This window comes from Mycobacterium timonense (assembly GCF_025821985.1).
Taxonomy (GTDB): domain Bacteria; phylum Actinomycetota; class Actinomycetes; order Mycobacteriales; family Mycobacteriaceae; genus Mycobacterium; species Mycobacterium avium.
This window is the reverse complement of sequence record NZ_JACKSY010000013.1, coordinates 115,343-172,448: the sequence shown is the minus strand read 5'-3', so window position 1 is coordinate 172,448 and position 57,106 is coordinate 115,343. Positions and strand designations below refer to the sequence as shown.

General features: G+C 71.3%; 55 protein-coding genes (2 of these 55 cut by a window edge). 41 read left to right on the top strand and 14 right to left on the bottom strand.

Annotated elements, in window-relative coordinates:
• The 9 genes in view from H7I87_RS04125 to aroQ are tightly spaced (at most 56 nt apart) and all read left to right on the top strand, a layout consistent with a single transcriptional unit that may run on beyond the window.
• Positions 1-1,123, top strand: the 3' portion of a protein-coding gene (locus H7I87_RS04125) for an acyl-CoA dehydrogenase family protein (RefSeq protein WP_063967098.1). Its footprint begins 89 nt before the window's first position; the window shows 1,123 of its 1,212 coding nt (coding positions 90-1,212); its start codon lies beyond the left edge, outside the window; its stop codon occupies positions 1,121-1,123.
• A gap of 9 nt (positions 1,124-1,132) precedes the next feature.
• Entirely contained in the window at positions 1,133-2,725 is a 1,593-nt protein-coding gene (locus H7I87_RS04120) for an ABC transporter substrate-binding protein (RefSeq protein ID WP_023881881.1), read from the top strand.
• Between the two features lie 5 nt (positions 2,726-2,730).
• Positions 2,731-3,693 (top strand): ABC transporter permease, encoded by a 963-nt coding sequence (locus H7I87_RS04115; protein ID WP_023881880.1) that lies wholly within the window; start codon positions 2,731-2,733, stop codon positions 3,691-3,693.
• Positions 3,690-4,496, top strand: a complete 807-nt coding sequence (locus tag H7I87_RS04110) for an ABC transporter permease (protein ID WP_023873672.1) — start codon at positions 3,690-3,692, stop codon at positions 4,494-4,496. Before H7I87_RS04115 ends, H7I87_RS04110 begins: the two co-directional genes overlap by 4 nt.
• Positions 4,497-4,514: 18 nt before the next feature.
• The gene (locus tag H7I87_RS04105; protein ID WP_063967097.1) at positions 4,515-6,122 is read left to right on the top strand and encodes an ABC transporter ATP-binding protein; all 1,608 of its coding nucleotides are present in this window, start codon (positions 4,515-4,517) and stop codon (positions 6,120-6,122) included.
• A gap of 56 nt (positions 6,123-6,178) precedes the next feature.
• Entirely contained in the window at positions 6,179-7,384 is a 1,206-nt protein-coding gene (aroC, locus tag H7I87_RS04100) for a chorismate synthase (RefSeq protein WP_011725453.1), read from the top strand.
• Positions 7,384-7,914, top strand: a complete 531-nt coding sequence (locus tag H7I87_RS04095) for a shikimate kinase (RefSeq protein WP_003872632.1) — start codon at positions 7,384-7,386, stop codon at positions 7,912-7,914. The genes aroC and H7I87_RS04095 overlap by 1 nt, the downstream gene beginning before the upstream one ends.
• A complete protein-coding gene (gene aroB, locus H7I87_RS04090) occupies positions 7,911-9,008 on the top strand; it encodes a 3-dehydroquinate synthase (protein ID WP_003877609.1) in 1,098 nt (365 codons plus the stop codon). Before H7I87_RS04095 ends, aroB begins: the two co-directional genes overlap by 4 nt.
• Positions 9,005-9,436, top strand: a complete 432-nt coding sequence (gene aroQ, locus H7I87_RS04085) for a type II 3-dehydroquinate dehydratase (protein ID WP_003872630.1) — start codon at positions 9,005-9,007, stop codon at positions 9,434-9,436. Before aroB ends, aroQ begins: the two co-directional genes overlap by 4 nt.
• On the opposite strand, the gene H7I87_RS04080 is transcribed toward aroQ, so the two are convergent.
• The gene (locus H7I87_RS04080; protein WP_003877611.1) at positions 9,433-10,104 is read right to left on the bottom strand and encodes a B-4DMT family transporter; all 672 of its coding nucleotides are present in this window, start codon (positions 10,102-10,104) and stop codon (positions 9,433-9,435) included. The two genes, aroQ and H7I87_RS04080, sit on opposite strands and share 4 nt — an antisense overlap.
• A gap of 33 nt (positions 10,105-10,137) precedes the next feature.
• On the opposite strand from H7I87_RS04080, the gene H7I87_RS04075 reads away from it, so the two are divergent.
• The 5 genes from H7I87_RS04075 to H7I87_RS04055 all read left to right on the top strand — a co-directional run bounded on the left by H7I87_RS04075 (position 10,138) and on the right by H7I87_RS04055 (position 15,700).
• On the top strand, positions 10,138-11,247 hold the full coding sequence (locus H7I87_RS04075) for a M24 family metallopeptidase (protein ID WP_003872628.1): 1,110 nt from the start codon (positions 10,138-10,140) through the stop codon (positions 11,245-11,247).
• 87 nt (positions 11,248-11,334) lie between these two features.
• Positions 11,335-11,898: an elongation factor P gene (efp, locus tag H7I87_RS04070; RefSeq protein ID WP_003872627.1), complete on the top strand. Its 564-nt coding sequence runs from the start codon at positions 11,335-11,337 to the stop codon at positions 11,896-11,898.
• Positions 11,895-12,365, top strand: coding sequence for a transcription antitermination factor NusB (gene nusB, locus H7I87_RS04065; RefSeq protein WP_003872626.1), 471 nt, complete (start codon positions 11,895-11,897; stop codon positions 12,363-12,365). The genes efp and nusB overlap by 4 nt, the downstream gene beginning before the upstream one ends.
• The gene (locus H7I87_RS04060; protein WP_023881874.1) at positions 12,362-12,751 is read left to right on the top strand and encodes a hypothetical protein; all 390 of its coding nucleotides are present in this window, start codon (positions 12,362-12,364) and stop codon (positions 12,749-12,751) included. Before nusB ends, H7I87_RS04060 begins: the two co-directional genes overlap by 4 nt.
• A 96-nt stretch (positions 12,752-12,847) precedes the next feature.
• Entirely contained in the window at positions 12,848-15,700 is a 2,853-nt protein-coding gene (locus tag H7I87_RS04055; RefSeq protein WP_009977695.1) for an aminotransferase class I/II-fold pyridoxal phosphate-dependent enzyme, read from the top strand.
• Positions 15,701-15,704: 4 nt separating this feature from the next.
• Here H7I87_RS04055 and H7I87_RS04050 read toward each other — a convergent pair whose 3' ends face one another.
• The gene (locus H7I87_RS04050; protein ID WP_011725451.1) at positions 15,705-15,947 is read right to left on the bottom strand and encodes a hypothetical protein; all 243 of its coding nucleotides are present in this window, start codon (positions 15,945-15,947) and stop codon (positions 15,705-15,707) included.
• Positions 15,948-16,047: 100 nt separating this feature from the next.
• Here H7I87_RS04050 and H7I87_RS04045 point away from each other — a divergent pair, with 100 nt between their 5' ends.
• Positions 16,048-17,451 carry a HAMP domain-containing sensor histidine kinase gene (locus H7I87_RS04045; RefSeq protein ID WP_011725450.1) on the top strand — a complete coding sequence of 468 codons (1,404 nt, stop codon included), beginning with the start codon at positions 16,048-16,050 and terminating at the stop codon, positions 17,449-17,451.
• Here H7I87_RS04045 and H7I87_RS04040 read toward each other — a convergent pair.
• From H7I87_RS04040 to H7I87_RS04030, 3 genes are all read right to left on the bottom strand, one after another.
• Positions 17,433-18,101 (bottom strand): response regulator transcription factor, encoded by a 669-nt coding sequence (locus tag H7I87_RS04040; RefSeq protein WP_011725449.1) that lies wholly within the window; start codon positions 18,099-18,101, stop codon positions 17,433-17,435. The genes H7I87_RS04045 and H7I87_RS04040 overlap by 19 nt on opposite strands.
• 24 nt (positions 18,102-18,125) lie before the next feature.
• Entirely contained in the window at positions 18,126-18,443 is a 318-nt protein-coding gene (locus tag H7I87_RS04035) for a hypothetical protein (RefSeq protein WP_011725448.1), read from the bottom strand.
• 87 nt (positions 18,444-18,530) lie between these two features.
• Positions 18,531-19,337, bottom strand: coding sequence for a COG4705 family protein (locus H7I87_RS04030; RefSeq protein ID WP_011725447.1), 807 nt, complete (start codon positions 19,335-19,337; stop codon positions 18,531-18,533).
• A gap of 230 nt (positions 19,338-19,567) precedes the next feature.
• Between H7I87_RS04030 and H7I87_RS04025 the strand changes: the two genes are divergently transcribed.
• From H7I87_RS04025 to H7I87_RS04000, 6 genes are read left to right on the top strand one after another with little or no spacing between them, the layout of a single operon-like run.
• Positions 19,568-20,329, top strand: a complete 762-nt coding sequence (locus H7I87_RS04025) for a GntR family transcriptional regulator (RefSeq protein ID WP_024637332.1) — start codon at positions 19,568-19,570, stop codon at positions 20,327-20,329.
• Positions 20,326-20,556 (top strand): 4Fe-4S dicluster domain-containing protein, encoded by a 231-nt coding sequence (locus H7I87_RS04020; protein WP_011725445.1) that lies wholly within the window; start codon positions 20,326-20,328, stop codon positions 20,554-20,556. The genes H7I87_RS04025 and H7I87_RS04020 overlap by 4 nt, the downstream gene beginning before the upstream one ends.
• 25 nt (positions 20,557-20,581) lie before the next feature.
• The gene (locus H7I87_RS04015) at positions 20,582-21,970 is read left to right on the top strand and encodes an ABC transporter substrate-binding protein (protein WP_011725444.1); all 1,389 of its coding nucleotides are present in this window, start codon (positions 20,582-20,584) and stop codon (positions 21,968-21,970) included.
• The gene (locus tag H7I87_RS04010; RefSeq protein WP_003872615.1) at positions 21,967-22,827 is read left to right on the top strand and encodes an ABC transporter permease; all 861 of its coding nucleotides are present in this window, start codon (positions 21,967-21,969) and stop codon (positions 22,825-22,827) included. The genes H7I87_RS04015 and H7I87_RS04010 overlap by 4 nt, the downstream gene beginning before the upstream one ends.
• Positions 22,824-23,561, top strand: a complete 738-nt coding sequence (locus H7I87_RS04005) for an ABC transporter ATP-binding protein (protein WP_003877618.1) — start codon at positions 22,824-22,826, stop codon at positions 23,559-23,561. The genes H7I87_RS04010 and H7I87_RS04005 overlap by 4 nt, the downstream gene beginning before the upstream one ends.
• Positions 23,561-26,281, top strand: coding sequence for a fumarate reductase/succinate dehydrogenase flavoprotein subunit (locus H7I87_RS04000; protein WP_011725443.1), 2,721 nt, complete (start codon positions 23,561-23,563; stop codon positions 26,279-26,281). The genes H7I87_RS04005 and H7I87_RS04000 overlap by 1 nt, the downstream gene beginning before the upstream one ends.
• Here the strand turns inward: H7I87_RS04000 and H7I87_RS03995 are convergent, their stop codons facing one another.
• Both H7I87_RS03995 and H7I87_RS03990 read right to left on the bottom strand, forming a co-directional pair.
• Entirely contained in the window at positions 26,282-26,821 is a 540-nt protein-coding gene (locus H7I87_RS03995) for a GNAT family N-acetyltransferase (RefSeq protein ID WP_003872612.1), read from the bottom strand. It lies immediately after the preceding gene.
• 11 nt (positions 26,822-26,832) lie between these two features.
• Positions 26,833-28,038, bottom strand: a complete 1,206-nt coding sequence (locus H7I87_RS03990) for a serine hydrolase domain-containing protein (RefSeq protein ID WP_009977678.1) — start codon at positions 28,036-28,038, stop codon at positions 26,833-26,835.
• Positions 28,039-28,178: 140 nt separating this feature from the next.
• Here H7I87_RS03990 and pyrR point away from each other — a divergent pair, with 140 nt between their 5' ends.
• The 7 genes from pyrR (at position 28,179) to pyrF (ending at position 36,859) form a co-directional block, all read left to right on the top strand.
• A complete protein-coding gene (gene pyrR, locus H7I87_RS03985; RefSeq protein WP_009977677.1) occupies positions 28,179-28,751 on the top strand; it encodes a bifunctional pyr operon transcriptional regulator/uracil phosphoribosyltransferase PyrR in 573 nt (190 codons plus the stop codon).
• Positions 28,748-29,704, top strand: a complete 957-nt coding sequence (locus H7I87_RS03980) for an aspartate carbamoyltransferase catalytic subunit (protein WP_003872564.1) — start codon at positions 28,748-28,750, stop codon at positions 29,702-29,704. Before pyrR ends, H7I87_RS03980 begins: the two co-directional genes overlap by 4 nt.
• Positions 29,701-30,993 (top strand): dihydroorotase, encoded by a 1,293-nt coding sequence (locus H7I87_RS03975; RefSeq protein ID WP_009977676.1) that lies wholly within the window; start codon positions 29,701-29,703, stop codon positions 30,991-30,993. The genes H7I87_RS03980 and H7I87_RS03975 overlap by 4 nt, the downstream gene beginning before the upstream one ends.
• A 61-nt stretch (positions 30,994-31,054) precedes the next feature.
• A complete protein-coding gene (locus H7I87_RS03970) occupies positions 31,055-31,567 on the top strand; it encodes a PH-like domain-containing protein (protein WP_009977674.1) in 513 nt (170 codons plus the stop codon).
• Positions 31,564-32,685: a glutamine-hydrolyzing carbamoyl-phosphate synthase small subunit gene (gene carA, locus H7I87_RS03965; RefSeq protein ID WP_009977672.1), complete on the top strand. Its 1,122-nt coding sequence runs from the start codon at positions 31,564-31,566 to the stop codon at positions 32,683-32,685. The genes H7I87_RS03970 and carA overlap by 4 nt, the downstream gene beginning before the upstream one ends.
• Positions 32,685-36,038: a carbamoyl-phosphate synthase large subunit gene (carB, locus tag H7I87_RS03960; protein ID WP_011725441.1), complete on the top strand. Its 3,354-nt coding sequence runs from the start codon at positions 32,685-32,687 to the stop codon at positions 36,036-36,038. Before carA ends, carB begins: the two co-directional genes overlap by 1 nt.
• Positions 36,035-36,859, top strand: coding sequence for an orotidine-5'-phosphate decarboxylase (gene pyrF / locus H7I87_RS03955; RefSeq protein WP_011725440.1), 825 nt, complete (start codon positions 36,035-36,037; stop codon positions 36,857-36,859). Before carB ends, pyrF begins: the two co-directional genes overlap by 4 nt.
• 5 nt (positions 36,860-36,864) lie before the next feature.
• Here pyrF and H7I87_RS03950 read toward each other — a convergent pair whose 3' ends face one another.
• Positions 36,865-37,287, bottom strand: coding sequence for a TOBE domain-containing protein (locus tag H7I87_RS03950; RefSeq protein WP_003872558.1), 423 nt, complete (start codon positions 37,285-37,287; stop codon positions 36,865-36,867).
• Positions 37,288-37,765: 478 nt separating this feature from the next.
• Here H7I87_RS03950 and mihF point away from each other — a divergent pair, with 478 nt between their 5' ends.
• The 5 genes from mihF (at position 37,766) to metK (ending at position 41,842) form a co-directional block, all read left to right on the top strand.
• Complete coding sequence (gene mihF / locus H7I87_RS03945) at positions 37,766-38,080, top strand: integration host factor, actinobacterial type (protein WP_003872557.1); 315 nt, start codon at positions 37,766-37,768, stop codon at positions 38,078-38,080.
• Positions 38,081-38,165: 85 nt separating this feature from the next.
• Positions 38,166-38,837, top strand: a complete 672-nt coding sequence (gene gmk, locus H7I87_RS03940; protein ID WP_023861214.1) for a guanylate kinase — start codon at positions 38,166-38,168, stop codon at positions 38,835-38,837.
• Between the two features lie 76 nt (positions 38,838-38,913).
• Entirely contained in the window at positions 38,914-39,240 is a 327-nt protein-coding gene (rpoZ, locus tag H7I87_RS03935; protein WP_009977666.1) for a DNA-directed RNA polymerase subunit omega, read from the top strand.
• A gap of 21 nt (positions 39,241-39,261) precedes the next feature.
• Positions 39,262-40,536, top strand: a complete 1,275-nt coding sequence (coaBC, locus tag H7I87_RS03930; RefSeq protein ID WP_011725438.1) for a bifunctional phosphopantothenoylcysteine decarboxylase/phosphopantothenate--cysteine ligase CoaBC — start codon at positions 39,262-39,264, stop codon at positions 40,534-40,536.
• A 94-nt stretch (positions 40,537-40,630) separates the two neighbouring features.
• Positions 40,631-41,842, top strand: coding sequence for a methionine adenosyltransferase (metK, locus tag H7I87_RS03925; RefSeq protein ID WP_008258192.1), 1,212 nt, complete (start codon positions 40,631-40,633; stop codon positions 41,840-41,842).
• Between the two features lie 75 nt (positions 41,843-41,917).
• Here the strand turns inward: metK and H7I87_RS03920 are convergent, their stop codons facing one another.
• Positions 41,918-42,484 carry a pyridoxamine 5'-phosphate oxidase family protein gene (locus tag H7I87_RS03920; protein ID WP_011725437.1) on the bottom strand — a complete coding sequence of 189 codons (567 nt, stop codon included), beginning with the start codon at positions 42,482-42,484 and terminating at the stop codon, positions 41,918-41,920.
• A 9-nt stretch (positions 42,485-42,493) separates the two neighbouring features.
• Positions 42,494-43,477 carry an Lrp/AsnC family transcriptional regulator gene (locus H7I87_RS03915; RefSeq protein ID WP_011725436.1) on the bottom strand — a complete coding sequence of 328 codons (984 nt, stop codon included), beginning with the start codon at positions 43,475-43,477 and terminating at the stop codon, positions 42,494-42,496.
• Between the two features lie 170 nt (positions 43,478-43,647).
• Between H7I87_RS03915 and H7I87_RS03910 the strand changes: the two genes are divergently transcribed.
• Positions 43,648-44,514, top strand: coding sequence for an LLM class flavin-dependent oxidoreductase (locus tag H7I87_RS03910; protein WP_023861215.1), 867 nt, complete (start codon positions 43,648-43,650; stop codon positions 44,512-44,514).
• Between the two features lies 1 nt (position 44,515).
• Here the strand turns inward: H7I87_RS03910 and H7I87_RS03905 are convergent, their stop codons facing one another.
• A complete protein-coding gene (locus tag H7I87_RS03905) occupies positions 44,516-46,006 on the bottom strand; it encodes a flavin-containing monooxygenase (RefSeq protein ID WP_023861216.1) in 1,491 nt (496 codons plus the stop codon).
• Between the two features lie 45 nt (positions 46,007-46,051).
• Entirely contained in the window at positions 46,052-47,014 is a 963-nt protein-coding gene (gene lipI, locus H7I87_RS03900) for an esterase LipI (RefSeq protein WP_011725433.1), read from the bottom strand.
• On the opposite strand from lipI, the gene H7I87_RS03895 reads away from it, so the two are divergent.
• The 3 genes from H7I87_RS03895 to H7I87_RS03885 all read left to right on the top strand — a co-directional run bounded on the left by H7I87_RS03895 (position 47,013) and on the right by H7I87_RS03885 (position 50,469).
• Positions 47,013-47,804 (top strand): lysoplasmalogenase, encoded by a 792-nt coding sequence (locus H7I87_RS03895; RefSeq protein ID WP_011725432.1) that lies wholly within the window; start codon positions 47,013-47,015, stop codon positions 47,802-47,804. The genes lipI and H7I87_RS03895 overlap by 2 nt on opposite strands.
• Before the next feature lie 27 nt (positions 47,805-47,831).
• The gene (locus tag H7I87_RS03890; RefSeq protein ID WP_011725431.1) at positions 47,832-49,856 is read left to right on the top strand and encodes a primosomal protein N'; all 2,025 of its coding nucleotides are present in this window, start codon (positions 47,832-47,834) and stop codon (positions 49,854-49,856) included.
• A 127-nt stretch (positions 49,857-49,983) separates the two neighbouring features.
• The gene (locus H7I87_RS03885) at positions 49,984-50,469 is read left to right on the top strand and encodes a MarR family winged helix-turn-helix transcriptional regulator (RefSeq protein WP_003872548.1); all 486 of its coding nucleotides are present in this window, start codon (positions 49,984-49,986) and stop codon (positions 50,467-50,469) included.
• A 5-nt stretch (positions 50,470-50,474) separates the two neighbouring features.
• Here H7I87_RS03885 and H7I87_RS03880 read toward each other — a convergent pair whose 3' ends face one another.
• Positions 50,475-51,302 carry a class I SAM-dependent methyltransferase gene (locus H7I87_RS03880; RefSeq protein WP_011725430.1) on the bottom strand — a complete coding sequence of 276 codons (828 nt, stop codon included), beginning with the start codon at positions 51,300-51,302 and terminating at the stop codon, positions 50,475-50,477.
• 157 nt (positions 51,303-51,459) lie between these two features.
• Between H7I87_RS03880 and fmt the strand changes: the two genes are divergently transcribed.
• The 4 genes from fmt (at position 51,460) to ribD (ending at position 55,780) form a co-directional block, all read left to right on the top strand.
• Positions 51,460-52,407 (top strand): methionyl-tRNA formyltransferase, encoded by a 948-nt coding sequence (gene fmt, locus H7I87_RS03875; protein WP_031347726.1) that lies wholly within the window; start codon positions 51,460-51,462, stop codon positions 52,405-52,407.
• Complete coding sequence (locus H7I87_RS03870) at positions 52,404-53,798, top strand: RsmB/NOP family class I SAM-dependent RNA methyltransferase (protein ID WP_033727104.1); 1,395 nt, start codon at positions 52,404-52,406, stop codon at positions 53,796-53,798. Before fmt ends, H7I87_RS03870 begins: the two co-directional genes overlap by 4 nt.
• 261 nt (positions 53,799-54,059) lie before the next feature.
• A complete protein-coding gene (gene rpe, locus H7I87_RS03865) occupies positions 54,060-54,758 on the top strand; it encodes a ribulose-phosphate 3-epimerase (protein ID WP_003872544.1) in 699 nt (232 codons plus the stop codon).
• Positions 54,755-55,780: a bifunctional diaminohydroxyphosphoribosylaminopyrimidine deaminase/5-amino-6-(5-phosphoribosylamino)uracil reductase RibD gene (gene ribD, locus H7I87_RS03860; RefSeq protein ID WP_011725427.1), complete on the top strand. Its 1,026-nt coding sequence runs from the start codon at positions 54,755-54,757 to the stop codon at positions 55,778-55,780. The genes rpe and ribD overlap by 4 nt, the downstream gene beginning before the upstream one ends.
• Here ribD and H7I87_RS03855 read toward each other — a convergent pair.
• Positions 55,777-57,106, bottom strand: partial view of an MFS transporter gene (locus tag H7I87_RS03855; protein ID WP_003872542.1) — the 3' portion only. 227 nt of this gene lie beyond the right edge of the window; only the last 1,330 of its 1,557 coding nucleotides appear in the window; the start codon falls outside the window, past its right edge — the gene reads right to left on this strand; the stop codon is at positions 55,777-55,779. The two genes, ribD and H7I87_RS03855, sit on opposite strands and share 4 nt — an antisense overlap.

Here is a 57,106-nt window from a genome sequence, read left to right as displayed (position 1 = left end):
GCGGTTGGCCGACGGGGGCACCGAACCGCCGCTGCGTGGGCTCAAACTCGTTCGCGACCATCGGCTCGGCGCGCTGCGATTGGCCCGCGAGCTGGGCGGCGCCGGCTACACGACGCCGGAGTTCTTCGACTACCTCGTCGCGCTCGCCGCCGCCGACCCCGACCTGGCGCACATCCTGCGGATCCACTACGCACTGGTCGAGGAGCTGCAAGTCACGCCGCGGCGCCCGGGCAGCGACCGGTGGATCGCGGTGGTCGCCGAGGGCGGGCTGATCGGCGGCGCCAACGCCGAACAGAGCCAGAAGTCGGTGGGCGGCAACCACCGTGACACCCGGCTGGTGACCACTCCCGACGGGTTGCGGTTGCGCGGCAGGAAGTTCTACAGCACCGGCGCGCAGTTCTCCGACTACCTGCGGATCACCGCGCAGGACGACGACGGCGTGCCGACCGCCGTGGTGATTCCGGTCGACCGGGCCGGGGTCGAGCACCTCGACGACTGGGACGGCATCGGTCAGCGCCAGACAGGAAGCGGCACAACGGTATTCAACGACGTTGCGGTCGCCGACGACGAAGTTTTCCCGCTTGGTTCGACCATCGGCGTCAACCGGGCCCGCGGCGCGCTGGTCCAGCTGTACCTGCACGCGGTGGCCGCCGGAATCCTGCGCAGCCTGACCGAGGACGCGGCGGCGCTGGTGCGCGGGCGGCGCCGGACCTACACGTTCGCCAGCGCCGACACCCCGACCGCCGACCCGCAACTGCTGCAGATCGTCGGCGAGATCGACGCGGTGGCCTACACCGCGCACGCCCTGGTGCGCAACGCGGCGGCCGAGCTCGCCCCGGCGCTGCAGGCCGCCCGCGACACCGGGATCGATCCGGAACTGGAAGCCGCGGCATCGATCGCCGCCGCCCGCGTCAAGGTGGCGATCCAGGAGCCCGCGCTGCGGGCGGCGTCACGCGTGTTCGACGCCGGCGGCGCGTCCGCCGTCCAGGCGTCGGCGTTGCTGGACCGGCACTGGCGTAATCTGCGGACGCTGTTCTCGCACAACCCGACGGTCTACAAGGCGCGGGTGCTCGGCGATGTCGCCGTCAACGGCGCCGCCCTGCCCGACACCAGCTTCTTCTGACCCGCTCGCATGGCGAAGGTAGCGACGCGCACCGCGGCGCTGGGCGCGGTGCTGTGCGTCCTGGCGGCGGGATGTTCCGGCCATCGGCACACCGCGAGCACCGGACCCACGGGTCCGCCGGTGCGCGGCGGCACCCTGACCTACTCGGACGTGCAGTTCGTCACCGACACCATGGCCGCCAACTACAGCGCCAACAACCTGATGTTCCAGCTGCTCGACCGGGTGGTCTACGTCGACCCGAAAACCGACGCGGTGCGCGGATGGCTGGCAAAAACCTTCTCCCGCAACCAGAACGCCACCCGGTACACCTTCACCATCCGCGACGGGGTGAGCTTCAGCGACCACACACCGCTGACGGCCGAGGTGGTCAAGGCGAATTTCGACCAGCTCGGCAAGGGTGACCCGGCCAAGAAGATGCCGGCTTTCGCCGATTTCGTCGGCTACGACCACAGCGAGGTCAGCGGCAACGTCGTCACCGTGTTCCTCGACCGGCCCAACACCAACTTCTACAAGGTGCTGTCCTACAGCCGCGCGGGCATCCGCGCACCGGCCACCTTGGCGCTCGACTACCAGCGCCAGGCCAAGGTTGAAAACGTCATCGGCTCAGGCCCTTTCGTGTACCAGTCGCAGATCCCCGACCAGCAGGTGGTGCTCACCAGGCGCCCGGACTACGCGTGGCCGCCGTCGTCGTGGCCCAACCAGGGGCCGGCCTACGTCGACAAGGTCGTCTTCCGGGTGATCGGCGAGCCGGGCCTGCGCGCGGGCGCGGTCCAATCCCATCAGGTGGACGTGGCCCGCGGAATCCAGCCCACCGACGAACCCGCGCTCAAACAGGGTGGCCTGCAGGTGATCCCGGTGGCGGCTCCCGCCGAGACCGCGAACCTGGTCGGGTTCCGGATCAACAACCAGGTCGTCGACGACGTCCGGGTGCGCCGGGCCCTGCAACTGGGCATCGACCGTCGGGCGGTGGTGGACACGGTGCTGTCCGACAGCTATCGCGCGGCCGATTCCGTGCTGGGACACGACGATCCGTTGTTCGCCGATGTGAGCGCCGACATCGGGTATCAGCCGCAGCGGGCGGCCGGCCTGCTCGATGCGGCCGGGTGGAAGCCGGGCGGCGACGGGGTGCGCGAAAAAGACGGCAAGAAACTTGTTCTGACGCTGGCGGCGTCCAACCAGAGCGTGGTGTTCCGCCCGGCGTTCGAGTTCATCGAACAGCAGTGGCGGGAGCTGGGCGTGGTGCTGCAGAACCGGGCGGGGGACACGACGTTCTTCAATGCCTCCAGCAGTCAATCGTCAACCCCGTTGTTCGGCACCAGGATTCAGTACAACATCGGGCTGGGCCTGCTGTTCGGCCGCCCGAAAAGCAACCTGACGTTCGCGCAGAACGACGCGTTGCTCGGGCTGTCCGAGGAGGAACTGCGGCAGACCGACCCGACGCGGCTCAAAGACGTCGTCGCCCGCGAGCAGCGCAGGATCATCGACGACCAGCTGGCGTTGGTGCTGTGGGATGAGGTGCAGGTGCACGCCGCCGCACCCAACGTGCACGTGGAATTCACCCGCTACACCGAGCCGCTGCTGCAGAGCGCCTGGAAGGCGTGAGGGGGATGCTCGGCTACGTTCTCGCCCGGATCGGCCAGTCGGCCATCGTGCTGCTGGCGGTCTTCAGCCTGGTGTTCTGGGGCGTCAGCATCCTGCCGGCCGATCCGGCGGCGATCTTCGTGGCCAAGGGGGAGGGCTACTTCAACCCCGACATCGTCGCGCAGGTCAAGGCGTTCTACGGCTACGACCGGCCGCTGTGGGTGCAGTACTTCGCGCAGCTGAACCAGGTGCTGCACGGGCATTTCGGCTTCTCGCTGTCCAGCGGTCAGGCCGTCACCGACCGGATCGGCGGGGTGATCGGCGAGACCCTGAAACTGGCGGCCACCGCCACCGGGTTCGCGGTGCTGTTCGCGGTGTCGGTCACCGCGCTGGCGACCACGAGCGCGCCGGTGCGGTCGGTGCTGCGCGCGATCCCGCCGCTGTTCGGCGCGGTCCCCACGTTTTGGCTCGGATTGGTTGTGCTGCAAGTGTTTTCGGTGCAGCTGGGCCTGATCTCGTTGTTCCCGGACGGATCCGTGACGTCGCTGCTGGTCGCCGCGCTGGTGCTCGCGGTGCCCGTTTCGGCGCCGATCGCGCAGGTGCTGGGCAAGAACATCGACGCCACGCTGGCGCTGCCGCACGTCAACACCGCGCGGGCCAAGGGCGGCACCCCGGGCTGGGTGATCCGCAAGCACGTCGTGAAGAACGCCGCCGGGCCGGCGCTGACGGTGACCGCGACGACCGTCGGTGCACTGCTGGGCGGCTCGGTGGTCACCGAAACGGTGTTCTCCCGCTCCGGAGTGGGTGCGGTGCTGCTGCAGGCGGTGTCCAGCCAGGACATCTCGCTGATCCAGGGCCTGGTGCTGCTGACGGCGGTGGCGATCGTGGCGGCCAACCTGGCGGTGGACCTGATCTATCCGCTGCTCGACCCGCGGGTCACCCGGGTGCAGCGCCGCGGGTTCACCACCCGGCTGGGCAGGTTCGGATGAGCGCGCGCACGGCGTCCTGGCCGGTGCGGATCTCCGCGGCGGTGCTGATCCTGACCGCCGCCTGGGCGGCGGCTCCAGGGCTGTTCACCGATCGAAACCCGTTGAAGGGCAGGCCGATTGACAAGTTCCAGCCGCCGAGCGCGGCGCACTGGTTCGGCACCGACCACCTGGGCCGGGACGTGCTGACCCGGGTCATCTACGGGACCTCGCACACCGTCGCCACCGCGGGGCTGGCGGTGGCGGTGGGGCTGCTGCTCGGCAGTGCCGTCGGCATCGCCGCCGGCGTCAGCGGACCCGTGGTCGATGCCGTCGCCATGCGAGCGTCCGACGTGTTGCTGGCGCTTCCGGGGTTTCTGACGTCGGTGTGGATCGTCACCGCCTACGGCCCCGGACCGCTGTCGGTCGGCATCGGTGTGGGCATCGGATCGATCGCGGTCTTCGCGCGGGTGTTTCGCGCCGAAGTGCTGCGGGTGCGGGCGCTGGACTACGTCGAGGCCGCCTTCCTGTCCGGCGAGACCCGCTGGTCGGTCATCCGCCGCCACATCGTTCCCAACGCCGCCGGCGCCGTGATCGCGCTGGCGGTGATCGATCTCAGCGGTGCGATCCTGCTGATCTCGGCGTTGGGTTACCTCGGCTACAGCGCCCCGCCGCCGACACCGGAGTGGGGACTGCTGGTCGCCGAGGGCCGCCGCTATCTGGCCACCGCCTGGTGGCTGTCCACCCTGCCCGGCGCCGTCGTCCTGTCGGTGATCCTGGCGCTCGGCGTGCTCAGCCGCCGGGCGCTGACGTCGCACCGCATCTGAACGAGGAGAGAACGCGCAATGGGTCCACCGCTGCTCGACGTGTCCGGTCTGACCGTGACCTATCCCGGTGCGGTGCCCAGGGTGGCGCTGGACCGCGTCGACCTGGCGGTGTCGTCGGGCGAATTCGTCGCCGTGGTCGGTGAATCCGGTTCGGGCAAAACGACTTTGGCCAACGCGGTGGTCGGATTGCTGCCGGCGGCCGCGAGGATCACCGCGGGGTCGTTGACCATCGCCGGTCGCGACGTGCTGGGCCTGAGCGAACGGCAGTGGTGCCGGCTGCGCGGCAGCACCGTGGGATTGGTGCCGCAGGATCCCGCCACGTCGTTGAACCCGGTGCGCAGCATCGGATCCCAGATCGCCGAGATCTTCCCCCTGAAGGGCGAGCGGTTGTCCCGGCGCGAGGCGCGGCGGCGCTGCATCGAGCTGCTGGACCGGGTGGAGATCGACCGCCCCGCGCAGCGCCTGAAACAGTGTCCGGGCGAGCTCTCCGGCGGCATGCGCCAGCGCGTGCTCATCGCGATCGCGTTCGCCCTCAACCCCGGGCTGTTGATCGCCGACGAGCCGACGTCCGCCCTCGACGTGACCGTCCAGCGGCACGTGCTGGCCGTGTTCGATCGGCTGGTCGCCGAGCATCGCACCACCGTCGTCTTCATCACCCACGACATCGGGGTGGCCACCGATCACGCGTCGCGCATCGTGGTGATGCGCGGCGGCGTCGTCGTCGAGGACGCGCCGGCCGAGGCCATCGTCGCGGCCCCGCGCACCGAGTACGCCGCGCATCTCGTCCGCCGGCTCACGGCCTCGGCGCCGGCCGCCGCGCCCGCCGGCTCCGAGGACGTCATCGAGGTCGCCGGCGTCGCCAAGGAGTTCCGGCTCGGTGCCCGGGCCCGGCACACCGCCGTGGCGGAGGTGGCCTTCACCGTCCGGCGGGGCGAGACGCTGGCGCTGGTGGGGGAGTCCGGGTCGGGCAAGTCGACGACGGCGAAAATGGTCGTCGGCCTGCTCACCCCCACCCGGGGAACGGTGCGGGTGCTGGGCCGCGATGTCGCCGCCCTGCCGGCGCGGACCCGGCGCCGGCACTGGCAAGACATCCAGTTCGTCTACCAGAACCCGGGGTCGGCGCTGGACCCGCGCTGGACGGTGCGCCAGATCCTGGACGGCCCGCTGCGGTCCTACCGGGTGGACGACCGGGCCCGCCGCGCGCAGCGCATCGCCGAGGCCCTGGCCAGTGTCGGCTTGAGCGACGACAAGCTGGACCGGCGGCCGGGTGAGCTCTCCGGCGGTGAATGCCAGCGGGTCGCGATCGCCCGCGCCCTGGTGCTGCGCCCGCAGATCGTGGTGCTCGACGAACCGCTGTCCGCGCTCGACGTCGTCACCCAGGACCAGATCGTCGGCCTGCTGCTGCGGCTGCAGCGGCAGCTGGGGCTGACCTATCTGTTCGTCTCGCACGATCTGTCGGTGGTGCGGCGACTGGCGCACCGCGTCGTGGTGCTGCGCGCTGGGCGCGTCGTGGAAACCGGGGACACCGCGGCGGTGTTCGCCGCGCCGGCCGCGGACTACACCCGCGCGCTGCTCGACGCGGTCCCGGGCCGGCGGCTGGCGCATCCGGCGCTGTCCCCCTCCTGAACGTGGGGGCCTGCGCGAATCGGCCTTTCGGAACTCGACATGGGAAGATGGGACCCGTGTTGCGTTGGATCACCGCCGGGGAGTCGCATGGCCGCGCGCTGGTGGCCGTGCTGGAAGGCATGGTCGCCGGGGTGGAGATCACCTCCACCGACATCTCCGAACAGTTGGCCCGGCGCCGCCTCGGGTACGGCCGCGGCGCCCGGATGAGCTTCGAGCGGGACGCGGTGAGCGTGCTGTCCGGGGTGCGGCACGGCCTCACCCTGGGCGGACCGATCGCCGTCGAGATCGGCAACACCGAATGGCCCAAGTGGGAAACCGTGATGGCCACCGACCCGGTCGACCCGGCGCAGCTGGCCGACAGCGCCCGCAACGCCCCGCTCACCCGGCCGCGGCCCGGCCACGCCGACTACGCCGGCATGCTCAAATACGGGTTCGACGACGCCCGGCCGGTGCTGGAGCGGGCCAGCGCCCGCGAGACCGCGGCGCGGGTGGCCGCGGGCACCATCGCCCGGTCGTTCCTGCGCCAGGCGCTCGGCGTCGAGGTGCTCTCGCACGTGATCGCGATCGGCCCGTCGGCGCCGTACGAAGGGCCGCCCCCGGGCCCGGGCGACCTGCCCGCGATCGACGCCAGCCCGGTGCGCGCCTACGACGAGGCGGCGGAACAGGCGATGATCGCCGAGATCGAGGCCGCCAAGAAGGACGGCGACACCCTGGGCGGCGTGGTCGAGGTGGTGGCGCTGGGGCTGCCCGTCGGGCTGGGCTCGTTCACCAGCGGCGACAACCGGCTGGACGGTCAGCTGGCCGCCGCGGTGATGGGCATCCAGGCGATCAAGGGGGTGGAGATCGGCGACGGTTTCGCCACCGCCCGCCGCCGCGGCAGCCAGGCCCACGACGAGATGTACCCCGGCCCCGACGGCGTGGTCCGCTCGACCAACCGGGCCGGCGGGCTGGAGGGCGGCATGACCAACGGCCAGCCGCTGCGGGTGCGCGCCGCGATGAAGCCGATCTCCACCGTGCCGCGGGCGCTGGCCACCGTCGACATGGCCACCGGCGACGAGGCCGTCGCCATCCACCAGCGCTCGGACGTATGCGCGGTGCCGGCCGCCGGGGTGGTGGTCGAGGCCATGGTGGCGCTGGTGCTGGCCCGCGCGGCGCTGCAGAAGTTCGGCGGCGACTCGCTGGCCGAGACCCGCCGCAACATCGACGCCTACCGGCGGGCGGTCGCCGAGCGCGAGGCGCCGGCCGCCCGGGGAACCGCGTGATGGCGCCCAAAGCGGTGCTGATCGGGCTGCCGGGCTCCGGCAAGTCCACCATCGGGCGGCGGCTGGCCAAGGCGCTCGGGGTGGGTTTCCTGGACACCGATGCGGCCATCGAGCAGCGCACCGGCCGGCCCATCGCCGAGATCTTCGCCACCGACGGCGAGCGGGAGTTCCGCCGCATCGAGGAGGAGGTGGTGCGCGCGGCGCTGACCGAGCACGACGGCGTGCTGTCGCTGGGCGGCGGCGCGGTCACCAGCCCCGGGGTGCGCGAGGCGCTGGCCGGCCACACCGTCGTCTACCTGGAGATCAGCGCCACCGAGGGGGTGCGGCGCACCGGCGGCAACACGGTGCGCCCGCTGCTGGCCGGGCCGGATCGCGCCGAGAAGTACCGCGCGCTGCTGGCCGAGCGCAGCCCGCTGTACCGGCGGGCCGCCACCATCCGGGTCGACACCAACCGGCGCAACCCCGGCGCGGTGGTGCGCTACATCGTGTCGCGGCTGCCCGCCACCGATGCCTGCCGGGCCGCCACATGAGAACCACCCGCGAACCGGTGACCGTGCAGGTGGCCGTCGACCCGCCCTACCCGGTGATCATCGGCACCGGGCTGCTGGGCGAGCTGGACGAACTGCTCGGCGCCCGGCACAAGGTCGCCGTCGTGCACCAGCCCGTACTCGCCGAGACCGCCGAGGTGATCCGAAAGCGGTTGGCGGACAAGGGTGTTGACGCGCACCGCATCGAGATCCCGGACGCCGAGGACGGCAAGGACCTCCCGGTCGTCGGCTTTTTGTGGGAAGTGTTGGGCCGCATCGGAATCGGGCGCAAGGACGCGTTGGTCAGCCTGGGCGGTGGTGCGGCCACCGACGTCGCCGGTTTCGCGGCGGCCACCTGGCTGCGCGGCGTCGACATCGTGCACGTGCCCACCACCCTGCTCGGCATGGTCGACGCCGCCGTCGGCGGCAAGACCGGCATCAACACCGACGCCGGCAAGAACCTGGTCGGCGCCTTCCACCAGCCGCTCGCGGTGCTGGTCGACCTCGCGACGCTACACACGTTGCCGCCCAACGAGTTGGTGGCCGGCATGGCCGAAGTCGTCAAGGCCGGCTTCATCGCCGATCCGGCGATCCTCGACCTCATCGAGGCCGATCCGCGGGCCGCGGTGGACCCGTCCGGCGAGGTGCTGGCCGAGCTGGTCCAGCGCGCCATCGCGGTCAAGGCCGACGTCGTCGCCGCCGACGAGAAGGAGTCGGAGCTGCGCGAAATCCTCAACTACGGGCACACGTTGGGGCATGCGATCGAGCGCCGCGAGCGCTACCGGTGGCGGCACGGCGCGGCAGTGTCGGTGGGCCTGGTCTTCGCCGCCGAGCTGGCCCGGTTGGCCGGGCGGCTCGACGACGCCACCGCGCGGCGGCACCGCACCATCTTGTCCGCGCTCGGCCTGCCGGTCAGCTACGACGCCGACGCGCTGCCGCAGCTGCTGGAATACATGGCCGGGGACAAGAAGTCCCGCGCCGGGGTGCTGCGGTTCGTGGTGTTGGACGGATTGGCCAAGCCGGGCCGGCTGGCCGGCCCGGACCCGTCGCTGCTGGCGGCGGCGTATGCCGCCCTGGCCGACGAGGACGCCTCATGATCGTGCAGGTGATCAACGGCCCGAACCTGGGCCGGCTGGGCCGGCGCGAGCCCGACGTGTACGGCGACACCACGCACGACCAGCTGGCCGCGCTGATCGAGGCCGAGGCCGCCGCGCTGGGGCTGAAAGCCATTGTGCGGCAAAGCGACAGCGAAGCCGAACTGCTGGACTGGATCCACGGGGCGGCCGACGCGAACCAGCCGGTGATCCTCAACGCCGGCGGTCTGACCCACACCTCGGTGGCGTTGCGTGATGCGTGCGCGGAGCTGAGCGCCCCGCTGATCGAGGTGCACATCTCGAATGTGCATGCGCGCGAAGAGTTTCGGCGGCATTCCTACCTGAGCCCGGTGGCCACCGGGGTGATCGTCGGGCTGGGGGTGCAGGGCTATCTGCTCGCCCTGCGCTACCTGGCCGGCCGGCCCGCCTAGGCCTTGCCGGGTTCGCCGCCCGGTTCGGGCTCGGTGCGGATCACCTCGGTCTTCGGGTCGTCCCCGGCGCTGGGGATCGTCTCGGTGGGCGATTCGGCCTCCCGCTCGGCGGTGGCGACCGCCGCGGTGTGCGCCTCGGTCTGGGCGCCGGCCGCGGGAATCTCGCCGGTGGGCGCGTCGTCGCCGCGCACCGCGGAGAAAACGTCGGTGTCGGCGCGCTCGTCGTCGTGGCCGGGCCGGCGCGGCGGCGGGTTGCGGTCCACCCGCCAGCGGCCGATGGTCACGCCGATGATGCCGGGCAGAAAGACGCACAGCGCGGTGAACGCCGCGAACGTCGTCACCTCGTTGATCAGCCCGCCGGTGTAGAGGCCCTTGTACACCAGGGCGATCAGCCAGGAGACGGCGCCGCTGAGCACGCCCGCGACCAGGCCGGCCAGCAGCCAGGTCATCGCCAGGTCGCCGCGGCGGTCCGGGTCGGGGTTGGCGATTGCGTCGGCCCGGCCGTCGAACACGCCCCAGACCGCCACCGCGATGACGAACAACAGCAGCAGCACCACGCTGAACAGCCCGGCCTGCGTCTGCCACGCGTTGATCAGCGCACCCTGGAACAATCGGACGACGACCATCGCCGCGGCGTACACCAATCCGCGCAGCATCCAGTTACTCATGGCCCAAAAGCGTAGCGAGTACCGTCAAGACCCGTGACACATTCTCAACGCCGGGACCGGCTCAGGGCACGACTCGAGGCCGACGGACTGGATGCGCTGCTGGTCACGGACCTGATCAACGTCCGCTACCTGTCCGGATTCACCGGCTCCAACGGCGCGTTGCTGGTGTTCGCCGACGACCGGCCCCCGGTGCTGGCGACCGACGGCCGGTACCGGACCCAGGCCGCCGAGCAGGCCCCCGACCTCGACGTCGCCATCGAACGCGCGCTGGGCCGCTATCTGGCCGGCCGCGCCGCCGAGGCGGGCGCACGCACCCTGGGCTTCGAGAGCAACGTGGTCACCGTCGACGGATTCGACGCCCTGACGGGTGAGCTGGACGGCCGCAAGGCAGCCACCGAGCTGGTCAAGGCCGCCGGCACCGTCGAGGCGTTGCGCGAGGTCAAGGACGCCGGCGAGGTCGCGCTGCTGCGGCTGGCCTGCGAGGCGGCCGACGCCGCGCTCACCGCGCTGGTGGACGGCGGCGGGCTGCGGCCCGGCCGCACCGAACGCGAGGTCAGCCGGGAGCTGGAGGCGCTGATGCTCGACCACGGCGCCGACGGGATCTCCTTCGAGACCATCGTGGCGACCGGCGCCAACTCGGCGATCCCGCATCACCGCCCCACCGACGCGGTGCTGGCCGACGGCGACTTCGTCAAGATCGACTTCGGGGCGCTGGTCGGCGGCTACCACTCCGACATGACCCGCACCTTCGTGCTGACCAAGGCGGCCGACTGGCAGCTGGAGATCTACCGGCTGGTCGCCGACGCGCAGCGGGCCGGCCGGGAGGCGCTGCGGGCCGGCGCCGACCTGCGCGAGGTGGACGCCGCGGCCCGCCGGGTGATCGCTGACGCCGGCTACGGCGAGCAGTTCAGCCACAGCCTGGGCCACGGCGTCGGGTTGGAGATCCACGAGGCGCCGGGCATCGGCGCCACCTCCACCGGCACGCTGCGCGCCGAATCGGTGGTGACCGTGGAGCCCGGCGTCTATCTGCCCGGCCGCGGCGGCGTGCGCATCGAGGACACGTTGGTGGTGCCGCCGGAGACCGCCGGCAAGCCCCCCGAGCTGCTGACCAGGTTCCCCAAGGAGCTGGCCGTCCTGGCCTGACGCCCGCCGGCGCCCTCTAAACTGGCCGACAAGTCCCACGACGGCCGCACCGCCGGCCGTCCATCCCCGAGGAGATATAGGCGCACCGTGGCAAGCACTGCCGATTTCAAGAATGGACTGGTCCTGGTGATCGACGGCCAGCTGTGGCAGATCGTCGAGTTCCAACACGTCAAACCCGGCAAGGGCCCGGCGTTCGTGCGGACCAAGCTGAAGAACGTGCTGTCCGGCAAGGTCGTCGACAAGACCTACAACGCGGGGGTGAAGGTGGAGACCGCCACCGTCGACCGCCGCGACACCACCTACCTGTACCGCGACGGCAGCGACTTCGTCTTCATGGACAGCCAGGACTACGAGCAGCACCCGCTGCCCGAGTCGCTGGTGGGCGACGCGGCCCGGTTCCTGCTGGAGGGCATGCCGGTGCAGGTGGCGTTCCACAACGGGTCGCCGCTGTACATCGAGTTGCCGGTGTCGGTCGAGATGGAGGTCACCCACACCGAGCCCGGCCTGCAGGGCGACCGGTCCAGCGCGGGCACCAAACCCGCCACCGTGGAAACCGGCGCGGAGATCCAGGTGCCGCTGTTCATCAACACCGGCGACAAGCTCAAGGTGGACACCCGCGACGGCAGCTACCTGGGGCGCGTCAACGCGTGAGCAAACCCCTGAGGGGACGCCATCAGGCCCGCAAGCGCGCGGTCGACCTGCTGTTCGAGGCCGAGGCGCGGGGGTTGAGCCCGGCCGAGGTGGTCGACGTCCGGACCGGCCTGGCCGACACCAACCCCGAAGTGGCGCCCCTGCAGCCGTACACGGCCGCGGTGGCCCGCGGGGTGGGCGACCACGCCGCCCACATCGACGACCTGATCAGCTCGCACCTGCAGGGCTGGACGCTGGACCGGCTGCCCGCCGTGGACCGCGCCATCCTGCGGGTGGCGGTGTGGGAGCTGCTGTACGCCGACGACGTGCCCGAGCCGGTCGCCGTCGACGAGGCCGTCCAGCTGGCCAAGGAGCTGTCCACCGACGACTCGCCGGGCTTCGTCAACGGCGTGCTGGGCCAGGTCATGCTGGTGACGCCGCAGATCAGGGCGGCCGCCCGGGCGGTGCGGGGTCCCCGGGACACGTGACCCGGTTGGAGCTGCGCCTGGTCGTCGCGGCCGTGCTGGCGGCGACGGTGGTGGTGGGCGCGGTGGTGTGCGCCGCCTACCACCTGAGCATCGTCGCCTCGGTGCTGGCGATCTACGCCCTGGGCGTGGGCGCCTGGCTGTATCACTGCGTCGAACGGGTGGCGGTGGCCCGCCGGATCAGCACCGTGCGCTCGGCGGCCACGCCGCTGCGGCCGCTGCTGCCGGTGATGGCCGCGATCATGGGCCTGACCCAGGGCGTGGTGCGCTCACTGTCCGACGTCACCGAGCTGCCGGTCCGCCGCTGGGAGCTGCCCGTGCTGCGCTGGCTGGACGGCGGCCGGGGTAACCGGCGGGTGATCGACGGTGACGACGAGCCGGATCGCTGACCAAGCTGAGGTGAAACGACCACGGGCGGGGGCGCGGCGGGATGACAATACGAGCTGGACTGCAGCGGCGGCGATGCGAGAAGAGCAGGTGAGGTCATGATCCGATACAGCACCCAGCCGCGACGGCTGCGGGTGTCCGCGCTGGCGGCCGTGGCCAACCCGTCGTACGCCCGGGTGGACACCTGGAATCTGCTCGACGACGCCTGCCGGCACCTCGCCGAGGTCGACCTGGCCGGGCTGGACAAGACCCACGACGTGGCCCGGGTGAAGCGCCTGCTGGACCGCATCGCCGCCTACGAGCGCTACTGGCTGTACCCCGGCGCGGAGAACCTGGCGATCTTCCGCGCCCACCTGGAGAGCCTGTCCACGGTGCGGCTCACCGAGGAGGTCTCCCTGGCGGTGCGGCTGTTGAGCGAATACGGCGATCGCGCAGGGCTTTTCGACACGTCGGCGCCGCTGGACGACCAGGAGCTGGTGGCGCAGGCCAAGCAACAGCATTTCTACACCGTGCTGCTGGCCGACGACGCCCCCAGCACCGCACCGGACAGCCTGGCCGAATGCCTGCGGGCGCTGCGCAACCCGTCCGACGACGTGCAGTTCGAGATCCTGGTGGTGCCCAGCGTCGAGGACGCTATCACCGCGGTCGCGCTGAACGGGGAGATCCAGGCCGCGATCATCCGCGACGACCTGCCGCTGCGCTCCCGCGACCGGCTGCCGCTGATGAACACCCTGCTCGGGCCCAACGAGGACGCGGACGGCGTCATCCCCGACCGCGCCAACGACTGGGTGGAGTGCGGCGAGTGGATCCGCGAGCTGCGCCCGCACATCGACCTGTATCTGCTCACCGACGAGTCGATCGCGGCGGGCGACGACACCGAACCCGACGTCTACGACCGCACCTTCTACCGGCTCAACGACGTCACCGACCTGCACAGCACGGTGCTCGCCGGGCTGCGGAACCGTTATGCCACACCGTTTTTCGACGCGCTGCGGGCGTACGCGGCGGCCCCGGTCGGCCAGTTCCACGCGCTGCCGGTGGCGCGCGGGGCCAGCATCTTCAACTCCCGCTCGCTGCAGGACATGGGGGAGTTCTACGGCCGCAACATCTTCATGGCCGAAACCTCCACCACCTCCGGCGGCCTGGACTCGCTGCTGGACCCGCACGGCAACATCAAGAAGGCGATGGACAAGGCGGCCAAGACCTGGAACGCCGACCACACCTATTTCGTCACCAACGGCACGTCGACCGCCAACAAGATCGTCGTGCAGTCACTGACCCGGCCCGGCGACATCGTGCTGATCGACCGCAACTGCCACAAATCGCACCACTACGGGCTGGTGCTGGCCGGGGCGTACCCGCTGTACCTGGACGCCTATCCGTTGCCGCAGTTCGCGATCTACGGGGCGGTGTCGCTGCGCACCATCAAGCAGACCCTGCTCGACCTGGAGGCGGCCGGGCAGCTGCACCGGGTGCGGATGCTGCTGCTGACCAACTGCACCTTCGACGGCGTGGTCTACAACCCGCTGCAGGTCATGCAGGAGGTGCTGGCGATCAAACCGGACATCTGCTTTTTGTGGGACGAGGCGTGGTACGCGTTCGCCACCGCCGTGCCGTGGGCCCGGCAGCGCACCGCGATGGTGGCCGCCGAGCGGCTCGAGCAGATGCTGGCCTCGCCGGATTACGTTGAGCAGTACCGGAAATGGGCCGCGTCGATGCAGGGCGTGGACCGTTCGGAGTGGATCGAGCGGGAGCTGCTGCCCGACCCGGCCACCGCCCGGGTGCGGGTCTACGCCACCCATTCCACGCACAAGTCGCTCTCGGCGCTGCGCCAGGCGTCGATGATCCACGTGCGGGACCAGGATTTCAACGCGCTCACCCGCGACGCGTTCGGTGAGGCGTTTTTGACCCACACCTCGACCTCGCCCAACCAGCAGCTGCTGGCGTCGCTGGATCTGGCCCGCCGCCAGGTCGACATCGAGGGCTTCCAGCTGGTCCGGCAGGTCTACGACATGGCGCTGGTGTTCCGGCACCGGGTCCGCAAGGACCGGTTGATCAGCAAGTGGTTCCGCATCCTCGACGAGTCCGACCTGGTGCCCGAGGAGTTCCGGGCGTCGTCGGTGAGCTCCTACCGCGAGGTTCGGCAGGGGGCGCTGGCCGAGTGGAACGAGGCGTGGCGCTCCGACCAGTTCGTGCTGGACGCCACCCGGGTCACCCTGTTCGTCGGCGCCACCGGCATGAACGGGTACGACTTCCGGGAGAAGATCCTGATGGAGCGCTTCGGCATCCAGATCAACAAGACCTCGATCAACAGCGTGCTGCTGATCTTCACCATCGGCGTCACCTGGTCCAGCGTCCACTATCTGCTCGACGTGTTACGAAGGGTGGCAACGGATTTCGATCGCATCCAGAAGGAGGCCAGCGCCGCCGACCGGGCGCTGCAACGACGCCACGTCGAGGAGATCACCGAGGACCTGCCGCACCTGCCCGACTTCAGCGAATTCGACGTCGCCTTCCGGCCGGTCGACGAATGCAACTTCGGCGACATGCGGTCGGCGTTCTACGCCGGGTACGAGGAGTCCGACCGCGAGCACGTGCTGATCGGCACGGCCGGGCGGCGGCTGGCCGAGGGCAAGAACCTGGTGTCGACCACCTTCGTGGTGCCCTACCCGCCGGGTTTCCCGGTGCTGGTGCCCGGCCAGGTGGTGTCCAAGGAGATCGTCTACTTCCTGGCCCAGCTCGACGTGAAGGAAATCCACGGCTACAACCCGGATTTGGGGCTGTCGGTGTTCACCGACACCGCGCTGGCGCGGATGGAGGCGCAGCGCAACGCCGCGACCGCCGCGGTGGGTTCGGTGACCGCGGCCTTCGAGTTGCCCGCGGACGCCTCCGGCGGCAACGGCGCGCACAACGGCGCCGGCGCGGTGCCGTCGGTCGCCGACGGAGGCTGAGCTCTCAGCCGGTGGCCGGGGTCGGCCCGGCGGGGCAGGTGGTGCGGGCCGAGGTGTGCGGGGCGCTCACCGGCCAGTCGGCCACGCCGCGGTGGATGCCCCGGATGAGGGCGTCCCGGCCGGCCGCGGCCTGGTCCCGGCAACTCGAACTCAGCGTGCCGAACGGGCTCGGGTCGGCGCCGGCCGGCGCCGCCACCAGCACCCCGGAGCCCACCGCGACGACGGCGGCGACCAGCATCCGGGCCATCGCTCGATGCTCACGGCGCGGCGGGCGTGCAGTACCAACCATGTCGGTGCCAGCCTAGGACGGGGCCGCTGAGAGGCCGCTGAGAAGCGCACCGTTCTCGGTGTTCTCCGGCGGGCCGCGGGCCTGCAGAATCGAAGGCGTGCACCTGGGTATCTCCGCCCGCTCGGCGGCGGTCGCGGCGATCGTCGTCTTCTGCGCGCTGACGGTGGCCGGCGCGGGATTGGACGCCATCCTGTACCGGTCGCTGCTGTCCGGCGTGGATTACGCTGCGGCCGAACGGGTTCGCGACATCGCCAAGGCGCTGCAGTCGGATTCACGCGAGGAACTCGACAACGCCCTGCTGACCACCGACCAGCGGGTGGTGGCCACCCAGTTGATCGGTCCGGACGGCAGCGTGGTCAAGCGGTCCGGCTCCGCGCCGGCCACCCCGTTGGTGCCGACCGCCGATTTCGACTTCACCCTGCGCCGCGGCCTGCCCGACGACGCGGTGTCCGGCGACGACATGCGGGTCAGCGGCCAGAAGGTCGCCACCCGGTCGGGGGTGTACACGGTGCTGGTCGGCGGGGGCAGCGAGGCGGTCGAGGCGACCGCACGCACCCTGGCGATCCTGTTGGCCACCACCGCGCCGGTCATCGTCGCGGTGGCGGCCGGCGCGACGTACTGGCTGGTGCGCCGATCGCTGAAGTCGGTGGACGCGATCCGCGCCCGGGTGGCCGACATCTCGGCGTCGGACCTGGCCGAGCGGGTGCCGGTCCCGGACGGCCGCGACGAGATCGCGGCCCTGGCGGTCACCATGAACGAGATGCTGTCCCGGCTCGAAGCGGGACACCGTGCGCAGCAACGCTTTGTCGGCGACGCGTCGCACGAGCTGCGCAGCCCGCTGACCACCATCATCTCCGGGCTGGAGGTGGCCGAGGCGCACCCCGAGCTGCTGGACGCCGAGCTGGCGGTCAACACCCTGCTGCCCGAGGCGCACCGGATGCGCGCCCTGATCGACGACCTGCTGTTGCTGGCCCGCGCCGACGAGCGAAACCTGTTGCGGCGCAAGGAGCTGGTGGCCCTCGACGATCTCGCCGAGGCGGAAGCCGCCCGGGTGCGCCGCGACGCCGACTGCGCGGTCCACACCGATATCCGCCCGGCGCGGCTGCTCGCCGACCCGGCAGCCATGACGCGCATGATCCGCAACCTGGTGGATAACGCTGTGCGCCACGCGGTTTCGTGCGTCGCCATCGAGGTCGGCAGCCGTGACGGGACGGCGGTGCTCACCGTCGGCGATGACGGCCCGGGCATACCGCCGGCGCAGCGAAGCCGGGTGTTCGAGCGGTTCGTGCGGCTGGACACCGATCGCGCGCGCAGCGGCGGTGGGGCCGGGCTGGGCCTGGCCATCGTCGCCGAGGTGGTCGCCGCGCACGGCGGCACCGTCACCATCGGGGACCGGCCGGGCGGGGGCACCACCCTGACGGTGGCCCTGCCGCAACACCCGGCTCAGCACAGCAGCCGGTAACCGACCCCCCGGATCGTCTCAATGGTGTTGGTGCCGAACGGAACATCGATCTTGCGGCGCAGGTAGCCCACGTACACCTCGACCACGTTGTCCGGCCCGTGGTGATGCGCGTCCCACACGTTCGCCAGGATGTCGGCCTTGGTCACCACCACGTCCTTGTTGCGCATCAGGAACTCCAGCACCCCGTACTCGCGCGGCGTCAGCGCGATCGGCGTGGAGCCGCGCTGGACGGTGTGCCGGGCCGGATCCAGCGACAGCGACCCGGCCGTCAGCACCACCGGCCGCTCCGGCGCGCCGCGGCGCACCAGCGCCCGCAGCCGCGCCACCAGCACCCGGAACGAAAACGGTTTGGTCAGATAGTCATCCGCACCCAGGTCGAAGGCGTCGGTCTCGTCGTACTCGCCGTCCTTGGCGGTCAGCATGAGCACCGGTGTCCACACGTTGTTCGACCGCATCCGCCGCAGCACCTCGTACCCGCTGCGGCCGGGCAGCATGATGTCGAGAATGACGACGTCGAAAGGGTTTTCGGTGGCCTCGGCCAGGCCGTCGACGCCGTTGCCGACGGTCACCACCACGAATCCCTCCGCCTTGAGTCCCCGCGCAACCGTCGCCGCCAGCCGGGGCTCGTCCTCGACGAGCAGGACTCTCATGCGTTCACGCTACGTCGACCCCCGCTAGTCGGGCCAGCGGGCCTCGATGAGCACCTCGGCGAACGGGCCGCCCATCCGGGCGAACCGGTTCGTCGCCACCCACAGCACGCCCGGATCCTCCAGCCTGATGCGCACCGGGTGGCCGAGCAGCGTCTCGCCGGGATCGGTGTGGCTGACGAACGTCGCCGGCCGGGTCAGATCGACGTCGACCGTCCAGCCGGGCCAAGGGGATTCGAAGAAATCGCGGTTGAACCACATGGTGGGGCATTCGTGGATCGGCTGTTCCCGCAAGCCCATCGGGGGAAGCATCATCAGCGGCGCCCCGACCCGCTGCCGTGGCACGGGTGGCATGCCCGCTCCTTCGTCCGGTCCTGATTTGGTCTCGCCGCCGACGACGGTACGCAGAATTCGCTGTGAAATCGTTGAGAGTCAGGTCGCGGTGGGGGATTGCGCCGCACCGGCTTCCGGCCGTCCGGGGTGCCGGCCCGGCCGCTGCGGTATCACGATGAGCAGCACGGCGATCAGCGCCGCCAGCACCGCCGTGGCCAGCGGGCGGCTCCACGCCAGGCCACCCTGGGCGACGGGCTTGTCGATGAAATCGCCGACGGTCGCCCCCAGCGGCCGGGTGAGGATGAACGCGACCCAGAACAGGGCGACCCGCGACACGCCCGTCCAGAAGTACAGGCCGGCGACCACGAGCAGGCCCGCCGCGAAGACCAGGGCGCCGCGCCGGTAGCCGAAGTCGCGGGTGTCGGCCAGCCAGTCGCCCAGCGCGGTGCCCAGCGTCTGGGAGAACGTGATGGTCGCCCAGTAGAAGGCCTCGACCTTCGGCGTGTGCACGGTCGCGACCGACACCGTGCCCTGCGACCAGCGCCAAATACCCAAAGTGGCCAGCAGACAAGCCAACAGCAGCAGCGACCCGCCGGTGTAGCCGATGCCCAGCGAACGGTCGGCGAAGTCGGCCAGCACGGTGCCGAACGTGGTCGACGCCACGATCGTCGCCCAATAGAGGACGGGGTGAAAGCGCGCGGCCAGGATCTGCGCCGTCACCAGCAGCACCAGCGTGACACCGAAGAGCGCCACCCCGGCCGCGTAGCCCCAATCCAGCGTCATCGTGACGGTGTCGCCGCCGGTTTCGCCCAGCGTCGTCGCCAACACCTTGATCACCCAGAAGCCCAGCGTGATCGCGGGCACCTTGGTCCAGGTCTGGCTCGACACCCCGTCAGCTGCGCTCATGTGCGGTCATCCTCCGTCATCGGGATGTTCAGCATGCCCACCGTAGCGTGACCGGGCCGGCAGTTCTGCTCATCCGGATCACAAACCCGCCCGGTGGCCGCGGGTGGCGCAATGACCCGGCGCGCCGCGGTTTTGGCTGGTCGGGCCCGAACGCCACCCGGCGCAATGCCGTCGGTCGCCGGCTGCGACCCCGGTCGCCGGCCCGGAAAACGCCCCTGAGCTGCGTTAGCGTGACCGTCGTGGCGCATCCAGTACCGATCGGGGGACCGCGGGCCGACCGGGCCCGACGGGTGGCCGACGTGTTGCGCCAGCAGATCCACGCCGACGCCTACCCGGACGGCCTGCCCGCCGAACTGGAGCTGGCCGCCGAATTCTCGGTGTCGCGCAACACGATTCGCGAGGCGCTGGCCGTGCTCAAGCGCGAAGGCCTGATCGACCGCGGGCCCAGGGTGGGCACCCATGTCGCGCAGCGCAAGTACGACCACGCCCTGGACGCGCTGCTGGGGCTGAAGGAGACGTTCAAGGACCTCGGCGAGGTGCGCAACGAGGTACGCGCAGCGATGCCGGTCACGGCGCCGCCGTCGGTGGCCCGCCGACTGCGGCTGGCGCCGGGGGAGCAGGCGGTGTTCATCGAGCGGCTGCGCTACCTCGGCGAGCTGCCGCTCAGCCTGGACCTCACCTACCTGGCCCCCCCGATCGGCCGCCAGGTGCTGGAGCATTCGCTGGAGACCAACGACGTGTTCGCCCTCATCGAACAGGTCAGCGGGCAGCGGCTGGGCTCGGCGGCGCTGGCGCTCGAGGCCATCCCCGCCGACGCGCATTCGGCGGCCACGCTGCAGGTGCCCGACGGCGCGGCGCTGCTGATGCTGGAGCGGCTCACCAGCCTGGCCGACGGCACTCCCGTCGACCTCGAGTACATCCGGATGCGGGGCGATCGAATCACCATGCGCGGCAACCTGTTCAGAGCCGAGCCGATGAGGAGCAACTCATGACGCTGATCCACAACACCCGCGTCGACGTGCCGGTGACCATCGACGAGTCGCTGTGCATCGAGGGCTGCACGCTGTGCGTCGAGGTCTGCCCGCTCGATGCCCTGGCTATCGACACCGACACCGGCAAGGCCTACATGCACGTCGACGAATGCTGGTACTGCGGCCCGTGCGCCGCCCGCTGCCCGACCGGCGCGGTCACCGTCAACATGCCCTACCTGCTTCGCTGAAAAGCGTTCACCCCCAGGAACTTCCATGAGAAGACATGCCGCCCTGCTGGCGTCGGTGCTGATCGCGGTCGCCGCGCTGGGCACCGGGTGCTCGCTGGAATCCCTGTCCCAGTCGGCCGGGGTGGTCAACGTGGTGGTGGGCTACCAGTCCAAGACCATCAACACCGTCACCGCGGGCACGCTGCTGCGCGCCCAGGGCTACCTGGAGCGCCGCCTGGCCGACATCACCACCCGCACCGGCACCAAATACGCGGTGCGCTGGCAGGATTACGACACCGGGGCGCCGATCACCGCGCAGATGCTCGCCGAAAAGATCGACATCGGCTCGATGGGCGACTACCCGATGCTGATCAACGGCTCCAAGACGCAGGCCAACCCGCTGGCCCGCACCGAGATGGTCTCCATCACCGGCTACAACCCCAAGGGCGCGCTGAACATGGTGGTGGTCAGCCCGGAGTCGCGGGCCAAGGACCTGGCCGACCTGGCCGGCGCCAAGGTCTCGGCCAGCGTGGGCTCGGCCGGCCACGGCACCCTGGTGCGGGCCCTGAGCCGGGCCGGCGTCAACGGTGTCGAGGTGCTCAACCAGCAGCCCCAGGTCGGGGCGTCGGCGCTGGAATCCGGTCAGGTGCAAGCGCTTTCGCAGTTCGTGGCCTGGCCCGGTCTGCTGGTGTTCCAGGGCAAGGCCAAACTGCTCTACGACGGGGCCGAGCTGAACCTGCCCACCCTGCACGGTGTGGTGGTGCGCCGCTCCTACGCGGCGGCCCACCCGGAGGTGCTGGCCGCCTTCCTGCAGGCGCAACTGGACGCCACCGATTTCCTCAACACGCACCCGCTGCAGGCCGCCCGCATCGTCGCCGACGCCAGCGGGCTGCCCCCGGAGGTGGTGTACCTCTACAACGGCCCGGGCGGCACCTCGTTCGACACCACGCTCAAGCCGTCGCTGACCGAAGCGCTGAAAAGCGATGTGCCCTACCTGAAGTCGATCGGCGACTTCGCCGACCTGGACGTGGACAAGTTCGTCGTGGACGAGCCACTGCGGGCGGTGTTCACCGCGCGCGGGCTGGACTACCAAGCCGCCCGGGCGCGCACCACCAACCCGTCCACGCTGCGCGGCGACCCGGCGCTAGCCGGCGAGCTGTGGCTGGACGGCGCCGACACGACGCAGACCACCGCCGACCCGGCGAGCCTGCTGCGGGCGGTGCGCGACGCGCTCGGCCGCGGCGCGCGGGTCCGCGCGGCCTACGTCCCCGACACCGAGTTCGGCACCCGCTGGTTCGCCGACAAGGCGTTCTGGGTCAAAGACGGGCAGAACTATCTGCCGTTCGGCACCGCAGCCGGGGCGGGCCGCTACCTGGCCGCGCACCCCGGCAGCATCGCCGTGAATTACCAACAGGCACTGGGAGGTTCGGTATGACAGCCCAAGTGGTGGCCGATCAGGTGGTGGGCGGCGTGATTTCGGCGCCCCCGCTGGCCCGCCCCCGCCGCGGCACGCTGCGGTGGCAGTCGCGGGTGCTTCGGGTGGTCTCGGTGGCCGCCGCCATCGGGTTGTGGCAGCTGCTCACCGCCGACAAGGTGCGGCTGCTGCTGCGCTTCGACACGCTGCCCACCGTCACCGAGATCGTCGGCGCGTTGCACCGCCGGCTGGCGGCCGGCGAGTACTGGCTGGATCTGGCGCAGTCGCTGCTGCGGATCCTGACCGGCTTCGGGCTGGCCGCCGTCATCGGGGTGGCGACCGGTGTGCTGCTGGGCCGTTCGCGGTTGTTCGCCGACGTGTTCGGGCCGCTAGCCGAACTGGCCCGGCCCATCCCGGCCATCGCGATGGTGCCGGTGGCCATCCTGCTGTTCCCCACCGACGAGGCCGGCATCGTGTTCATCACGTTCCTGGCGGCCTACTTCCCGATCATGGTCTCCACCCGGCACGCCGTGCGGGCGCTGCCCACGCTGTGGGAGGACTCGGTGCGCACGCTGGGCGGCGGCCGCTGGCAGGTGCTGACCCAGGTGGTGCTGCCCGGCATCCTGCCGGGCGTGTTCGGCGGCCTGTCCGTCGGCATGGGCGTGGCCTGGATCTGCGTGATCTCCGCCGAGATGATCTCGGGCCGTCTCGGGGTCGGTTACCGCACCTGGCAGGACTACACCGTGCTGGCCTACCCGCAGGTGTTCGTCGGCATCATCACCATCGGCGTGCTGGGGTTCGCCACGTCGGCGGCCGTCGAACTGGTGGGCCGGCGGGTGACCCGGTGGCTGCCGCGCGCCCAGGACGGTGCGCGGTGACCGCCATGCGCCTCGAGCTGGACCGAGTTCGGTTGTCCTACAACGGCCCCGCGGTGATCAACGAGCTGAGCCTGGTGGTGCGCCCGGGGGAGATCCTGGTGCTGACCGGGCCGTCGGGCTGCGGCAAGTCGACGGTACTGCGGGCCCTGGCCGGCCTGCTGACCCCCGACGGCGGCCGGGTGCTGGCCGACGGCGTGCCGGTCACCGGTACCTCGGGTGATCGCGCAATGGTGTTCCAGGACAACGCCTTACTGCCGTGGCGCACGGTGCGGTCCAACATCGAACTGGCGCTGCGGCTGCGCGGCCAGCCGCGGGCCGGCCGGCGCGCGGCCGCCGAGCGGTGGATCTCCGAGCTGGGGCTGGCCGGGTTCGGCGACTACCTGCCCAAGAGCCTGTCCGGGGGGATGCGCCAGCGCGTCCAGCTCGCCCGCGGCCTGGCCGGGGCGCCGCGCGCGGTGATGATGGACGAGCCGTTCGGCGCGCTGGACACCCGGACCCGCGCGGCCATGCAGCGGCTGCTGATCGACACCTGGCGCACCCACCCGACCACCATCGTGTTCGTCACCCACGACGTCGACGAGGCGCTGGCCCTGGGCGACCGCATCGTGGTGCTGGGCCGCGCCGGCGAGCCGCCGCGGGCGTCGGTCGAGGTGCCCGAGCCGCGCAGCGACCGCCCGCACGCCGAGTTGCGGGCGCAGATCATCGACGCACTCAACCACGCGGAGGCCGCCTGATGCAGATACCCGACCCCACCGCCCCGCTCCGGCTGGACTGTGACGTCCTGGTGATCGGCGGCGGCACCGCGGGCACCATGGCCGCGCTGTCGGCCGCCGAGCACGGGGCGCAGGTGCTGCTGCTGGAGAAGGCGCACGTGCGGCACTCCGGCGCGCTGGCGATGGGCATGGACGGCGTCAACAACGCGGTGATCCCGGGCAAGGCCGAACCCGAGGACTACGTCGCCGAGATCACCCGCGCCAACGATGGAATCGTCAACCAGCACACCATCTATCAGACCGCCACCCGCGGCTTCGCCATGGTGCAGCGGCTGGAGCGCTACGGGGTGAAGTTCGAAAAGAACGAGCACGGCGAATACGCCGTGCGCCGCGTGCACCGCTCCGGGTCGTACGTGCTGCCCATGCCCGAGGGCAAGGACGTCAAGAAGGCGCTGTACCGGGTGCTGCGGCAACGCTCGATGCGCGAGCGGATCCGCATCGAGAACCGGCTGATGCCGGTGCGGGTGTTGGTCGACCCCGACAGCGGTGGCCGCGCCGTCGGCGCCGCCGCGTTGCACACCCGCACCGGCGAATTCGTCACGGTCGGCGCCAAGGCGGTCATCCTGGCGACCGGGGCGTGCGGCCGGCTCGGGCTGCCCGCGTCGGGATACCTGTACGGCACCTACGAGAACCCGACCAACGCCGGCGACGGCTACTCGATGGCCTACCACGCCGGCGCGGAGCTCTCGGGCATCGAGTGCTTCCAAGTCAACCCGCTGATCAAGGACTACAACGGCCCGGCGTGTGCCTACGTCGCCAATCCGTTCGGCGGGTATCAGGTCAACGCGCAGGGCGAGCGGTTCGTGGACTCCGACTACTGGTCCGGCCAGATGATGGCCGAGGTGAAACGCGAGATCGACTCCGCGCGCGGACCGATCTATCTCAAGGTGTCGCACCTGCCCGACGAGACGCTGACCGCGCTGGAGAACATCCTGCACACCACGGAACGGCCCACCCGGGGCACCTTCCACGCCAACCGCGGCCACGACTACCGCACCCACGACATCGAGATGCACATCTCCGAAATCGGTTTGTGCAGCGGGCATTCCGCGTCGGGTGTGTGGGTCGACGAGCATGCCCGCACCACGGTGCCCGGCCTGTACGCCGCGGGCGACCTGGCCTGCGTCCCGCACAACTACATGATCGGGGCGTTCGTGTTCGGCGACCTGGCCGGCACCCATGCCGCCTCGACCCTGGCCGATGTGGCAGCGCCGCAACAGCTTCCGGCCGACCAGCTGCGCGAGGCGCACGAGCTCATCTACCGGCCGCTGCGCCACCCGGACGGGCCGCCGCAGCCGCAGGTGGAGTACAAGCTGCGCCGGTTCGTCAACGACTACGTCGCGCCGCCCAAGACGGCGGCCAAGCTGTCCATCGCGATCCGCACCTTCGAGCGGATGAGCGCCGAGATCGCCGAGATGGGCGCCCGCAACCCGCACGAGCTGATGCGCGCGGTGGAGGTGTCGTTCATCCGGGACTGCGCCGAGATGGCCGCCCGGTCCTCGCACACCCGCACCGAATCGCGCTGGGGCCTCTACCACGACCGGGCCGACCTGCCGGGCCGCGACGACAATCAATGGGGCTATCACCTCAACCTGCGCAAGGGCGACGACGGCCGGATGGTGTTCCTCAAACGGCCGGTGGCACCGTATTTCGTGCCGGTTCCGGAGCTGGACGGGCTGCCGCCGGTCGACCAGACCGTGCACCCGGTGCAGCAGCCGCCGCTGATCGGCGGCCAGGCCCCGGCCAGCGCTGCCTCCCGCATCGCTTCCCCCGCAACGGGTTTCGAGCCGCCGTCGCCGCGCATCGCCGCGGTGCTGGCACTCGACGAGCCGAGTGTGGCCGAGCTGGCGCCCTACCTGGGTGACCCGGATCCCGGAGTGCGCCGCACCGCGGTGGCGACGCTGACCGAGAACACCCCCGAGGGATACGCCCCCGCCCTGCTGGCCGCGCTGGGCGACGACGCCGCCGCGGTGCGCGCCGCCGCCGCCGAGGGCGTCCGGGAGCTGGTCGAGGTGCTGCCCGAACCGGAATCGGTTCGCGCCCACCTGGATTCGTCCGACCGGGTGGTGCGGGCGGCCGCGCTGTACGTGCTGGCCGCGCGCCGCGCCGGCGACGCCGCCCGGTACCGGCGCGCCCTGGGCGATCCCGATCACCGGGTGCGCATCGAGGCGGTGCGGGCGCTGGTGTCCGTCGACGACGTGGACGGGGTGGTCGACGCCGCCGGCGACGAGAACCGGGAGGTGCGCATCGCGGCCGCCGCCGGGCTGGCGACGCTGCGCGACGGGACGGGTCCGGCCGGCGGGGCGGTGCGCGCGCTGGTCGCCGACCCCGACCCGCTGGTGCGTGCCGCCGGGCTGGCCGCGCTCGGCGAATTGGGCTGCGGCCCAGACGATTACGGGGCCATCACGCAGGCGCTGCGCGCGTCGGCGTGGCAGGTGCGCGAAGGCGCGGCGCGGGCGCTGGCCGGTGCGGCCGCCGAGGTCGCGGTGCCGCTGCTGGGCGAGGCGCTGGGCGACGCGCACCTGGACGTGCGCAAGGCCGCGGTGCTCGCCCTGACCCGGTGGGCCGGCGAGCCGGCCGCCCGCGACGCCCTGGGGATCGCGCTCAAGGACACCGACGCCGACGTGCGCGCGTACGCGCGCCGGGCGCTGGAACACCGCGAGCGGGCCGTGAAAAGCTAGTCAGCGCAGGATCTTTGCATACAGCAGGCTGTCCTGCGGTTCGGGCCCCATGGTGGGATAGACGGCGTGCCGGGCCAGCCGGCCCTCCAGGAAGAACCCGGCGTGCTCCAGCAGGCGCGCCGAGCGCTGGTTGTCGACGCTGCAGGTGGCCCACACGCGATAGACCTCACGGTCGGCGTCCAGCGCGGTGAGCAGCATGCCGAGCACCTCCGACATCAGGCCCTTGCCCCACCACCGCCGGCCCAGGCAGTAGCCGATCTCCACCGAGTGCGGCGCGGTGCGCCGGCAGCTGAGCAGCCCGACCACCTCCCCGCGGTGCCGCAGCTCGATCACCCAGGTCTTCTCGTCCGCGCTGGCGTTGAGCTTCTCGGTGATCACCCGCCGGGTGGCCGCCACGTCCGGATGCGGCGCCCACAGCAGGTATTTGGTGACCTGCGGATCGCGGGCGACCCGCTGGAACAGCGGGCCGGCGTCGTCGAGCACCGGCAGCCGCAGCGACAGCCGGGGCCCGGTGATGCGGTCGGGAGGGTATTCGGGCATGGCGGTGCGGTTCAAAGGCCGAGCGCGCGATAGGTGGTGCGGACGAACCGGGGCTGGGCGGTGCGCAGTTTGGCCAGCGACGTGTTGCCGGCGACGGCGGTGGCGGCGTCGACGGTGAGGTCGGGAAGGTTCTGGATCAGATAGATCAGGATCAGCTCGGCCGTCGGGTCGGCCTGCCACCACGTCCCGTAGGCGCCGGGCCAGCTGAACGTGCCGACCCCGCCCGGGCCGAAAAGCGGTATGCTCCTTGCCGGGTCGGTGACCACCGACAGGTTCAGCCCGAAGCCGCGGCCCACCCAGTACGGCGCGCCCAGGAAATTGTGCCGCTTCTGCGCCTCGGTGAGCCGGTCGGTCCGCATCAGCCGGACCGACTCTTCCGAGAGCACCCGCACCCCGTCGATCGTCCCGTCGCCCAGCAACATTCGCACGAAGCGCAGGTAGTCGTCGGCGCTCGACCACAACCCGCCGCCGGCGTTGCAGAACGCGGGCGGCGTGACGTGCGGCGGGCCCATCACGCCGTGCTGCAGCCGGCTGTGCTCGTCGAGGGAGTACATGGTCGCCGCCCGGTGCCGCGCCTGCGGCGAGACGAAGAACCCGGTGTCGGTCATGCCCGCCGGGCCCAGCACCCGTTCGTCGAGAACCTGGTGGAACGGCTTGTCCTCGATGCGGGCGGCGATGACACCCAGCAGGTCGATCGAGTGGCTGTAGGTGACCTTCTCGCCGGGTTGGTGCACCAACGGCAGCTTGGCCAGCTCGGCCAGCCAGGCGTCCGGCCCGTGCTGGAACGGCAGCCGCATGTAGGCCTTGGAGATCGGCCCGGACACCGAGAATCCGTAGGCCAGCCCGCTGGTGTGGGTGAGCAGGTCCTCGATCAGGATGGCGCGGTCGAGCGGGTGGGTGCGGTCCAGCGGGCCGTGCGGGTCGTCGAGGACCCGCACGCCGGCCAGCTCCGGCGCCCAGCGCGTGACCGGATCCTTCAGGCTCAGCTTGCCCGCGTCGACCAGGCTCATCACCGCCGCGACGGTCACCGGTTTGGTCATCGACGCGATGCGAAACAGGGTGTCGCGGCGCATCGGCAGCCCCGCCTCCACGTCCCGGTAGCCGATCTCGTTGACCTGCAGCAGTTCTCCGCGCTGCCAGACCATCGTCACCGCCCCGGCCAGCAGGCCGGCGTCGCACACTTCGCGGATGGAGACGCTGTTGGCGTCGAGGGTCACGCGATTCACCTGGTCAGGTTAGCGGGCGGGCCGCCACGGCCGCCGCGCGCGGTCGCCCGCGAAATTAGTGCTACGCTGCCGTGCAGTCGACATCCTTTAACGATCCGTCCGGTGAGGCGGAGAAGGAGGTCAAGTTTCGCATGGGTGCTGCGGGCAACACCGGCTCGTCCGGTGATTCCCGGGAGTTGATGTCGGCGGCCGACGTCGGCCGCACCGTTTCCCGCATCGCGCATCAGATCATCGAAAAGACCGCGCTGGACGGTCCGGACGGGCCGCGGGTGGTGCTGCTGGGCATCCCGACCCGCGGCGTCACCCTGGCCGACCGGCTGGCCCGCAACATCGGCGAATACAGCGGGGTCGAGGTCGGCCACGGCGCCCTGGACATCACCCTGTATCGCGACGACCTGATGCAAAAACCCCCGCGGCCGCTGGAGGCCACCTCGATCCCGGCCGGCGGCATCGACGACGCGCTGGTGATCCTGGTCGACGACGTGCTCTACTCCGGCCGCTCGGTGCGCTCGGCACTGGACGCGCTGCGCGACGTGGGCCGCCCCCGGGTGGTGCAACTGGCGGTGCTGGTCGACCGCGGTCACCGCGAGCTGCCGCTGCGCGCCGACTACGTCGGCAAGAACGTCCCCACCTCGCGCAGCGAGAGCGTGCACGTGCTGCTGGCCGAGCACGACGGCGCCGACGGGGTGGTGATCTCGCGATGACCCGCCACCTGCTCGCCGCCGGCGACCTGAGCCGCGACGACGCCACCGCCATCCTCGACGACGCCGACCGGTTCGCCCAGGCGCTGGTGGGCCGCGAGATCAAGAAACTGCCGACGCTGCGTGGCCGCACCGTCGTCACCATGTTCTACGAGAACTCCACCCGCACCCGGGTGTCCTTCGAGGTGGCCGGCAAGTGGATGAGCGCCGACGTGATCAACGTCAGCGCCGCCGGGTCCTCGGTGGGCAAGGGGGAGTCGCTGCGCGACACCGCCCTGACGCTGCGGGCGGCCGGCGCCGACGCGCTGATCATCCGGCACCCGGCCTCCGGCGCCGCGCACCTGCTTGCCGAATGGACTTGCGGCAACGGCGATTCCAGCGACGCCGGGCCGTCGGTGATCAACGCCGGCGACGGCACCCACGAGCACCCGACGCAGGCGCTGCTGGACGCGCTGACCATCCGCCAGCGGCTCGGCGGCATCGAGGGCCGGCGCGTGGTGATCGTCGGCGACGTCCTGCACAGCCGGGTGGCCCGCTCCAACGTGATGCTGCTGTCCACCCTGGGCGCCGAGGTGGTGCTGGTCGCCCCGCCGACGCTGTTGCCGGTCGGCGTCGAGGGCTGGCCGGTGACCGTGTCGAACGACTTCGACGCCGAGCTGCCCGCCGCCGATGCGGTGCTCATGCTGCGCGTGCAGGCCGAGCGGATGAACGGTGGCTTCTTCCCGTCGGTGCGCGAGTACTCGTCCCTGTACGGGCTGTCCGATCGCCGCCAGGCGATGCTGCCCGGCCACGCCGTGGTGCTGCACCCGGGCCCGATGCTGCGCGGCATGGAGATCGCCTCCTCGGTGGCGGACTCGTCGCAATCTGCTGTGCTGCAACAGGTTTCCAACGGTGTGCACGTGCGGATGGCGGTGCTGTTCCACGTGCTGGTGGGCGCGGAGGAGATCGCCGCATGAGCGTGTTGCTGCGCGGAGTCCGGTTGTACGGCGAGGGCGACCGGGTCGATGTCCTGGTCGACGACGGGCAGATCGCCGACATCGGCGCCGGGCTCGACATCCCCGACACCGCCGACGTCATCGACGCCACCGGCCAGGTGCTGCTGCCCGGGTTCGTCGACCTGCACACCCACCTGCGCGAGCCGGGCCGCGAATACGCCGAGGACATCGAAACCGGTTCGGCCGCTGCGGCTTTGGGTGGCTACACCGCGGTGTTCGCGATGGCCAACACCAACCCGGTCGCCGACAGCCCGGTGGTCACCGACCACGTATGGCACCGGGGCCAGCAGGTCGGCCTGGTCGACGTGCACCCGGTGGGCGCGGTCACCATGGGTCTGGCCGGCAAGGAACTCACCGAGATGGGCATGATGGCGGCGGGGGCCGCGCAGGTGCGGATGTTCTCCGACGACGGCGTCTGCGTGCACGACCCGCTGGTGATGCGCCGCGCCCTGGAATACGCCACCGGCCTGGGCGTGCTCATCGCCCAGCACGCCGAGGAGCCGCGGCTGACCGTCGGCGCGGTCGCCCACGAGGGGCCCACCGCCGCCCGGCTGGGACTCGCGGGCTGGCCGCGGGCGGCCGAGGAATCGATCGTCGCCCGCGACGCGCTGCTGGCCCGCGACGCCGGCGCCCGGGTGCACATCTGCCACGCCTCCACCGCGGGCACCGTCGAGATCGTGAAATGGGCCAAGCAGCAAGGCATCTCGATCACCGCCGAGGTCACCCCGCACCACCTGATGCTGGACGACTCCCGGCTGGCCAGTTACGACGGGCGCAACCGGGTCAACCCGCCGCTGCGCGAGGCGGCCGACGCGGCCGCGCTGCGCCGGGCGCTGGCCGACGGCGTGATCGACTGTGTGGCCACCGATCACGCGCCGCACGCCGAGCACGAGAAGTGCGTGGAGTTCTCTGCGGCCCGCCCCGGCATGCTGGGGCTGCAGACGGCGCTGTCGATCGTGGTCCACACGATGGTCCGCCCAGGGCTGCTGACCTGGCGGGACGTCGCCAAGGTGATGAGCGAAAACCCCGCGCGCATCGCAAATCTGCCCGATCACGGCCGCCCGCTGGAGGTGGGGGAGCCGGCCAACCTGACGGTGGTGGACCCCGACGCCAGCTGGACGGTGGCCGGGTCGGACCTGGCCAGCCGGTCGGCCAACACCCCCTACGAGGCGATGACGCTGCCGGCCACCGTGACCGCGACCCTGCTGCGCGGCAAGGTCACCGCCCGCGATGGGAAGTGCCCGGTATGAACCGCGCCGGCGAGGATGCGGTGCGCCGCATGAGCGGCGGCACTGAGGAGGAGCGGGGCCAATGAATTCCGGCACGCTGGTGGGCTCGCTGATCTTCGCGGCCGTGCTGGTGGTGGTGATCGCGGTCGTGATCCAGCTGATGATGCGCGGCTGGGTGCGCCGCGCCCGGCGGCAGGCCGAGCTGATCGGCGAGCTGCCCGGGGTGCCCGACAAGGTCGGCACCGCGACGGCCACCCTGCAGGGCGTCTATGTCGGGTGCACCCTGTCGCCGGCCTGGAACGACCGGGTGACGGCCGGCGATCTGGGCTACCGGAGCAAGGCGGCGCTGACCCGCTACCCGGAGGGGATCCTGCTGGAACGCATTCGCGCCACCCCGATTTGGATCCCCCAGCAGTCGATCAGCGCGGTCCGCACCGAGCGGGGCATGGCCGGAAAGGTCGCGGCCCGCAACTCGATTCTGGCGATCCGGTGGCGGCTGCCGTCGGGCGTGGAGATCGACACCGGCTTCCGGGCCAACAACCGGGGCGAATACGACGGCTGGCTGCAGCCGGGGCGGGAGGAGCGGCGTTCGTGAGTGGCAAGGCGCAACTGGTGCTCGAGGACGGCCGCGTCTTCACCGGCACACCGTTCGGGGCGATCGGCCAAACCCTGGGCGAGGCCGTGTTTTCCACCGGCATGTCCGGCTACCAGGAGACGTTGACCGACCCCAGCTACCACCGCCAGATCGTGGTGGCCACCGCGCCGCAGATCGGCAATACCGGCTGGAACGGCGAGGACGCCGAGAGCCGCGGCGACAAGATCTGGGTGGCCGGCTACGCGGTGCGCGACCCGTCGCCGCGCGTGTCCAACTGGCGCGCCACCGGAAGCCTGGAGGACGAGCTGATCCGCCAGCGCATCGTGGGCATCGCTCGCATCGACACCCGCGCGGTGGTGCGCCACCTGCGGACCCGCGGTTCGATGAAGGCGGGGGTGTTCTCCGGTGACGCCCTGGCCGATCCGGACGAACTGGTGCAGCGGGTGCGCGGCCAGCAGTCCATGCTGGGCGCCGACCTGGCCGGCGAGGTCAGCACGCCGGACGCCTACATCGTGGAACCCGAAGGGCCGCCGCGGTTTACCGTCGCCGCCCTGGACCTGGGCATCAAAACCAACACGCCGCGCAACTTCGCCCGTCGCGGCATCCGCAGCCACGTGCTGCCCTCGTCGGCGACCTTCGAGCAGATCGCCGACCTCAGGCCGGACGGCGTGTTCCTGTCCAACGGGCCCGGCGACCCCGCCACCGCCGACCACATCGTGGCGGTCACCCGCGAGGTGCTGGGCGCCGGAATCCCATTGTTCGGCATCTGTTTCGGCAACCAGATCCTGGGCCGGGCGCTGGGCCTGTCCACCTACAAGATGGTGTTCGGTCACCGCGGCATCAACATCCCGGTGATCGACCACGCCACCGGGCGGGTGGCGGTGACCGCGCAGAACCACGGCTTCGCGCTGCAGGGCGAGGCCGGCCAGGCCTTCGACACGCCGTTCGGCGCGGCGGTGGTCAGCCACACCTGCGCCAACGACGGGGTGGTGGAGGGCGTGAAACTCGCTGACGGACGGGCATTTTCGGTGCAGTACCACCCGGAGGCGGCGGCCGGCCCGCACGACGCGAACTACCTCTTCGACCAATTCATCGAGCTGATGGAAGGGGACCGCTAGTGCCCCGGCGCACCGACCTCAACCACGTCCTGGTGATCGGCTCGGGCCCGATCGTGATCGGGCAGGCCTGCGAGTTCGACTATTCCGGCACCCAGGCCTGCCGGGTGCTCAAGGCCGAGGGCCTGCAGGTCAGCCTGGTCAACTCCAACCCGGCCACGATCATGACCGATCCGGAGTACGCCGACCACACCTACGTCGAGCCCATCACGCCGGCCTTCGTCGAACGGGTGATCGCGCAGCAGGCCGAGCGGGGCAACAAGATCGACGCGCTGCTGGCCACCCTGGGCGGGCAGACCGCGCTGAACACCGCCGTCGCGCTGTACGAGAACGGGGCGCTGGACCGCTACGGGGTGGAACTGATCGGCGCCGACTTCGACGCCATCCAGCGCGGCGAGGACCGGCAGCGGTTCAAGGACATCGTCGCCAAGGTCGGCGGTGAATCCGCCCGCAGCCGAGTGTGTTTCACCATGGACGAGGTGCGCGAGACCGTCGCCGAGCTGGGCCTGCCGGTGGTGGTGCGGCCCAGCTTCACCATGGGCGGCCTGGGCTCGGGGATGGCGCGCTCCGTCGAGGAGGTCGACCGGATGGCCGGCGCCGGGCTGGCCGAAAGCCCCAGCGCCAACGTGCTGATCGAGGAATCCATCTACGGCTGGAAGGAATTCGAGCTCGAGCTGATGCGCGACGGCAACGACAACGTCGTCGTGGTGTGCTCGATCGAGAACGTCGACCCGATGGGCGTGCACACCGGCGACTCGGTCACCGTCGCCCCGGCGATGACGCTCACCGACCGCGAATACCAGCGGATGCGCGACCTGGGCATCGCGATCCTGCGCGAGGTCGGGGTGGACACCGGCGGCTGCAACATCCAGTTCGCGGTGAACCCCAAAGACGGCCGGCTGATCGTCATCGAGATGAATCCCCGGGTGTCGCGCTCGAGCGCGCTGGCCTCCAAGGCCACCGGGTTCCCGATCGCCAAGATCGCCGCCAAGCTGGCCATCGGTTACACCCTGGACGAGATCGTCAACGACATCACCAAGGAGACGCCGGCCTGCTTCGAGCCCACCCTGGACTACGTGGTGGTCAAGGCGCCGCGGTTCGCGTTCGAGAAGTTCCCCGGCGCCGACCCCACGCTGACCACCACCATGAAATCCGTCGGCGAGGCAATGTCGTTGGGCCGCAACTTCATCGAGGCGCTGGGCAAGGTGATGCGCTCGCTGGAGACCAGCCGCGCCGGATTCTGGACCAAGCCCGACCCCGACGGCGGCCTCGACGACGTGCTGGCCCGGCTGCAGACGCCCACCGAGGGCCGGCTCTACGACCTCGAGCTGGCGCTGCGGCTGGGCGCCCCGGTGGAACGGGTCGCGCAGGCCAGCGGCGTGGACCCGTGGTTCATCGCGCAGATCGGCGAACTCGTCGCGCTGCGCGGCGAGCTGATCGGCGCCCCCGTGCTGGACGCCGACCTGCTGCGGCGGGCCAAGCACCACGGCCTGTCGGACCGCCAGATCGCCGCGCTGCGACCGGAATTGGCCGGCGAGAACGGGGTGCGGTCGCTGCGCGAACGCCTCGGCGTGCACCCGGTGTACAAGACGGTCGACACCTGCGCGGCCGAGTTCGAGGCCAAGACCCCCTACCACTACAGCAGCTACGAACTCGACCCGGCCGCCGAGACGGAGGTCGCCCCGCAGCCGCAGCGGCCGAAGGTGCTCATCCTCGGCTCGGGCCCCAACCGGATCGGCCAGGGCATCGAATTCGACTACAGCTGCGTGCATGCCGCGACGACGTTGAGCCAGGCCGGTTTCGAGACCGTGATGGTCAACTGCAACCCCGAGACGGTGTCCACCGACTACGACACCGCCGACCGGCTGTATTTCGAGCCGCTGACCTTCGAGGACGTCCTCGAGGTGTTCCGGGCCGAGCAGCAGTCCGGCGCCGGCGGCCCGGGCGTGGTGGGCGTCATCGTGCAGCTCGGCGGGCAGACCCCGCTCGGGCTGGCGCAACGCCTCGCCGACGCGGGCGTGCCGATCGTGGGCACCCCGCCGGAGGCCATCGACCTGGCCGAGGACCGCGGCTCCTTCGGCGACGTGCTGACCGCGGCCGGCCTGCCCGCGCCGAAGTACGGCACCGCAACGACTTTCGCGCAGGCCCGCCGGATCGCCGTGGACATCGGCTACCCGGTGCTGGTGCGGCCGTCCTACGTGCTGGGCGGCCGGGGCATGGAGATCGTCTACGACGAGGAGACGCTGCGCGACTACATCACCCGCGCCACCGAGCTCTCACCCGAGCATCCGGTGCTGGTCGACCGCTTCCTCGAGGACGCGGTCGAGATCGACGTGGACGCGCTGTGCGACGGCACCGAGGTGTACATCGGCGGCATCATGGAGCACATCGAGGAGGCCGGCATCCACTCCGGCGACTCGGCGTGCGCCCTGCCGCCGGTGACGTTGGGCCGCAGCGACATCGAGAAGGTGCGGCGCGCCACCGAGGCCATCGCGCACGGCATCGGGGTGGTGGGGCTGCTCAACGTGCAGTACGCGCTCAAGGACGACGTGCTCTACGTGCTGGAAGCCAACCCGCGCGCCAGCCGCACGGTGCCGTTCGTGTCGAAGGCCACCGCCATCCCGCTGGCCAAGGCGTGTGCACGGATCATGTTGGGCGCCACCATATCCCAGCTTCGCGCGGAGGAAATGCTGGCCGCGTCCGGGGACGGCGCGCACGCCGCGCTGAACGCCCCGATCGCGGTCAAGGAGGCGGTGCTGCCCTTCCACCGGTTCCGCACCGTGGAGGGCGCCGGCATCGACTCGCTGCTCGGCCCGGAGATGAAGTCCACCGGCGAGGTGATGGGGATCGACCGCGACTTCGGCAGCGCCTTCGCCAAGAGTCAGACCGCCGCCTACGGGTCGCTGCCGGCCCAGGGCACCGTGTTCGTGTCGGTCGCCAACCGGGACAAGCGCTCACTGGTGTTCCCGGTCAAACGGCTGGCCGACCTGGGTTTCCGGGTGCTGGCCACCGAGGGCACCGCGGAGATGTTGCGCCGCAACGGAATTCCCTGCGACGAGGTGCGCAAGCACTTCGAGGACCCGCAGCCCGGCCGCCCCGAGATGTCGGCCGTCGACGCGATCAAGGCCGGCGAGGTCGACATGGTGATCAACACGCCCTACGGCAACTCCGGCCCGCGCATCGACGGCTACGAAATCCGTTCCGCCGCAGTGTCGGTCAACATTCCCTGCGTGACCACCGTGCAGGGCGCCTCGGCCGCCGTGCAGGGCATCGAGGCCGGCATCCGCGGCGACATCGGGGTGCGCAGCCTGCAGGAACTGCATAGCCAGATCGCCTCGGACAAGGGGCCGCGGTGACCGGGTTCGGCGCCCGGCTGGCCGCCGCGAAAGCGCAACGCGGGCCGCTGTGCGTGGGCATCGACCCGCACCCCGAGCTGCTGCGGGCGTGGGACCTGCCGACCACCGCCGACGGGCTAGCCGCCTTCTGCGACATCTGCGTCGAGGCGTTCGCCGGATTCGCGGTCGTCAAGCCGCAGGTGGCGTTCTTCGAGGCCTACGGCGCGGCCGGATTCGCGGTGCTCGAACGCACCATCGCCGCGCTGCGGTCGGCCGGGGTGCTGGTGCTGGCCGACGCCAAGCGCGGCGACATCGGCACCACCATGGCCGCCTACGCCGCCGCCTGGGCCGGTGACTCGCCGCTGGCCGCCGACGCGGTGACGGCCTCGCCCTACCTGGGGTTCGGCTCGCTGCGGCCGCTGCTGGAAGCCGCCGCCGCGCACGACCGCGGGGTGTTCGTGCTGGCGGCCACCTCCAACCCGGAGGGCGCCACCGTGCAGCGGGCCGCCTTCGACGGCCGCACGGTGGCCCAGCTGGTGGTCGACCAGGCGGCGGTGGTGAATCGGTCGACGAACCCGGCCGGGCCCGGCTACGTCGGCGTCGTGGTGGGGGCGACGGTGCTGCAGCCGCCCGATCTGAGCGCGCTGGGCGGCCCGGTGCTGGTGCCCGGGCTCGGCGTGCAGGGCGGGCGGCCCGAGGCGCTGGCCGGGCTGGGCGGGGCGGAACCGGGGCAGCTGCTGCCCGCGGTGGCCCGCGAGGTGCTGCGGGCCGGTCCCGACGTGGCGGAGCTGCGCGGGGCGGCCGACCGGATGCTGGACGCCGTCGCCTACCTGGACGTGTAGCGGACTCAGTCCGACGCGACGGTCGTGCTGGGCCGGGCGGTTTCCACGATGACGGTGGTGGCCTTGACGACGGCCACCGCGACGCTGCCGGGGCGCAGCTGCAGCTCCTCGGCGGCCTCGGTGCTCATCAGCGACACCACGGTGAACGGGCCGCACTGCATCTCGACCTGGGTCATCACCTTGTCGCTGACCACCGAGGTGACCAGGCCCACGAACCGGTTGCGGGCCGAGCTGCCGATGCTGAGCGGGTCGGCCGGCGGGGCGGGGGCGTTGGTGCGGGAGAAATGGGCCAGGTCCTCGCTGGCGATCACCTTGCGGCCGGCGGCGTCGTGACCGACCTCCAATGCGCCCTGGTTGATCCAGCGGCGCACCGTGTCGTCGCTGACGCCGAGCAGCTCAGCCGCCTGGCGAATTCGCAGGTTCGACACGCCCCGATGGTATCCGATCGCGACCCCCGGATCGGCCGCAAGCGAAGCCGTGACCCGCCGTGACCGGCGATCGACCCGCTATCGACCAGCAGCGCGACACGCGCGACACGCCGTGACGAATACGTGATCCGTCGCACCGGGCGCCCGCCGCAGCCGGTGCCGCGTCGCGCAACCACCCCGGCGCCGCGGGCCCACGCCGCCGGGAAACGTCAAAGCCGCAGGTCGCGGGCGCGGCGACGGCCCGAAACGACCATGCGGGAGCCGCCCCGGCGGCGCCGCGCGCAACCTCGATCGACGTCGCACGCCACGTCGCCGCGGCCCCCCACACGCCGGTACATGCTGGGAGTTTGCCCCGTTAAGCAGGGGGGCGGGTTAGATTTCGTCAGGAGGCCTGAGTACGGTCGTCTCCGCTGGCTGAAGTACCCGGCAGAGACACAAAGAGATCGATTGAGATTGATTGATCAGATACGGAGGAATCGTGGCCCTTCCCCAGTTGACCGACGAGCAGCGCGCGGCCGCGTTGGAGAAGGCGGCTGCCGCACGTCGAGCCCGAGCCGAGCTCAAAGACCGGCTGAAGCGCGGCGGCACCAACCTCAGTCAGGTGCTCAAGGACGCCGAGACCGACGAAGTCCTGGGCAAGATGAAGGTTTCGGCGCTTCTCGAGGCGTTGCCCAAGGTGGGCAAGGTCAAGGCGCAGGAAATCATGACTGAGTTGGAGATCGCCCCCACCCGCCGCCTGCGCGGTCTCGGCGATCGTCAGCGCAAGGCTCTGCTGGAAAAGTTCGGCTCCTAACCCGCCCGCCGACGATGCAGGCCGCACGGCCTGAGGAGGCGGGCCATCGGACCCGAGCCGTGGGCGCATCCGACCGGGAGCGCCCGTGACTGCCGACGGGGGACCGGACGTCCGGCATGGGACGCGTCCCGAACCATCAGGTGACGGACGTGTGGTCGTGCTGTCCGGTCCCTCCGCGGTCGGCAAATCGACAGTGGTTCGGTGCCTGCGCGAGCGGGTCCCCAACCTGCATTTCTCCGTCTCGGCCACGACGCGGGCACCGCGGCCGGGCGAGGTCGACGGCGTCGACTACCACTTCGTCAGCCCCGCCCGATTCCAGCAGCTCATCGACGAGGGCGCGCTGCTGGAGTGGGCCGAAATCCACTCCGGGCTGCACCGGTCGGGCACCCTGGCCGCGCCGGTGCGGGCCGCCGTCGCGCGGGGCTGCCCGGTGCTGATCGAGGTCGACCTGGCCGGCGCCCGGGCGGTGAAGAAGGCGATGCCCGAGGCGCTCACCGTGTTCCTGGCCCCGCCCAGCTGGGAGGACCTGGAGGCCAGGCTGATCGGCCGGGGCACCGAAACCCCGGAGGTCATCGCCCGGCGCCTGCAGACCGCCCGCGTCGAAATGGCGGCCCAACACGACTTCGACCGGGTGGTGGTCAACAGTCGATTGGAGTCTGCCTGCGCCGAATTGGTATCCTTGCTGGTGGGAACTGCGCCGGACCGGCACGATACGTCTGGCCGGACCGGGCGCCAGAGCACCTCCCATCCCGATTGAGCACCGAATCCTCAATATTTTTCAGTGGCTTTCCGGTAGCGACGAGCCGCTCCAATCCGCCAGGAGATTGACCTACGTGACTAACTCGCAGTCCGACGCGGCGCTGGCCGCCGTCCCCGACCGGTTCGATCCGTCCGCCGGGGGCCCGGGCGCCTACGACACCCCGCTGGGCATCACCAACCCGCCCATCGACGAGCTGCTGGACCGCGTCTCGAGCAAGTACGCGCTGGTCATCTACGCGGCCAAGCGGGCTCGCCAGATCAACGACTACTACAACCAGCTCGGCGAGGGCATCCTCGAATACGTGGGCCCGCTGGTCGAGCCGGGGCTGCAGGAGAAGCCGCTTTCGATCGCGCTGCGCGAGATCCACGGCGACCTGCTCGAGCACACCGAGGGCGAGTAACGGGGCCGGGCCGGGCGCGCTGTGTACGACCGCAATCGGGCTTTTACACGGGCCGCGAGGATCGTCGTCGGCGTCTCCGGCGGCATCGCCGCCTACAAGGCGTGCACCGTCGTCCGCCAGCTGTCTGAGGCCGGTCATTCGGTCCGGGTCATCCCGACCGAGTCCGCGCTGCGTTTCGTCGGCGCGGCCACCTTTGAGGCGCTCTCCGGCCAGCCGGTGCACACCGGCGTCTTCAACGACGTTCCCGAGGTCCCGCACGTCCAGCTCGGCAAGCAGGCCGACCTGGTCGTGGTGGCGCCGGCGACGGCGGATCTGCTGGCGCGCGCGGTGCACGGCCGGGCCGACGATCTGCTGACCGCCACGCTGCTCACCGCCCGATGCCCGGTGCTGTTCGCGCCGGCCATGCACACCGAGATGTGGTTGCACCCGGCCACCGTCGACAACGTGGCCACGTTGCGCCGGCGGGGCGCGGTGGTGCTCGAGCCCGCCGCCGGGCGCCTCACCGGGACGGACAGCGGGTCGGGCCGGCTGCCCGAAGCCGAGGAGATCACCACCCTGGCCCACCTGCTGCTGGAACGCCACGACGCGCTGCCCTACGACCTCGCCGGCTGCAAGATGCTGGTCACCGCCGGCGGCACCCGCGAACCGGTCGACCCGGTGCGCTTCATCGGCAACCGCAGCTCTGGCAAGCAGGGCTATGCCGTGGCGCGGGTGGCGGCCCAGCGCGGCGCCGAGGTCACCCTGATCGCCGGGCACACCGCCGGGCTGATCGATCCCGCCGGTGTCGAGGTCGTCCACGTCAGCTCCGCGGCCCAGCTGGGCGACGCGGTGTCCAAGCGCGCCCCGGAGGCCGACGTGCTGGTGATGGCCGCCGCGGTCGCCGACTTCCGGCCCGCGCACGTTGCCGCCGCGAAGATCAAAAAGAGCGCCTCGAATGAGACGGCGCCCCCGACGATCGAGCTGGTGCGCAACGACGACGTGCTCGCCGGGGCGGTGCGGGCCCGCGCCCACGGGCAGTTGCCCAACATGCGGGCCATCGTCGGCTTTGCCGCCGAGACCGGCGACGCCAGCGGCGACGTGCTGTTTCACGCCCGGGCCAAGCTGCAGCGCAAGGGCTGCGATCTGCTGGTGGTCAACGCCGTCGGCGAGGGCCGCGCGTTCGAGGTGGACAGCAACGACGGCTGGCTGCTGGCCTCCGACGGCACCGAGTCCGCACTGCAGCACGGCTCCAAGACATTGATGGCCAGTCGTATCGTGGATGCGATCGCCGCGTTCCTGCACGGGGACAGCGGGTAAAGCGGTCGAGTTCTTCCCGGCACCGGGACGGGGTGCCGGCCGGGCTGATGCGGGCCGATATAATTCGGTTGACTAACTATTTGGAAGGATTGGCATGAGCGAAAAGGGTCGCCTGTTTACCAGTGAGTCGGTGACTGAGGGACATCCCGACAAGATCTGTGACGCGATCAGCGACTCGGTCCTCGACGCCCTGCTGGCGCAGGACCCCCGCTCACGTGTCGCGGTCGAGACCCTGGTGACCACCGGGCAGGTGCACGTGGTCGGCGAGGTGACGACGACGGCCAAGGAGGCCTTCGCCGACATCACCAACACGGTCCGCGAGCGCATCCTCGACATCGGCTACGACTCGTCGGACAAGGGCTTCGACGGGGCGTCCTGCGGGGTCAACATCGGCATCGGCGCGCAGTCGCCCGACATCGCCCAGGGCGTCGACACCGCCCACGAGACCCGCGTCGAGGGTGCCGCCGACCCGCTGGACGCGCAGGGCGCCGGCGACCAGGGCCTGATGTTCGGCTACGCGATCAACGACACCCCCGAGCGGATGCCGCTGCCCATCGCGCTGGCCCACCGCCTGTCGCGCCGGCTGACGGAGGTCCGCAAGAACGGCGTGCTGCCCTACCTGCGCCCCGACGGCAAGACGCAGGTGACCATCGAATTCGAGGACGACGTCCCGGTCCGGCTGGACACCGTGGTCATCTCCACTCAGCACGCGGCCGACATCGACCTGGAGAACACCCTGACCCCCGACATCCGGGAAAAGGTGCTCAACACCGTGCTCAACGACCTGGCGCACGACACGCTGGACACCTCCTCGACGCGGCTGCTGGTCAACCCGACCGGCAAGTTCGTCGTCGGCGGCCCGATGGGTGACGCCGGGCTGACCGGGCGCAAGATCATCGTCGACACCTACGGCGGCTGGGCGCGGCACGGCGGCGGGGCGTTCTCCGGCAAGGACCCGTCCAAGGTGGACCGCTCGGCGGCGTACGCGATGCGCTGGGTGGCCAAGAACATCGTCGCCGCCGGGCTCGCGGAGCGGGTCGAGGTGCAGGTGGCCTACGCCATCGGCAAGGCCGCGCCGGTCGGGCTGTTCATCGAGACCTTCGGGACCGCGACCGTCGACCCGGTCAAGATCGAGAAGATCGTCCCGGAGGTGTTCGACCTGCGTCCCGGCGCGATCATCCGCGACCTGGACCTGCTGCGCCCGATCTACGCGCAGACCGCCGCCTACGGGCACTTCGGCCGCACCGACGTCGAACTGCCCTGGGAGCAGCTGAACAAGGTCGACGACCTCAAGCGCGCCATCTAGAGTGGCCGCCGCCTCGAATGTGACGTCGCAGTCACGCTCGGCGCCGAGCGTGACCACAGTGTCACGTTCGACGGGTCACCGCGGTGGGCCCGGGTGGTCGGAATCGAGCGCGGGCAGCCCGTCGATGCTGCGCCGGTTGCGGTTGATCAGCCGGGTGTAGGCCTCGTCGGAGGCCTTGTGGTGATACGCGTTGAGGACCGGTCGCTCGTCGACCAGCTCGTAGTAGGGCACCGCGAATCCGCACGCGTCGGCGATCCGCTCCACATTGACCACGATGATGGCGCGGATCCCCGCATGCCGGTCACCGAAATGCGTGATGAGATCGGCGAATTCGGCGTCGTCGGGCCGGATCACCCGCCCGGTTCCGAACAGCCGCAGGATCCGCGAGTTGCGGGTGAACGAGCAGAACATGACAGTGATGCGGCCGTTGTCGCGCAGATGGGCGATGGTCTCCACGCCGCTGCCGAACAGGTCCAGGTAGGCCACGGTGCGCTCGTCGAGCACCGCGAACGTGTCGCAATATCCCTTGGGCGACAGGTTGATTCGTCCTCCCTCGGAGGGCGCGGTGGCGACGAAGAACACGGCCTGTTCGCGGATGAAGTCGCGCAGCGATTCGTCGATGCTTCCGAATTCCTTCGCCATGCGCCGAGCCTAGCGTGCGGCGCGGACCAACCTGCCGTGTGCGATCAGCGAGCCGACTTGCTTGAGCCGCTTGCTGCGGACGCTGACGTCGTACGCCTGGATGTGGTCGACGCTGGCCAGGCGCTCAGCAAGGTAGCGGTAGAAGTGTTCGGGGTCGCGGCAGATCACCACGACCATCAGGTTGGCGGGGCCACTGACCGTGGCGACCGACGCGACCTCGTCGTGCCGCACGATCTGCTCGGCCACCGACGTGAGGTGTTGCGGCACAACCGATATCCAGATTATGGCGTGCAGCATGAATCCGAGCCGCTCCGGCAGCACGTCGAGGTCGAAGGAGAGGGTGCCACTGCCCTGCAGGGCGACCATCCGGCGTTTGACGCGGGCCGGTGACCACCCGGTGAGCCCGGCCAGGGCGCTGTCGGAAATGCGGCCGTCCTCGGCCAGCGCATCCAGCAGCGGCTGATCCTCCGGCGTCGGTCCGACGGGCCGATCCGGGTGTGCGCAGTGCGCTGGCCGCAGCGCGGCGACCTGGTGCCCGTCCAGGGCGTGTCCATGTCCGGTCCAGTGCGCGTGCATCGGTGCGCCAAAAACGTTGATTACCAAGTCGACCCGCATGTCGAGGACCGTTGACGTGCGGGGCAGGCGGTGTAGCAGACCGGCCTCGGTGTCGTCCAGGGGAGCGCGGACAACGCACACCAGCTCGGTGCCGCCCGATAACACGTTGGCGTGGGTGACATCGGCTCGGCGGACCAGCGCCTCGGCGAGCCGGAGTAGGTCGTCGGGCTTGGCGCGCACCCGGACTATCCACTGGCACTCGCCGTATACCCGCGGGTTGACCACGCCGACGGCGCGGAGCACTCCGTCGCGGCGCAGCGCGCGATAGCGACGCGCGACGGTCTGTTCACCGGCGCCGACGACCTCGGCGATACGCCGGAAGGGCGCGCGCGGTGACAGCTGCAGCGCGTGCAGAATATGACCGTCCAGCGCCTCCATCGTGGGAAAAATCTACATGAATTCGCGATGGATGGTCTGTTTTTGACGCCCGACGCGGTTCTGCTGGCTAAAAGGTGCGGTGCCGCCCACCATGGAGCCACACACTTTCGGCATCGGAGGCGCCCAATGCAACAGGCCGGCAACACCATCCCGGCGGCGGAGGAAGCGCGGTGAAACTGGGAATCGGCCTGCCGAACCACATCGCCGACGTTCCCGGACCCGCCGTCGCGCAGTGGTCACGTCGCGGCGAAGAGCTCGGCTTCGAATCCGTCGCGACGATCGATCGGCTGTTCTCTTCGGGTGTCGACTCGTTGATCGCGCTGGCCACCGCGGCCGGCGCCACCAACGAACTGACCCTGGTGACCAATGTCCTACTGGCCCCGATGTATCCGGTCATCCCGCTGGCCAAGCAACTCGTCAGCCTGGCGCGGGTCTCGGGCGGTCGGCTAACCGTCGGACTGGGTGTGGGCAACCGGAGCGACGAATATGCCGCTACCGGCGCCGACTTTCACCGGCGGGGCCGGGCCCTCGATGCGCAGGTCGAGCGGCTGCGCAGCCTCTGGGCCGGCGAACCTCTCGCCGATGGCACCGCCTTATGTGGTGCGCCCGTGCGGATTCCGCTGCTGTTCGGCGGGCGGTCCGCGGCCACCGTGCGCCGGGTCGTCACCACCGGCGACGGGTGGGCGGCCGGGGCGGTGCGCCTCTATGACGAACAGGCCGACGTGGCGGCGCGCATCCGCAGCGGCTGGCAGGACGCGGGCCGCCCCGCGCGCCCGTACCTCCAGGCATCGGTGAATTTCGCGCTGGGTCCGGCCGAGACCGTAGCGGCCGGAAGGGACCACCTGGCGCGGTATTACGCATTCGCGCCGGGGTATGCCCAGGTGAACGTCGCCGACATGGTCTGTTCGGCAGCCGACGCCCGCGACACCGTCCGCCGATATCGGGACCTCGGCTTCGACCGCTTGCTCTTCCATCCGACCTCCGCCTCGGTCGAGCAGCTCGACTACCTCGCGGACGCGATTCTCGGTTGCCTGTGACTCAGCCGGTGAAGCGGTAGTCGTCGAGATCGAATCGCCGGCTGCGCCAGTACACCTCCGGCGTGGTGCCCGGCCGAAGCGGCACGTCGCCGTTCTTGTCGAAGTAGTAGCTGTTGGCCAGCTTGCAGCTGTCCTGCCAGAAGATCTGCCGGTGCCGCCGGCGCATCATCTCGGCGAAGTAGCGGGCGTTGGCTTCCTCGCTGACCTCGACACGGGCCGCGCCGAGGCGCTCGGCCCGCTTCAGGCAGCGCACGATGTGATGGGTCTGCGCCTCGATCAGCGCGAAATACGATGAGCCGACGTAACCGTACGGCCCGAACACCGTGAACAGGTTGGGAAAACCCGGAACCGATACCCCTTCGTAGGCCTGCAACCGGTGCTCGTCCCAGAACCGGCTGAGCGAGCGCCCACCGGGCCCGGTCACCGCGAAGGTGGGCACGTTGTCGGGGTCCATCACCTTGAAGCCGGTGGCCAGGATCAGCACGTCGATCCGGTGGTGTTCGCCGTCGGTGGTGGCCACCGCGTCGGGCGTGATCTTGTCGATCGGTTCGGTGACCAGCCGCACGTTGTCCCGGTTGAAGGTGGCCAGGTAGCCGTTGTGGAAGCCGGGGCGCTTGCAGCCGACCGCGTATTTCGGGGTGAGCTTCTCGCGCACCTCCGGGTCGCGAACCTGTTGGCGCAGATACGATTTCCCCAGCGTGGCCATCCGCTTGGCCAGCGGAAGCACCGTGAAATAGTGCGCCGAGATCGGGAAGGTGACCTCCACGTAGGCCTGGCTGAGCAGCCGCTGCACGGACTTGCCGCCGGGAATGCGCATCGCCCAGCGCGCCGGCGCCGGCAGCGGGACGTCCAGTTTCGGGAAGCACCAGATCGGGGTGCGCTGAAACACGGTGAGCGACTTGACGATTGGCGCGATCTCGGGGATCACCTGCACGGCCGAGGCCCCGGTGCCGATCACCGCGACGCGCTTGCCGGACAGGTCCTGGCCGTGGTCCCACCGCGCGGTGTGCATCGTGATGCCGCCGAATGAGTCCACCCCGTCGATGTCGGGCAGATTCGGCACGGTCAGCACGCCGCAGGCGCTGATCAGGAACCGGGCGGTGACGGTGCCGCCGGGATCGGTGTGCACCCGCCACAGCCGCTGTTCGTCGTCGAACTCGGCGGCTAACACTTTGGTGTTGAACCGGATTCGCGAGCGGATGCCGTACTTGTCGGCGCAGTGCTCGGCGTAGGCCTTGAGCTCGCGGCCGGGCGCGTAGGTGCGCGACCAGTGCCGGCTCTGCTCGAAGGAGAACTGGTAGGAGAACGACGGAATGTCCACGGCGATACCGGGATAGGTGTTCCAGTGCCAGGTGCCGCCCACCCCGTCGCCGGCCTCGATCACCCGGTAGTCGGGCAGCCCCGCCTTGTCCAGCTTGATGGCCGCGCCGATGCCGGAGAATCCCGCGCCGATGATCAGCGTGTGGTGGTCGGGAACTGCTGGTGAGCTCATCGGTGCCCGCCTGGCTGTGTCATGGATCCACCGTACGCCCGGGCCTCAGCCCTGCAGGGCGGTTCGCAGCGCGACCAGGCCGCGCTCCATCGCGGCGGTGGCCGCCGGCACCACACCGGCATAGCCCAGGTAGCCGTGCACCAGCGTCTCGGCGTTGTGCACCTGCGCGGCGACACCTGCGGCCGCCAGCCGCTCGCCGTAGCGGATGCCGTCGTCGCGCAGCGGGTCATACCCGGCCACCCCGATGTAGGCCGGTGGCAGATTGCTCAGGTCCGTCGCCCGTCCCGGCGCCATGTCGGCCGGCGGGTCGGACAGGTCGACATCGCCCGCGTACCACCGGGAGAACTCGGCGACGGCCTTGACGTCGAGGATCGGCGCGGTGGCGTTTTCGGCGAAGGAGGGCAGCGAGGCGTCCCACATGGTCGACGGGTACCACAGCAGCTGGAACCGCACCGGCGGCCCGCCGCGGTCGCGGGCCCGCTGTGCCGTCACGGCGGCGAGGGTGCCGCCGGCCGAATCCCCGGCCACGGCGATCCGGCCCGGGTCGCCGTGCAGCCCGGCCGCGTTCTCGGCCGCCCAAAGCGTTGCGGCCCAAGCATCTTCGACCGCGGCTGGGTAGGGGTGTTCGGGGGCCAGCCGGTAGTCCACCGACACCACGATCGCCCCGGCGCCGACCGCGTGCTGGCGGGCCGTGCCGTCGTGGGTGTCCAGGTCGCCGATGACGAAACCGCCGCCGTGGAAGTACAGCACCACCGGCGCCGGGCGACTCTCGGAATGGATTGGCGGCCAATAGATCCGGACCGCGATCGCGCCCTGCGGGCCGGGGATGGTGCGGTCCTCGACCCGCAGCTCGGGATGCAGCGGCCGGCGCGGCAGGTCGCGGAACCGCTGCCGGGCCGCGTCGATTCCGTCCTCGGTGGATAGCCGGAAGGGAACCGCATCCAGTACCTTCTGCAGGATGGGGTCGATCCCGGGTTTCTCGTCGGCAGGGTTGTCCAAGCGGGGCATGGAGGTACCGTACGCACCCCGTCTGGTCGCCGGCGCCTGGGTGGTGGCCGGCTGGGTGGCCCTGGCTTACGGCATCTATCTGACCGTGCTGGCGCTGCGCTCCCCGCCCGGGGTGGAGCTGACCGGGCACTGGGTGTTGCAGCCGGCGTTCAAGGCCTCGATGGCGTTGCTGCTGACGCTGGCCGCCGCCGGGCACGGACAGGTGCGGGAGCGGCGCTGGCTGATGCCGGCGCTGCTGCTGTCGGCGGTCGGCGACTGGGTGCTCGCCCTGCCGTGGTGGACGCTGTCCTTCCTGGTCGGCCTGGCGGCGTTTCTGTTCGCGCACATGTGTTTCATCGGCGTCCTGCTGCCGCTGGTCCCGCTGCCCTCCGGCGCGTCCGGGCCCGGTCGGCCGTCGACGCCGCGGATCGCCGCGGCGGTCCTGATGTGCCTGGCGTCGATCGGGTTGCTGGTCTGGTTCTGGCCGCGTCTGGGCCCGGACAAGCTGACGCTGCCGGTCACGCTGTACATCGTGGTGCTGACCGCCATGGTGTGCGCGGCGCTGCTGGCGAAACTGCCGACGATCTGGACGGCGGTGGGCGCGGTGTGTTTCGCGGCGTCGGACTCGATGATCGCCATCGGCCGGTTCATCCTGGGCAACGAGGCGCTGGCGGTGCCGATCTGGTGGGCGTACGCGGCGGCCCAGATCCTGATCACGGCGGGATTCTTCTTCGGTCGCGAAGCGGCCGGCGACGCGGCCGGCGAAGCGACCGGCGACGCGATCGGTGATGCCGTGGAACCCGTTGAGTAGCAACGCGTTTCGCGGCCCAGGGCGGCCGTGAGCCCGGGTCCGCGCACGCCGGTCGAGGTGGAACCCATCGCCCGGGTGCTGCCGATGCTGTCGGTGCCGCACCTGGACCGCGAATTCGACTACCTGGTGTCGGCCGAGCAGTCCGACGACGCCCAGCCCGGCGTGCGGGTGCGGGTGCGCTTCCACGGCCGGCTGGTCGACGGGTTCCTGCTGGAGCGCCGCCACGACACCGACCACCAGGGCAAGCTGGGCTGGCTGGATCGGGTGGTGTCGCCCGAGCCGGTGCTGACGGCGGAGATCCGGCGGCTGGTCGACGCGGTGGCGGCCCGCTACGCGGGTACCCGCCCCGACGTGTTGCGGCTGGCGGTGCCGGCCCGGCACGCCAGGGTGGAGCGGGAGGCCCGGGCTGCGGCCGGCATACCGATGCCGGCGCCGGTCGACCCGTCCGGCTGGGAAGGCTACGGCCGCGGCGCCCAGTTCCTGGCCGCGCTGGCCGAGTCGCGGGCCGCCCGGGCGGTCTGGCAGGCGCTGCCCGGCGAGCCGTGGACCGACCGATTCGCCGAGGCCGCCGCCCAGACCGTGCGCGCCGGCCGGTCGGTGCTGGCGATCGTCCCCGACCAGCGCGATCTGGACGCGCTCAGCCACGCCGTGACGACCCGCATCGACGCGGCCGGCGTGGTCGCCCTGTCGGCCGGGCTGGGCCCGGCCGCCCGGTACCGGCGCTGGCTGGCGGCGCTGCGCGGCAGCGCGCGGGTGGTGATCGGCACCCGCAGCGCGGTGTTCGCGCCGCTGAGCGACCTGGGCCTGGTGATGGTGTGGGCCGACGCCGACGACAGCCTGGCCGAGCCGCGGGCGCCCTATCCGCACGCCCGCGAGGTGGCGATGCTGCGCGCGCACCAGGCCCGCTGCGCCGCGCTGATCGGCGGTTACGCGCGCACCGCGGAGGCCCAGGCGCTGGTGCGCAGCGGCTGGGCGCACGACATCGTCGCCGCCCGGCCGGTGGTGCGGGCCCGCACCCCGCGGGTGATCGCGCTCGACGACACGGGTTACGCCGACGAGCGCGACCCGGCGGCGCGCACCGCGCGCATCCCGTCCGTCGCGCTGCGCGCGGCCCGCTCGGCGCTGCAGCACGGGGCGCCGGTGCTGGTGCAAGTGCCGCGTCGGGGCTACGTCCCGTCGCTGGCCTGCGCGCGCTGCCGCACCATCGCCCGCTGCCGGCACTGCACGGGGCCGCTCTCGCTGGCCGAGTCGCCGGGGGAGGGCGGCGGCGGGCTGGTCTGCCGCTGGTGCGGGCGCGTCGACCCGACGCGGCGGTGCGCGCGGTGCGGCTCCGACGCGGTGCGCGCCGTCGTCGTCGGCGCCCGCCGCACCGCCGAGGAGCTCGGCCGCGCGTTTGCGGGCACGACGGTGATCACCTCGTCGGGCGACGCCGTCGTGCCCGAGGTCGCCGACGGGCCCGCGCTGGTGGTCGCCACGCCGGGGGCCGAACCGCGGGCGCGCGGCGACTACGGGGCGGCGTTGCTGTTGGACACCTGGGCGCTGCTGGGCCGGCAGGACCTGCGCGCGGCCGAGGACGCGTTGTGGCGCTGGATGACCGCCGCTGCGCTGGTGCGGCCCCGCGGGGACGGCGGGGTGGTGATGGTGGTCGCCGAAACGTCGCTTCCCACCGTGCAATCGCTGATCCGCTGGGATCCGGTGGGCCACGCGGAATCCGAGCTGACCGCGCGGGCCGAGGTCGGGCTGCCGCCCAGCGTGCACATGGCCGCCGTCGACGGAACCCCGGCCGCGGTGAACGCGCTGCTGGATGAGGCCGGACTGACCGGCGGGCAAACCCTGCACGCCGACCTGCTCGGGCCGGTGGACCTGCCGCCCGGGGCGCGCCGCCCGGCGGGAACCCCGCCCGGCGCCCCGGTGACCCGGATGCTGGTGCGGGTGCCGCGCCGCGACGGCCTGGCGCTGGCGGCGGCGCTGCGCCGCGGCGTCGGCGTGCTCAGCGCCCGGCAAACCCACGAACCGGCCAGGGTGCAGATCGACCCGCTGCACATCGGCTGACCGCCACAAACCGTTAACCTAGGCGATAGTATGCGCATGCAATAATCACTGTTTACGACATTAGAAGGTTGCTACACTTTCTTTCCTTCGCCGCCGACAGGCCGGAGACCATCCCGAGAGGGGCGATATGGCCGCGGACCACACCACGGTTGACGAGTCGCTGGACGCGATCACCGACGCTTTGCTGACGGCCTCCCGTTTGCTGATGGCCATCTCGGCCCGCTCGGTCGGGCAGGTCGACGAGACCATCACCATCCCGCAGTTCCGGACCCTGGTCATCCTGTCCAACCGCGGCCCGGTCAACCTGGCCACCCTGGCCGGGCTGCTGGGTGTGCAACCGTCGGCCACCGGGCGGATGGTCGACCGGTTGGTGGCCGCGGGGCTGATCGACCGCCTGCCGCACCCGACCTCGCGGCGCGAGCTGCTCGCCGCGCTGACCACCCGCGGCCGCGACGTGGTGCACCAGGTCACCGCGCACCGGCGCGCCGAGATCGCGGCCATCGTGGCGAAGATGCCGCCCGCGGAGCGGCACGGCCTGGTGCGCGCGCTGACCGCCTTCACCGCTGCCGGGGGCGAGCCCGACGTCCACCTGGACGCCGAGATCGACCTGTAAACCGTTCAGCCGCTTCGCTTTTCGGCGGTGACGAGCAGGTACTCCCAGCCCATGGTGCCGTCGCTGAGGTGCTGCGCGGCGAGTTCGACGAGCTGGGCGTCGAGTTCGGCGGCCAGCACCCGGTTGTGGCCGATGTTCGCGTACGCCTCGATCGTCGGGCCGTAGTGCTGCTTGAAGTAGGCGTGCACGTCCTCGGCGCTGCCGAACCGGTTCACCGGCAACATGCCCCGCGCGGTGGTGATCTCGCCGATCCGCTCGCCCAGCAGCGCGCGCACATAACCCGGGCGGCCCCACAGCGCCGCCGGCGGCACCGGATGCGACAGGCTGGGACGGTAGGGCCGAATGGTGGCCAGCATCCGGCCGAAGAAGCCTTCCGGGGTCCAGCTGATCAGCCCGATCCGTCCGCCCGGCCGGCACACCCGGACCAGCTCGTCGGCGGCGCGCTGGTGGTCGGGGGCGAACTGCACGCCGATCGCGGAGACGACCGCGTCGAACTCGCCGTCGCCGAACGGCAGCGCCTGCGCATTCGCCTCCCGGTAGTCGATCGTCAGCCCCATGCCGGCGGCCCTGTCCCGCGACCGCTGCAGCAGTTCGGGGGTGAGGTCGGTGGAGACGACGGACGCGCCGGCGGCGGCGGCCGGCAACGTGATGTTGCCCGAGCCGGCGGCGACGTCGAGGACCCGCACGCCCGGCCCGATCCCGGCGGCCTCGACCAGGGTGGGACCCAGCGGGGCCATCACCTCCTCGGCCATCAGGGCGTAGTCGCCCAGCGCCCATACCGTGCGATGGCGGGCGGCCACCGAAGCGTCGGCAGTGGTGGTGTCGAGGGTCATCTGGCCTCCTGGTGGGACGGAAAGGCGATGTCGCGAGGTGGGACCACCCCGGACAAACAATTGCTCTGAGCAATAGTAGCCACAAGCAATAGTGTACGCACGCAATTTCTGTGCGACGCCGCGGCCGTACTTCGCCGGGGCTTTCTAGACTGTGCCGGTGCGCCTCGTCTTCGCCGGTACGCCCGAACCCGCGCTGCCGGCGCTGCGTCGCCTCCTCGACTCGCCGCGCCACGAGGTGATCGCCGTGCTGACCCGGCCCGACGCCGCTTCCGGCCGGCGCGGCAAGCCCGAGCCGTCGCCGGTGGCCCGCGAGGCGCTCGACCGCGGAATCCCGGTGCTGCGGCCGGCGCGGCCGAACTCGCCCGAATTCGTCGCCGAACTGGCGCAGTTGGCGCCGGACTGCTGCGCGGTGGTGGCCTACGGCGCGCTGCTGCGCGACGAGCTGCTGGCGGTTCCCCCGCACGGGTGGATCAACCTGCACTTCTCGCTGCTGCCGGCCTGGCGCGGCGCGGCGCCGGTGCAGGCGGCCATCGCGGCGGGGGACACCATCACCGGGGCGACGACGTTCCGGATCGAGCCGGCCCTGGACTCGGGCCCGATCTACGGGGTCGTGACCGAGGCGATCCGCCCCACCGACACCGCCGGGGAACTGCTTGCGCGACTGGCGGTTTCGGGCGCGGAGCTGCTGTCCGCCACCCTGGACGGCATCGCCGACTCGACGCTGACGCCGCGACCGCAACCAGCCGAGGGCGTCAGCATCGCGCCCAAGATCACCGTCGAGCAGGCCCGGGTGCGCTGGGACCTGCCGGCGCCGGTGGTGGAGCGCCGCATCCGCGCCGTCACGCCCAACCCGGGCGCCTGGACGGTGATCGGCGACCTGCGCATCAAACTCGGACCCGTGCGGCTCGGCGCGGCCTCCGACCTGCCCGCTCCGCCGGAACCGTTGCCGCCCGGCGCAATTCACGTCGACCGCAAGAGCGTCTGGGTGGGCACCGCATCCGATCCGGTGCGGTTGGATCAAATCCAGCCGCCCGGAAAGAAATTCATGAACGCCGTGGACTGGGCGCGCGGCGCCCGGCTCGATCCCGCGGCGCGGGCCACATGAGCCGGCCACAGCAGCGGGGGCGCGGCAAGAGGCGCCGGCCGCTGGACCCGGCCCGGGGTGCGGCCTTCGAGGTGTTGAGGGCGGTCAGCGAGCGCGACGCGTATGCGAACCTGGCGCTGCCCGCACTGCTGCGCGAGCGCGGAATCACCGGCCGTGACGCCGCATTCGCCACCGAGCTGACCTACGGCACCTGCCGCACCCGGGGCCTGCTGGACGCGGTCATCGGCGCGGCGGCCGGGCGCCCGCCGGAAGCCATCGACCCGGTGCTGCTCGACCTGCTGCGCCTGGGCACCTACCAGTTGCTGCGCACCAGGGTGGATGCCCACGCCGCGGTGTCCACCACCGTCGAGCAGGCCGCCATCGAATTCGACTCGGCGCGAGCAGGTTTCGTCAACGGGGTGCTGCGCAGGATCGCCGGCCGCGACGAGCGGTCCTGGGTGCAGGAGCTAGCCCCGGACCCGGCCCGCGATCCGATCGGACACGCCGCGTTCGTGCACGCCCATCCCCGGTGGATCGCCCAGGCCTTCGCCGACGCGCTGGGCGCCGCCGCGGCCGAACTCGACGCGGTGCTGGCCAGCGACGACGAACGACCGCAGGTGCATCTGGCGGCGCGACCGGGCGCGCTGACCGCCGCCGAGCTGGCCGACGCGGTGGGCGGCACGGTCGGCCGCCACTCGCCCTTCGCGGTGTATCTGGCCGGCGGCGACCCCGGCCGGCTGGCGCCGGTGCGCGACGGGCTGGCCCTGGTCCAGGACGAGGGCAGCCAACTGGTGGCCCGGGCGCTGACGCTGGCCCCGGTGGACGGCGACTGCGGACGGTGGCTGGACCTGTGCGCCGGGCCGGGCGGCAAGACGGCTCTGCTGGCTTCCCTTGGCGCCCAAAGGTTTTCGGGGCCACAGTTCCGGGTCACCGCGGTCGAGCCGGCGCCGCGTCGCGCGGACCTGGTGGTCGAGAACACCCGCGGATTGCCGGTCGAGGTGCTGCGGGTGGACGGGCGGCACACCGGCCTGCAGCCGGCGTTCGACCGGGTGCTCGTCGACGCGCCGTGCACCGGGCTGGGGGCGCTGCGCCGCCGGCCGGAGGCCCGGTGGCGGCGGCAGCCCGGCGACGTGCCGACGCTGACCAAGCTGCAGCGCGAGTTGCTGGGCGCCGCGATCGCGCTGACCCGGCCGGGCGGGGTGGTGCTCTATGCGACCTGCTCGCCGCACCTGGCCGAGACGGTCGGCGTGGTTGCCGACGCGTTGCGCCGCCACCCGGTCAGCGCGCTGGACACCCGGCCGCTGTTCGAGCCGGTCGCCGACCTGGGCGACGGGCCGCATGTTCAGCTCTGGCCGCACCGACACGGCACCGACGCCATGTTCGCGTCGGCGCTACGCCGCGAAGCGGAGTAGCGGCGACGCGACACAAATGGACCTGGCCGCGGCCGCGCTGCGCCGCGAAGCGGGGTAGGGCGGCCGCGAACCCGAACGGACCTGGCCGCGTCCGCGCTGCGCCGCGAAGCGGAGTAGCGCGGACGCGACACAAATGAACCTGGCCGCGTCCGCGCTGCGCCGCGAAGCGGAGTAGGGCGGCCGCGAACCCGAACGGACCTGGCCGCGTCGGCGCTGCGCCGGATGTGAACCGAGCGGCGCCGCTTCAGTAGTCTGGCGCTCATGCCTTGCAACACGGGACAGCCGCGGGGACCGCTGATCGCGCCGTCGATCCTGTCCGCCGACTTCTCCCGGCTGGCCGACGAAGCCGCCGCCGTGACCGGCGCCGACTGGTTGCACGTCGACGTGATGGACAACCACTTCGTGCCGAATCTCACGATCGGGCTGCCGGTGGTCCAGAGCCTGCTGGCCACCACCACGATCCCGATGGACTGCCATCTGATGATCGAGAACCCGGACCGCTGGGCGCCGCCCTACGCCGAGGCCGGCGCCCACAACGTCACCTTCCACGCCGAGGCCACCGACAACCCGATCGGCGTCGCCCGCGACATCCGCGCCGCCGGCGCCAAGGCGGGGATCAGCGTGAAGCCGGGCACCCCGCTGGAGCCGTACCTGGAGATCCTGCCGCAGTTCGACACCCTGCTGATCATGTCGGTGGAGCCCGGCTTCGGCGGCCAGAGCTTCATCCCCGAAGTCCTCGGCAAGGTGCGCACCGCCCGCAAGCTGATCGACGCGGGGGAGCTGACCATCCTGGTCGAGATCGACGGCGGCATCAACGCCGACACCATCGAGCAGGCCGCCGAGGCCGGCGTCGACTGCTTCGTCGCCGGGTCGGCCGTGTACGGCGCCGACGACCCGGCCGCAGCGGTCGAGGCGCTGCGCCGGCAGGCCCTGGGCGCGTCCCAGCACCTGCGTCGATGACCGCGTCGCTGGGCGACCGCCTGGACGCCGCGATGCGCCTGGCGATCGAACAGTCCAATCAGGTCAAGGGCAACACCTATCCCAACCCGCCGGTGGGGGCCGTCGTCCTGGACGGCCGCGGCGAGGTGGTCGGCGTCGGCGGCACCGAACCGGCCGGTGGCGACCACGCCGAGATCCTGGCGCTGCGCCGCGCCGGCGACCTGGCCGCCGGCGGAACCGTCGTCGTCACCCTCGAGCCGTGCAACCACCACGGCAAGACGCCGCCGTGCGTGGACGCGCTGCTGGAGGCCGGGGTGAGCACGGTGGTCTACGCCGTCGCCGACCCGAACCCGCAGGCCGCCGGCGGCGCGGGTCGGCTCCAGGAGGCGGGCGTGACGGTGCGCTCCGGGCTGCTGGCCGACGAGGTGTCCGGCGGCCCGCTGCGGGAGTGGCTGCACAAGCAGCGCACCGGGCTGCCGCATCTGACCTGGAAATACGCCAGCAGCGTCGACGGGCGCAGCGCGGCCGCCGACGGGTCCAGCCGATGGATTTCGAGCGAAGCCTCGCGGCTGGACCTGCACCGCCGCCGCGCGGCCGCCGACGCGATCGTGGTGGGGACCGGCACGGTGCTGGCCGACGACCCGGCGTTGACCGCCCGGCTGCCCGACGGCACGCTGGCCGACCGGCAGCCGCTGCGAGTGGTCGTCGGGATGCGCGAAATACCTTCGGAGGCAAAGGTTCTCAACGACGATTCGCGGACCATGGTGATCCGCACGCATGATCCCGCCGAGGTGCTCAAGGCGGTGTCGGACCGCACCGACGTGCTGCTGGAGGGCGGCCCCACCCTGGCCGGCGCGTTCGTGCGGGCCGGGCTGGTGAACCGGATCCTGGTCTACCTCGCGCCCACCCTGCTGGGTGGCCCGGTCACCGCGGTCGACGACGTCGGGGTGCCGACGATCGCGAAGGCGCTGCGCTGGCAGTTCGACGGGGTCGACCGGGTGGGCCCCGACCTGCTGCTCAGCCTGGTGCCGCGCAGCGGCTAACGCTCACCCAGCGAGACCGCTTGCGGCTCAACGATTTCCGGTTCCTCAGCGTGTTCCTTGCGGCCGCCGATCAACAGGCCCAGCAGCGCACCGGCGATGCAGATCACCACGGTGGCCGCGAAGATGTCGCCGTACATCATGGCGAACGCCTTGAGGTACATCGTTCCCTGCGCGGCGATGCGCTCCAGCAGGCTGGCGTTGGGCGGGATCGCGGCGGTCAGGTTCGCCACGATCTGGTTGAACCGGTACAGGCCCCACGCGCTCAGCGCGGCCACACCGATCAGCATGCCGGTCATCCGGGCCACCACCACGGCCGCCGAGGCGATGCCGTGCTGGGCGGACGGAACCACCCGCAGCGCGGCGGAGGTCAGCGGCCCGATCACCAGGCCCAGGCCGACGCCGGCCACCAACAGGTCGGCGTGCAGCACGGGGACGCTGAACAGCCCGAGCACGTTGTGCTTCTGGCTCAACACGTCCTGGCGCCAGTAGTGGATCAGCCAGTAGCCGTAGGCGGCGATGAGCAGCCCGACGAACGTCATCGCCCGGTCGCCGACCCGGGTGGCGATCCACCCGCCCAGTACCGCGCCGATCGGCAACGCGATCAAGAACCACAGCAGCAGCCCGGCGGCCTGCGTCTGGTCCTGGCCCAGCACGCCCTGGCCGAACAGCTCCACGTCCACCAGCGTCACCATCAGCGCCGCGCCGGCGAACAGGGACGCGCCCAGCGCGGCCAAAAACGGGCGGAAGTGCACCCCGGCCGGCTCGATCAGCCGGGTACGGGCGAAGCGCTCCCAGAGCAGAAACAGGATCCCCACCACGACCGCGCCGAGCACCAGCGGCAACCCGTAGCTGGGCAGGATCTGCTTGCCGTCGGGCTCCGGGTTGTACAGGCCGATCACCGCCAGGCCCAGCGCGACCGCCAGCAGCACCCCGCCGACCAGGTCGACCTTCTCGGGCTGCTCCACCTTTTCGTGCGAGGGCAGGCTGAACTGGATCATCACCATGGCGATCAGGGTCAGCGGCACGTTGATCCAGAACACGTAGCGCCAGTCGTGGAACAGGAAGACGATGAAGATCCCGTACAGCGGGCCGAGCACGCTGCCGAGTTCCTGGGCGGCGCCGATGCCGCCGAGCACGCCGGCCCGGTTACGCTGCGCCCACAGGTCGGCGCCCAGCGCAAGCGTGACCGGCAGCAGCGCGCCGCTGGCCACACCCTGGATGGTGCGGCCGCCGATCAGCAGGTGGAAGTCGCCCCAGTGCCCGGCCAGCGCGGTGACCACCGAGCCGACCATGAACAGCGCCAGGCTGACCTGCAGCACCAGCTTG

Coding starts and splice junctions, on each gene's coding strand:
- H7I87_RS04095 (WP_003872632.1), top strand. CDS start 7,384: ATGGCGCCCAAAGCGGTGCTGATCGGGCTGCCGGGCTCCGGCAAGTCC.
- H7I87_RS03970 (WP_009977674.1), top strand. CDS start 31,055: ATGAATTCCGGCACGCTGGTGGGCTCGCTGATCTTCGCGGCCGTGCTG.
- lipI (WP_011725433.1), bottom strand. CDS start 47,014: ATGCCCCGCTTGGACAACCCTGCCGACGAGAAACCCGGGATCGACCCC.
- H7I87_RS04010 (WP_003872615.1), top strand. CDS start 21,967: ATGACAGCCCAAGTGGTGGCCGATCAGGTGGTGGGCGGCGTGATTTCG.
- H7I87_RS03920 (WP_011725437.1), bottom strand. CDS start 42,484: ATGGCGAAGGAATTCGGAAGCATCGACGAATCGCTGCGCGACTTCATC.
- H7I87_RS04120 (WP_023881881.1), top strand. CDS start 1,133: ATGGCGAAGGTAGCGACGCGCACCGCGGCGCTGGGCGCGGTGCTGTGC.
- H7I87_RS04040 (WP_011725449.1), bottom strand. CDS start 18,101: ATGAGAGTCCTGCTCGTCGAGGACGAGCCCCGGCTGGCGGCGACGGTT.
- H7I87_RS03885 (WP_003872548.1), top strand. CDS start 49,984: ATGGCCGCGGACCACACCACGGTTGACGAGTCGCTGGACGCGATCACC.
- H7I87_RS03980 (WP_003872564.1), top strand. CDS start 28,748: ATGACCCGCCACCTGCTCGCCGCCGGCGACCTGAGCCGCGACGACGCC.
- H7I87_RS04020 (WP_011725445.1), top strand. CDS start 20,326: ATGACGCTGATCCACAACACCCGCGTCGACGTGCCGGTGACCATCGAC.
- H7I87_RS03880 (WP_011725430.1), bottom strand. CDS start 51,302: ATGACCCTCGACACCACCACTGCCGACGCTTCGGTGGCCGCCCGCCAT.
- H7I87_RS03975 (WP_009977676.1), top strand. CDS start 29,701: ATGAGCGTGTTGCTGCGCGGAGTCCGGTTGTACGGCGAGGGCGACCGG.
- H7I87_RS04000 (WP_011725443.1), top strand. CDS start 23,561: ATGCAGATACCCGACCCCACCGCCCCGCTCCGGCTGGACTGTGACGTC.
- metK (WP_008258192.1), top strand. CDS start 40,631: ATGAGCGAAAAGGGTCGCCTGTTTACCAGTGAGTCGGTGACTGAGGGA.
- pyrR (WP_009977677.1), top strand. CDS start 28,179: ATGGGTGCTGCGGGCAACACCGGCTCGTCCGGTGATTCCCGGGAGTTG.
- H7I87_RS04015 (WP_011725444.1), top strand. CDS start 20,582: ATGAGAAGACATGCCGCCCTGCTGGCGTCGGTGCTGATCGCGGTCGCC.
- H7I87_RS04115 (WP_023881880.1), top strand. CDS start 2,731: ATGCTCGGCTACGTTCTCGCCCGGATCGGCCAGTCGGCCATCGTGCTG.
- H7I87_RS04080 (WP_003877611.1), bottom strand. CDS start 10,104: ATGAGTAACTGGATGCTGCGCGGATTGGTGTACGCCGCGGCGATGGTC.
- H7I87_RS03995 (WP_003872612.1), bottom strand. CDS start 26,821: ATGCCCGAATACCCTCCCGACCGCATCACCGGGCCCCGGCTGTCGCTG.
- H7I87_RS03905 (WP_023861216.1), bottom strand. CDS start 46,006: ATGAGCTCACCAGCAGTTCCCGACCACCACACGCTGATCATCGGCGCG.
- H7I87_RS03895 (WP_011725432.1), top strand. CDS start 47,013: ATGGAGGTACCGTACGCACCCCGTCTGGTCGCCGGCGCCTGGGTGGTG.
- H7I87_RS03915 (WP_011725436.1), bottom strand. CDS start 43,477: ATGGAGGCGCTGGACGGTCATATTCTGCACGCGCTGCAGCTGTCACCG.
- H7I87_RS04110 (WP_023873672.1), top strand. CDS start 3,690: ATGAGCGCGCGCACGGCGTCCTGGCCGGTGCGGATCTCCGCGGCGGTG.
- H7I87_RS04030 (WP_011725447.1), bottom strand. CDS start 19,337: ATGAGCGCAGCTGACGGGGTGTCGAGCCAGACCTGGACCAAGGTGCCC.
- aroQ (WP_003872630.1), top strand. CDS start 9,005: ATGATCGTGCAGGTGATCAACGGCCCGAACCTGGGCCGGCTGGGCCGG.
- aroB (WP_003877609.1), top strand. CDS start 7,911: ATGAGAACCACCCGCGAACCGGTGACCGTGCAGGTGGCCGTCGACCCG.
- H7I87_RS04050 (WP_011725451.1), bottom strand. CDS start 15,947: ATGGCCCGGATGCTGGTCGCCGCCGTCGTCGCGGTGGGCTCCGGGGTG.
- H7I87_RS03870 (WP_033727104.1), top strand. CDS start 52,404: ATGAGCCGGCCACAGCAGCGGGGGCGCGGCAAGAGGCGCCGGCCGCTG.
- H7I87_RS04055 (WP_009977695.1), top strand. CDS start 12,848: ATGATCCGATACAGCACCCAGCCGCGACGGCTGCGGGTGTCCGCGCTG.
- ribD (WP_011725427.1), top strand. CDS start 54,755: ATGACCGCGTCGCTGGGCGACCGCCTGGACGCCGCGATGCGCCTGGCG.
- rpe (WP_003872544.1), top strand. CDS start 54,060: ATGCCTTGCAACACGGGACAGCCGCGGGGACCGCTGATCGCGCCGTCG.
- H7I87_RS04105 (WP_063967097.1), top strand. CDS start 4,515: ATGGGTCCACCGCTGCTCGACGTGTCCGGTCTGACCGTGACCTATCCC.